The 57,671-nt window shown below is 63.0% G+C and carries 47 protein-coding genes; 21 read left to right on the top strand and 26 right to left on the bottom strand.

Going from position 1 to position 57,671, the window contains the following annotated elements; translation table 11 throughout:
* The first annotated feature begins 102 nt into the window (after positions 1-102).
* Complete coding sequence (locus OKA05_RS17815) at positions 103-1,800, top strand: FAD-dependent oxidoreductase (protein WP_264488534.1); 1,698 nt, start codon at positions 103-105, stop codon at positions 1,798-1,800.
* Here the strand turns inward: OKA05_RS17815 and OKA05_RS17810 are convergent.
* Genes OKA05_RS17810 through murI form a run of 5 tightly spaced genes read right to left on the bottom strand, consistent with a single transcriptional unit; the run spans position 1,791 to position 6,561 of the window.
* Entirely contained in the window at positions 1,791-2,366 is a 576-nt protein-coding gene (locus tag OKA05_RS17810; protein WP_264488533.1) for a hypothetical protein, read from the bottom strand. The genes OKA05_RS17815 and OKA05_RS17810 overlap by 10 nt on opposite strands.
* A 41-nt stretch (positions 2,367-2,407) precedes the next feature.
* Positions 2,408-3,238 (bottom strand): aldehyde dehydrogenase family protein, encoded by an 831-nt coding sequence (locus OKA05_RS17805; protein WP_264488532.1) that lies wholly within the window; start codon positions 3,236-3,238, stop codon positions 2,408-2,410.
* 23 nt (positions 3,239-3,261) lie between these two features.
* Complete coding sequence (locus tag OKA05_RS17800) at positions 3,262-4,752, bottom strand: aldehyde dehydrogenase family protein (protein ID WP_264488531.1); 1,491 nt, start codon at positions 4,750-4,752, stop codon at positions 3,262-3,264.
* Between the two features lie 27 nt (positions 4,753-4,779).
* Positions 4,780-5,703 carry a deoxyribose-phosphate aldolase gene (gene deoC / locus OKA05_RS17795; protein WP_264488530.1) on the bottom strand — a complete coding sequence of 308 codons (924 nt, stop codon included), beginning with the start codon at positions 5,701-5,703 and terminating at the stop codon, positions 4,780-4,782.
* Between the two features lie 60 nt (positions 5,704-5,763).
* Positions 5,764-6,561 carry a glutamate racemase gene (gene murI, locus OKA05_RS17790; protein ID WP_264488529.1) on the bottom strand — a complete coding sequence of 266 codons (798 nt, stop codon included), beginning with the start codon at positions 6,559-6,561 and terminating at the stop codon, positions 5,764-5,766.
* 85 nt (positions 6,562-6,646) lie between these two features.
* Between murI and OKA05_RS17785 the strand changes: the two genes are divergently transcribed.
* Positions 6,647-7,948: an NAD(P)/FAD-dependent oxidoreductase gene (locus OKA05_RS17785; RefSeq protein ID WP_264488528.1), complete on the top strand. Its 1,302-nt coding sequence runs from the start codon at positions 6,647-6,649 to the stop codon at positions 7,946-7,948.
* Positions 7,949-7,951: 3 nt separating this feature from the next.
* Here the strand turns inward: OKA05_RS17785 and bioA are convergent, their stop codons facing one another.
* The 6 genes from bioA to OKA05_RS17755 all read right to left on the bottom strand — a co-directional run bounded on the left by bioA (position 7,952) and on the right by OKA05_RS17755 (position 13,560).
* Positions 7,952-9,196 carry an adenosylmethionine--8-amino-7-oxononanoate transaminase gene (gene bioA / locus OKA05_RS17780; RefSeq protein WP_264488527.1) on the bottom strand — a complete coding sequence of 415 codons (1,245 nt, stop codon included), beginning with the start codon at positions 9,194-9,196 and terminating at the stop codon, positions 7,952-7,954.
* A 214-nt stretch (positions 9,197-9,410) separates the two neighbouring features.
* Positions 9,411-10,259, bottom strand: coding sequence for an ABC transporter permease (locus OKA05_RS17775; protein WP_264488526.1), 849 nt, complete (start codon positions 10,257-10,259; stop codon positions 9,411-9,413).
* Entirely contained in the window at positions 10,256-11,149 is an 894-nt protein-coding gene (locus tag OKA05_RS17770) for an ABC transporter ATP-binding protein (RefSeq protein ID WP_264488525.1), read from the bottom strand. Before OKA05_RS17770 ends, OKA05_RS17775 begins: the two co-directional genes overlap by 4 nt.
* Positions 11,150-11,241: 92 nt before the next feature.
* Positions 11,242-11,775, bottom strand: coding sequence for a prepilin-type N-terminal cleavage/methylation domain-containing protein (locus OKA05_RS17765; protein ID WP_264488524.1), 534 nt, complete (start codon positions 11,773-11,775; stop codon positions 11,242-11,244).
* On the bottom strand, positions 11,772-12,389 hold the full coding sequence (locus OKA05_RS17760; protein WP_264488523.1) for a hypothetical protein: 618 nt from the start codon (positions 12,387-12,389) through the stop codon (positions 11,772-11,774). Before OKA05_RS17760 ends, OKA05_RS17765 begins: the two co-directional genes overlap by 4 nt.
* Positions 12,390-12,567: 178 nt before the next feature.
* Positions 12,568-13,560 carry an L-threonylcarbamoyladenylate synthase gene (locus OKA05_RS17755; RefSeq protein WP_343226977.1) on the bottom strand — a complete coding sequence of 331 codons (993 nt, stop codon included), beginning with the start codon at positions 13,558-13,560 and terminating at the stop codon, positions 12,568-12,570.
* Between the two features lie 138 nt (positions 13,561-13,698).
* Here OKA05_RS17755 and OKA05_RS17750 point away from each other — a divergent pair, with 138 nt between their 5' ends.
* Both OKA05_RS17750 and gspG read left to right on the top strand, forming a co-directional pair.
* On the top strand, positions 13,699-14,247 hold the full coding sequence (locus OKA05_RS17750; RefSeq protein WP_264488521.1) for a shikimate kinase: 549 nt from the start codon (positions 13,699-13,701) through the stop codon (positions 14,245-14,247).
* A gap of 21 nt (positions 14,248-14,268) precedes the next feature.
* Positions 14,269-14,709, top strand: a complete 441-nt coding sequence (gene gspG, locus OKA05_RS17745; protein WP_319800660.1) for a type II secretion system major pseudopilin GspG — start codon at positions 14,269-14,271, stop codon at positions 14,707-14,709.
* A 25-nt stretch (positions 14,710-14,734) separates the two neighbouring features.
* Here gspG and OKA05_RS17740 read toward each other — a convergent pair whose 3' ends face one another.
* Positions 14,735-16,921: an excinuclease ABC subunit UvrB gene (locus tag OKA05_RS17740; protein WP_319800659.1), complete on the bottom strand. Its 2,187-nt coding sequence runs from the start codon at positions 16,919-16,921 to the stop codon at positions 14,735-14,737.
* A 146-nt stretch (positions 16,922-17,067) separates the two neighbouring features.
* Between OKA05_RS17740 and OKA05_RS17735 the strand changes: the two genes are divergently transcribed.
* Positions 17,068-18,261, top strand: a complete 1,194-nt coding sequence (locus tag OKA05_RS17735) for a L,D-transpeptidase family protein (protein ID WP_264488520.1) — start codon at positions 17,068-17,070, stop codon at positions 18,259-18,261.
* Positions 18,262-18,293: 32 nt separating this feature from the next.
* Here OKA05_RS17735 and OKA05_RS17730 read toward each other — a convergent pair whose 3' ends face one another.
* Positions 18,294-21,065 carry a PQQ-dependent sugar dehydrogenase gene (locus OKA05_RS17730; protein ID WP_264488519.1) on the bottom strand — a complete coding sequence of 924 codons (2,772 nt, stop codon included), beginning with the start codon at positions 21,063-21,065 and terminating at the stop codon, positions 18,294-18,296.
* A 299-nt stretch (positions 21,066-21,364) separates the two neighbouring features.
* Between OKA05_RS17730 and OKA05_RS17725 the strand changes: the two genes are divergently transcribed.
* Positions 21,365-21,811 (top strand): UPF0158 family protein, encoded by a 447-nt coding sequence (locus OKA05_RS17725; protein ID WP_264488518.1) that lies wholly within the window; start codon positions 21,365-21,367, stop codon positions 21,809-21,811.
* Positions 21,812-21,829: 18 nt separating this feature from the next.
* Here the strand turns inward: OKA05_RS17725 and OKA05_RS17720 are convergent, their stop codons facing one another.
* The 5 genes from OKA05_RS17720 to OKA05_RS17700 are packed head-to-tail and all read right to left on the bottom strand — an operon-like array spanning position 21,830 to position 24,705.
* Positions 21,830-22,312: an RrF2 family transcriptional regulator gene (locus tag OKA05_RS17720; RefSeq protein ID WP_264488517.1), complete on the bottom strand. Its 483-nt coding sequence runs from the start codon at positions 22,310-22,312 to the stop codon at positions 21,830-21,832.
* A 56-nt stretch (positions 22,313-22,368) separates the two neighbouring features.
* The gene (locus tag OKA05_RS17715; protein WP_264488516.1) at positions 22,369-22,800 is read right to left on the bottom strand and encodes a VOC family protein; all 432 of its coding nucleotides are present in this window, start codon (positions 22,798-22,800) and stop codon (positions 22,369-22,371) included.
* 9 nt (positions 22,801-22,809) lie between these two features.
* On the bottom strand, positions 22,810-23,211 hold the full coding sequence (locus OKA05_RS17710) for a DUF6157 family protein (RefSeq protein ID WP_264488515.1): 402 nt from the start codon (positions 23,209-23,211) through the stop codon (positions 22,810-22,812).
* Complete coding sequence (locus OKA05_RS17705) at positions 23,208-23,717, bottom strand: tetratricopeptide repeat protein (RefSeq protein WP_264488514.1); 510 nt, start codon at positions 23,715-23,717, stop codon at positions 23,208-23,210. Before OKA05_RS17705 ends, OKA05_RS17710 begins: the two co-directional genes overlap by 4 nt.
* Positions 23,718-23,727: 10 nt before the next feature.
* The gene (locus OKA05_RS17700) at positions 23,728-24,705 is read right to left on the bottom strand and encodes a YheT family hydrolase (RefSeq protein ID WP_264488513.1); all 978 of its coding nucleotides are present in this window, start codon (positions 24,703-24,705) and stop codon (positions 23,728-23,730) included.
* A 252-nt stretch (positions 24,706-24,957) separates the two neighbouring features.
* Between OKA05_RS17700 and OKA05_RS17695 the strand changes: the two genes are divergently transcribed.
* A complete protein-coding gene (locus OKA05_RS17695) occupies positions 24,958-25,368 on the top strand; it encodes an HIT family protein (RefSeq protein WP_264488512.1) in 411 nt (136 codons plus the stop codon).
* Between the two features lie 2 nt (positions 25,369-25,370).
* Here the strand turns inward: OKA05_RS17695 and OKA05_RS17690 are convergent, their stop codons facing one another.
* Positions 25,371-26,303 carry a type I phosphomannose isomerase catalytic subunit gene (locus tag OKA05_RS17690; protein ID WP_264488511.1) on the bottom strand — a complete coding sequence of 311 codons (933 nt, stop codon included), beginning with the start codon at positions 26,301-26,303 and terminating at the stop codon, positions 25,371-25,373.
* Between the two features lie 193 nt (positions 26,304-26,496).
* Between OKA05_RS17690 and OKA05_RS17685 the strand changes: the two genes are divergently transcribed.
* The gene (locus OKA05_RS17685; RefSeq protein WP_264488510.1) at positions 26,497-28,938 is read left to right on the top strand and encodes a DNA translocase FtsK; all 2,442 of its coding nucleotides are present in this window, start codon (positions 26,497-26,499) and stop codon (positions 28,936-28,938) included.
* A 49-nt stretch (positions 28,939-28,987) separates the two neighbouring features.
* On the opposite strand, the gene OKA05_RS17680 is transcribed toward OKA05_RS17685, so the two are convergent.
* Positions 28,988-29,629, bottom strand: a complete 642-nt coding sequence (locus OKA05_RS17680) for a lipoate--protein ligase family protein (RefSeq protein ID WP_264488509.1) — start codon at positions 29,627-29,629, stop codon at positions 28,988-28,990.
* An 88-nt stretch (positions 29,630-29,717) separates the two neighbouring features.
* Between OKA05_RS17680 and OKA05_RS17675 the strand changes: the two genes are divergently transcribed.
* The 3 genes from OKA05_RS17675 (at position 29,718) to OKA05_RS17665 (ending at position 32,954) form a co-directional block, all read left to right on the top strand.
* On the top strand, positions 29,718-30,539 hold the full coding sequence (locus OKA05_RS17675) for a CbiX/SirB N-terminal domain-containing protein (protein WP_264488508.1): 822 nt from the start codon (positions 29,718-29,720) through the stop codon (positions 30,537-30,539).
* Complete coding sequence (locus tag OKA05_RS17670; protein WP_264488507.1) at positions 30,526-31,179, top strand: DR2241 family protein; 654 nt, start codon at positions 30,526-30,528, stop codon at positions 31,177-31,179. The genes OKA05_RS17675 and OKA05_RS17670 overlap by 14 nt, the downstream gene beginning before the upstream one ends.
* A 452-nt stretch (positions 31,180-31,631) precedes the next feature.
* Positions 31,632-32,954: a hypothetical protein gene (locus OKA05_RS17665; RefSeq protein WP_264488506.1), complete on the top strand. Its 1,323-nt coding sequence runs from the start codon at positions 31,632-31,634 to the stop codon at positions 32,952-32,954.
* 13 nt (positions 32,955-32,967) lie between these two features.
* Here OKA05_RS17665 and OKA05_RS17660 read toward each other — a convergent pair whose 3' ends face one another.
* The 4 genes from OKA05_RS17660 to OKA05_RS17645 form a co-directional block, all read right to left on the bottom strand.
* A complete protein-coding gene (locus tag OKA05_RS17660) occupies positions 32,968-33,525 on the bottom strand; it encodes a sigma-70 family RNA polymerase sigma factor (protein ID WP_264488505.1) in 558 nt (185 codons plus the stop codon).
* 24 nt (positions 33,526-33,549) lie between these two features.
* Positions 33,550-38,274, bottom strand: coding sequence for a PQQ-dependent sugar dehydrogenase (locus OKA05_RS17655; RefSeq protein ID WP_264488504.1), 4,725 nt, complete (start codon positions 38,272-38,274; stop codon positions 33,550-33,552).
* A gap of 92 nt (positions 38,275-38,366) precedes the next feature.
* Entirely contained in the window at positions 38,367-41,627 is a 3,261-nt protein-coding gene (locus OKA05_RS17650; RefSeq protein WP_264488503.1) for a hypothetical protein, read from the bottom strand.
* A 56-nt stretch (positions 41,628-41,683) separates the two neighbouring features.
* Positions 41,684-42,490 (bottom strand): hypothetical protein, encoded by an 807-nt coding sequence (locus OKA05_RS17645; protein ID WP_264488502.1) that lies wholly within the window; start codon positions 42,488-42,490, stop codon positions 41,684-41,686.
* A 399-nt stretch (positions 42,491-42,889) separates the two neighbouring features.
* Between OKA05_RS17645 and OKA05_RS17640 the strand changes: the two genes are divergently transcribed.
* From OKA05_RS17640 to OKA05_RS17630, 3 genes are all read left to right on the top strand, one after another.
* The gene (locus OKA05_RS17640; protein ID WP_264488501.1) at positions 42,890-45,109 is read left to right on the top strand and encodes a serine/threonine protein kinase; all 2,220 of its coding nucleotides are present in this window, start codon (positions 42,890-42,892) and stop codon (positions 45,107-45,109) included.
* Between the two features lie 135 nt (positions 45,110-45,244).
* Entirely contained in the window at positions 45,245-45,370 is a 126-nt protein-coding gene (locus OKA05_RS17635) for a hypothetical protein (protein WP_264488500.1), read from the top strand.
* Positions 45,371-45,379: 9 nt separating this feature from the next.
* Positions 45,380-46,891, top strand: a complete 1,512-nt coding sequence (locus tag OKA05_RS17630; RefSeq protein WP_264488499.1) for an FAD-dependent oxidoreductase — start codon at positions 45,380-45,382, stop codon at positions 46,889-46,891.
* Positions 46,892-46,898: 7 nt separating this feature from the next.
* Here OKA05_RS17630 and OKA05_RS17625 read toward each other — a convergent pair whose 3' ends face one another.
* A complete protein-coding gene (locus OKA05_RS17625; RefSeq protein WP_264488498.1) occupies positions 46,899-48,764 on the bottom strand; it encodes an MSCRAMM family adhesin SdrC in 1,866 nt (621 codons plus the stop codon).
* A gap of 273 nt (positions 48,765-49,037) precedes the next feature.
* Between OKA05_RS17625 and OKA05_RS17620 the strand changes: the two genes are divergently transcribed.
* A complete protein-coding gene (locus OKA05_RS17620) occupies positions 49,038-49,589 on the top strand; it encodes an ECF-type sigma factor (RefSeq protein ID WP_264488497.1) in 552 nt (183 codons plus the stop codon).
* Positions 49,590-49,599: 10 nt separating this feature from the next.
* Entirely contained in the window at positions 49,600-51,822 is a 2,223-nt protein-coding gene (locus OKA05_RS17615; RefSeq protein ID WP_264488496.1) for a serine/threonine protein kinase, read from the top strand.
* A gap of 35 nt (positions 51,823-51,857) precedes the next feature.
* Here OKA05_RS17615 and OKA05_RS17610 read toward each other — a convergent pair whose 3' ends face one another.
* Positions 51,858-52,778 (bottom strand): magnesium transporter CorA family protein, encoded by a 921-nt coding sequence (locus tag OKA05_RS17610; protein WP_264488495.1) that lies wholly within the window; start codon positions 52,776-52,778, stop codon positions 51,858-51,860.
* A 141-nt stretch (positions 52,779-52,919) separates the two neighbouring features.
* Here OKA05_RS17610 and OKA05_RS17605 point away from each other — a divergent pair, with 141 nt between their 5' ends.
* From OKA05_RS17605 to OKA05_RS17585, 5 genes are all read left to right on the top strand, one after another.
* Entirely contained in the window at positions 52,920-53,273 is a 354-nt protein-coding gene (locus OKA05_RS17605; RefSeq protein WP_264488494.1) for a DUF433 domain-containing protein, read from the top strand.
* Complete coding sequence (locus OKA05_RS29545) at positions 53,270-53,617, top strand: DUF5615 family PIN-like protein (protein WP_264488493.1); 348 nt, start codon at positions 53,270-53,272, stop codon at positions 53,615-53,617. The genes OKA05_RS17605 and OKA05_RS29545 overlap by 4 nt, the downstream gene beginning before the upstream one ends.
* Positions 53,618-53,800: 183 nt before the next feature.
* Complete coding sequence (locus tag OKA05_RS17595) at positions 53,801-55,510, top strand: VWA domain-containing protein (RefSeq protein WP_264488492.1); 1,710 nt, start codon at positions 53,801-53,803, stop codon at positions 55,508-55,510.
* 6 nt (positions 55,511-55,516) lie between these two features.
* A complete protein-coding gene (locus OKA05_RS17590) occupies positions 55,517-56,719 on the top strand; it encodes an extracellular solute-binding protein (protein ID WP_264488491.1) in 1,203 nt (400 codons plus the stop codon).
* Complete coding sequence (locus tag OKA05_RS17585; RefSeq protein WP_264488490.1) at positions 56,719-57,543, top strand: hypothetical protein; 825 nt, start codon at positions 56,719-56,721, stop codon at positions 57,541-57,543. Before OKA05_RS17590 ends, OKA05_RS17585 begins: the two co-directional genes overlap by 1 nt.
* Positions 57,544-57,671: the final 128 nt, after the last annotated feature.

Genomic DNA, 57,671 nt, shown 5'->3' with positions numbered 1-57,671 from the left:
TCAAGCGGGTAGCTCGTGCCCGAAGAACTCGTGAATTGCGGAAGGCCTTCCTTCCCGCGGTCCAGGGTTTCCCTGATCCGAAATGCAGCTATGGTCGGCCCGATGACCCCCGAAGAAGAAGACGAGCAATTCTACCGCGACACGGAGCGCACGGCCTTCCCGCCTCTGGACGACCGGCAGCTCTCGCTGCTGGAGCCCCTCGGCCAGCGCCGCATCATCGCGACCGGCGAGATGATCTTCCAAGCAGGCCAGCGGGATTTCCCGATGATCGTCGTCCTGAGCGGCGAGCTTGAGGTTTACGAATCGCGCGAGGGGTGTGAACAGATCCTCGCGAACCCGAGCCCGGGGCATTTCGTCGGGGAAATCTCGATGCTGAATGGCACGTCCGCCATCGCATCCCTGCGTGGCAAAGCCGGGCAATCGGAGATCCTCGAGATTCCTGCGGACAAGCTACGGAAGGCGCTGGCAGATCTCCCCGGCATCGGTGAGCCCATCGTGCAGGCCTTCATGATGCGTCGCCGGCGACTGGAGAGGGATCGCGACTTCACCGGCCTGCGGATTCTCGCGCACCCCGGCTGCCAAGGCGCGCGCCGGATCGATGACTTCCTGGACAAGAATCACATCCCTCATCGGCTGATCGATTCGACGACGGATGAATGCCGCGGGCTCTGCGAGCGGCTGGGCCTCGGCGACGATGAATTGCCTGCGCTGATTGCCGGAGATGGATCGATCTCGCGGAAGCCTAACATCTTTGAAATCGCGAAGATCGCCGGCTTGCTCCGTCCGCTTTCGGCCGGAGAAGAGGCGGAACTCTACTGTGACCTCGCGATCGTGGGTGCCGGCCCCGCGGGTCTCGCGGCAGCTGTGAATGCCGCGTCCGAAGGACTCAGCACCGTGGTGCTGGAAAGCTTCGCACCGGGAGGCCAGGCGGGATCTTCCTCGCTGATCGAGAATTTCTTCGGCTTCCCCACCGGCATCAGCGGCGGCGACCTGACGTTCCGAGCCCAGCTCCAGGCCTACCGCTTCGGCGCGAAATTCTCGACCCCCTCGCGCGTGCTCTCGATGTCCTTTCCAGAAGGTGAGCATGGCACGGCGATCCGGCTCGAAGGCTGCGACACCGTCCTGCGCTCGAAGTGCGTGATTATCGCAAGCGGCGCCCAGTACAACAAGATCGGTGCCGAAGGCCTCGAACGCTTCGAGGGCCTCGGCGTCTTCTACGCGGCCACGTCGATGGAAGCCAAGCTCTGCCGCGACGCGACGGTGTTCGTCGTGGGCGCTGGAAACTCGGCCGGCCAGGCGGCGATGTTCCTGTCCGAGTTTGCCGCAAAGGTCTACTTGGTGATCCGCGGCGATGATCTCACGAAGAGCATGTCGAGCTACCTCTCCAGCCGGGTCGAGGTGAAGGACAACATCGAAGTCCTCCGCCGCACCGAGATCCGCAAGATGTCCGGGGAGAGCCGCCTCGAAAGCGTCGAGATCGAGAACACGCTCACGGGAGAGTGGCGGACAGTTGAGGCCGCCGCGGTATTCTCGATGATCGGTGCCAAGCCCTGCACCAACTGGCTACCGCCCGAGATCCTGACGGACGACAAGGAGTTCATCCTCACCGGGGCCGCGGTCGCGAATTCCCCAGCGTGGAAGGAAGCGAACCGCCCCCCCTACCCTTTCGAAACGAGCCGCCCGGGAATCTTTGCCGCGGGTGATGTCCGCTCCGGATCCGTGAAGCGCTGCGGCGCCGCCGTCGGCGAAGGCAGCATGGCGATCGAGAATGTCCACCAGGTGCTGGGGACTTACTCGTAGGCGGCCAATACCTCGGCTGCCGTCTTCGCGCCAAAAAGTTTCACGGCGCGCTCGCGCTGGGTCTTCGCCTCATCGCCGGGCTCGACCTTCTTTTGTTCCAGCTTGGCAACCATGGCTGGCAGCTTCTCCGCGTCATCGGAGGTCGCGTTACACGTCAGGCGGCGGACGCATGTTTCACCGTCATAGTAGTAGCGGTCCTCGCTCCGGGTATCGATGGTCTTCGGGTTCTCGTCCGTCGAGTCCGGATGAAATCTCCAGTGAGTGGCGACGACGTAAGCGAAGAAGAGCTTCCCGTCCTTGAAGTAGTAATGCTCGTCGATTTCCCCGTGATCCCCGGCGCTATAGGAGACGACGATGGATTTCCACCCACCGTCGAAATCCTTCACGGCGAGGTCGCCGCTCAAGGGATCATCCTTCGCCTCGAAGGCGATCTTCCGTTCGGCCGAAGGCTTCAACTTCTGGACGGCATCGTACCACTGGCGGATCTCCGCCACCCGCTCATCCGGCCCGGCGAAGGCGGTGGAGGAGAAACAAAGGACGGCGAGAAACAGGACGAGCTTTATCATGATGGGAACATGGTCACGCCATCGCCGGGGAGCAACCCGCATCATGCTCCAACCGGGTGCCAAACGGTCTTCGCTTCCACGAAATCGCGGATGGCATAGGGGCTGTCGTGCGCGGCGGAATACCAATCGGTTTTCGGATCGTGGAGCTTCACGCGCTTGACGCTCTCGGCTGCCCCTTGCTGCAACGCGATGGCGTCCTCCTTCGAGGCAACCGCCGCGACCGCCCTTAAATGCTCGTGGGTGGCGAAGGTGGGCAGCATGTCCTTGCGTTCCCCGGTCAGCAAGTTGACCACTCCGCCCGGCAGGTCGCTCGTGGCGAGCATCTCGCCAAGCAGGATGGCGGGATAGGGCGAGCCATGCGAAGCAAGAGCGACGACGCTGTTACCGCTGGTGATGGCTGGCAAGATCAAGGTCATCAGCGCGAGCAGCGGGGCCTCCTCCGGCGCGAGGATACCGATCACACCCATCGGCTCGGTGACGGTGAAATTGAAATGCGGGCTGGCCACCGGGTTCACGCTGCCGAGCACCTGCTCATACTTGTCTGCCCAGCCCGCGAAGTGGACAATGCGGTCAATGGTCGCGCGGACTTCCTTGTCACTGGTGACCTCTGCCATCTCGGCGGCGCGGGCCTCCAGCGTCTCCGCGAGACGATAGAGGATCTGGGCGCGATTGTAAGGCGTGCGCTTCGCCCAGCCAGCACCAGCTTTCGCCGCGGCCTCGACCGCATTGCGCAGGTCCTTCCTCGTGCAGCGCGGGATGTTCGCGAAGAACTCCCCCTTGCTGCTACACATCTCGTAAACGCCCCCCGACTCGGAGCGAATGAACGCGCCGCCGACGTAGCATTTTGGGGTCTTGGTGATTTTCAAAGCCATGGGTCCAATGAGTCGTATGAGGCCTATCCGCGAAGCTCCTCGATGCTGGCGTAGTCCAGCAGCCCGTGCTTGCCACCCTCGCGACCAAAGCCGCTCTGCTTGTAGCCTCCGAATGGGCTGCTGGGGTCGAACTTGTTGTAGGTATTCGCCCAGACCACGCCGGCCTTGAGCTCCACCGCCATTTTCAGGATGCGGCTGCCCTTGTCCGTCCAGACACCGGCGCTGAGGCCGTAGGGCGTGTTGTTGGCTTTCTCGATCGCTTCCTCCGGCGTGCGGAAAGTGAGGATGGAAAGCACCGGGCCAAAGATTTCTTCCCGCGCGATGCGATGACTCTGGGTCACGTTCGTGAACAGCGAGGGCGGGAAATAGAAGCCTTTGTTCGGAAGCTTGCACGCGGGCTGATGGAGTTCCGCCCCATCTTTCACTCCACTGGCAGCGAGCCTCTTGATCTTCGCAAGCTGTTCAGCGGAGTTAATCGCGCCGATGTCGGTGTTCTTGTCGAGCGGATCGCCGACTCGCAGCACTTGCATCCGGCGCTTGAGCTTCCCGATCACGAGGTCGGCCACACTTTCCTGGACCAGCAAACGCGAGCCAGCGCAGCAGACGTGGCCTTGGTTGAAGAAAATGCCGTTGATGATTCCTTCCACCGCTTGGTCGAGCGGCGCGTCTTCGAAGACGATATTGGCCGCCTTGCCACCAAGTTCGAGCGTCAGCCTCTTGCCGGTGCCCGCGAGCGCGCGCTGGATGATCTTGCCGACCTCCGTGGAGCCGGTGAATGCGATCTTCGCGGCGGCCGGATGATTCACCACGGCGGCCCCCGTTTCACCCGCTCCGGTGACGATGTTCACCACCCCGGGCGGCAAGCCCGCTTGTTGGAGAATGGTGGCGAACTTCAGCGCGGTAATGGAAGTGGTCTCAGCCGGCTTGATGACCACGGTGTTTCCGGTCGCAAGCGCCGGCGCGATCTTCCACGCCAGCATCAGCAGTGGGAAATTCCACGGGATCACCTGGCCGATCACGCCGAGCGGTTTGAGCGCCCGCCCGGGAGCGACGAACTCGAGCTTATCCGCCCAGCCAGCGTGGTAGAAGAAGTGCGCCGCAGCCATTGGCAGATCAAAGTCGCGCGACTCCTTGATCGGCTTGCCGCCATCAAGCGTTTCCGCCACGGCGAATTCGCGCGCCCGATCCTGCAGCAGGCGGGCGATACGGAACAGATACTTGCCACGCTCTTTCCCCGGCAGCTTCGACCATGCCGGAAACGCCTTCGCCGCCGCGGCATAAGCGGCATCCACATCAGCGGCATTCGCGAGCGCGATTTCGCTCAGCTTCGCACCATTGCGCGGCGCGATCGAGTCGAACCATTTCTTCGACTTCGGCGCGACGAACTTCCCGCCAATGAACAACCCATAGCGCGGGTCGATGAACGGCTCGGCCGACTCGGGCGCAGGATCGAATTCCCAAAGATCGCCGAACAGGAGTTCGCGAGGGCGGGCGGGAGCTTTCTTGGCAGGCATGGGTCTTATCAGTCCTAGGAGACCTATTTAATAACCGGAAGAGTCATCGCTAAAAGTATACGGCGCTTGGTAAGCCCCAGTGCGCTGCGTCTCAAGCTGGCGCAGCAAGTCATTCAAAAGCGATGACGCACCAAAGCGGTAGCGCGCGTTATTCAACCACGCATCGCCAAGCGTCTCCTTCACCGCGACCAAGAACTGCAACGCCTGCTTGGCAGTGCGAATGCCTCCAGCAGGCTTCATCGCAATCTCCGTTCCGGTCGCCAGATAGAAGTCGCGGATCGACTCGATCATCACCTGGTTATTGCCGAGCGTGGCATTCGCGGAAGTCTTGCCCGTGGACGTCTTAATGAAATCCCCGCGCCGCAGAACCCGCATCGCGAGGAAGGACGCGGCGCGGATGTGATCATAGGTTTCCAACTCGCTCGTCTCAAGAATCACCTTGAGCGTCACCTCGCCGCAGGCCTCGACGACCTGCGCGATCTCATCCTGCACGAGCGAAAGCTCGCCTGCGAGAAAGGCACCGCGGTTGATGACCATGTCGATCTCATCAGCCCCGTCCGCGACCGCCTGCCGGACCTCAGCAAGCCGCGTTTTCAGGGGAGCCTGTCCCGAAGGAAACGCGGTGGCCACGCTCGCGATCTTCACCCCGCTGCCTTTCACATGCTTCGCCGCATGCTTCACCATCGACGGATAGACGCAGACCGCGGCCACCCGCGGGATTTCTCCCTCGTGGGGAAAGAGCGCCTTCTGGCAAAGCGAGGCGACCTTGCCCGGCGTGTCCTTCCCCTCGAGCGTCGTTAGATCGACCATCGACACCGCCAATTTCAGACCGAAGACCTTCGATCCCTTCTTGATCGAGCGGGTGGTGTACTTGGCCACCCGCTCCTCGACGCCGACGGCATCGACGGGTCCGATTTCATCCAACAGGCGACGCAGGGCCGGGGCGGTCATTGGGGACAAACAGTGAACATCGAAGGCGCGACGTCGAACCCAGAATGAAGCATTGTCGCGCTACAGCGACACCCGCTGGATCCTCCCCGGCGAGCGTGAGAGGAAGCGCCGCGACAGATCCTCGAATTGGTCCGAGAGGTCGGTCAGGTGGATATGCAGACTGCCCGGGTCGGTCTTCTCGGAAACCAGGTCCAGCTCGGTCAGCCGGGACTTCACCAGCTCCGAGCAAGTCGTGGCGGAGTCTACCAGCCGCACCCCCTCCGGCAGGAATGCCTTCAGCACCGGAATCAGCAGCGGGTAGTGGGTGCAGGCCAGCATCAGCGTGTCGATCCCGCGGTCGAGCATGGGGTCGAGGTAGGTGTGCAGCGCGGCGTGCGTGGCCGGGTGGTCGAGCCAATCTTCCTCCACCAGCGGCACCAGCAGCGGGGCAGGCGTGGCGTGAATGATCAGCCCGGTCCGCCGCAGGGCGAGCGCGTGCTGGTAGGCGTGCGAACGCACCGTGCCGCGGGTCGCGATGATGCCGATCCGCTGCGCGCCGGGGTCGGCCAGCACCGCCTCCACACCGGGCTCGATCACCCCGATGATCGGCACCTGGTAGCGCTCCATCAGCGACGGCAGCGCATGGGCGGTGGCGGTATTGCAGGCCACGACCACCATTTTCACCCCGCGGTCCAACAGAAAGCGGACGTCCTCGTGAGAGAACTGGCGGATGGTCTCCGGGCTTTTCGAGCCGTAGGGGACGCGGGCGGTGTCGCCGAGGTAAACGATGTCCTCGGACGGCAAAAGTTGCTGGACGGCGCGGACGACCGTCAGACCGCCGACACCGGAATCAAAAAAGCCCAATGGGGCGTTACGCATGGCCGGGAGGAAAGACGGGAAAACCGGGGGCGTGAAGCGGAAAGACGGCGTTGCGCGTCGTCGGCATCAAGGCTAAGCAAAGCGCGTGAACGGAAAGATCGAAGTGGCGGTCGTGGGCGGCGGACCAGCTGGCTGTACTCTGGCCGCACTGCTGGCACTCAGGGGCATCCGCACCCTGGTATTCGACGATGACAAGCGCCCGGAGCTGCTGGTCGGCGAATCCCTGCTGCCCAGGGTGGTCCAGCTCATGCGCCGGCTCGGCATTGAGGACCGGGTGAAGGAATTTGCGCAATTCAAGCCCGGCGTCGGCTTCATCTCCCGCGACAGCAGCCGGCTCGACTTCTTTTTCCCACAGAAGGCGCTCAAGGGGATGCCCAACTACGCCTACAACATCCCGCGGCCGGAGTATGACAACCTCCTCCGCACCCGCGCGGAAGAACTCGGCGTGACCTTCGTGAAACGCCGGGCCCAGCTCGAACGCGGTACCGATGGCCGGGAAATCCAGCTCACCGCCGAATGCCTGGCCTCCGTGCCTGAGCTCGGCGGCCAACATCCGAAGCTCTTGGTCGATTCCACCGGCCGGGCGCGGTCCTTCGCACGGGTCCTCGACATCGGCGCCAAGCGGGGCAGCCGCAATGACATCGCCTACTTCGCCCATTTCGAGAATTTCGACGTCGAGGCCATGCGCGAGGGCCAGGTCGTCATCACCACGCTCAATCACGGCTGGAGCTGGCGCATCCCCCTGCCCGGCCGCCTCTCGGTCGGCGTGGTGGTGGACAAGGCCTCGTTGCAAGGCCATGGCAGCACGCCTGAGGAGCGGCTCGAATCGATCATCGACAGCGAGCCTCTGCTCTCCCCCGCCGGCAAAGGACGCCGCCGCGTCACCCCGGTGATGACCTACACGAATTACCAGCTCATCTCCGACCGCGGCCACGGCCCCGGCTGGGTCTCCACCGGCGATGCCTTCGGCTTCGTGGACCCGATGCTCTCGCCCGGCCTTTTCATGGCGATGCACTCGGCGGACCTCATCGACCAGCATGCTTTCTCACAGGGAGCCGGCATCCTCGATCAGCCCGCGAAGCTCGCGAAGGCCTTCGACAAGGTGTTCGTCGAGCTGCTCGACTGGCATGAGGCATGGGCCGAGATCATCGAGTATTTCTACGATGGCCGGATGTATGCCCTGCATTCCGCGGGCGCCCAGCTCTCGGAAAAATACGGGGAGGCCGCCTTGCCGCGGATGATGGAGCGCCATCTCACCACGCAGATCACCCGCCTGCTTTCCGGCGTGGCAACGCGCAGCCGTTACGGGCGGGGCCTGCTGAAGCTCTCGCTCAAGCACCTCGTCTGGGACGTGGAGCCCGCCGAGGTCTACGCGATCCGCGGATAAAGCCTAGCCCGCCGCCATCGCGATCGCGCGAATGGCCAGCCGCAGTTCGTCCTCCGTCGTGCAAAGCGGCGGCATCAGCACGATCGTGTCACGGATCGGACGCGTAAGCAGGCCCTGCTCGCGGGCTGCCAAACAAACCTGCGCGCCACCGCCATCCACCTCGATCCCGGCCACGAAGCCGCATTGACGGACAGCCCGAACCCTTGGAGTCGTCGTCCTCAGCTCATCTAACAATTCCGCCATCAAGGCGATCTTCGGCCGCAAGCGCTCCAAGACCCTCTCCTCCTCGAACACATCGAGGCTCGCCAACGCCACCGCGCAGCCCAGCGGATTCGCCGTGTAACTATGACCATAGTAGAACGCGCGATCATCAGCCCCGAGGAAGGCGTCATACACCGCAGCCGTCGCAAGCGTCGCCGCCATCGGCATGTAGCCACCCGTCAGTCCTTTCGCGAGGCACAGGAAATCCGGGATCACCTCTTCGTGCTGGCAGGCGAACATTTTCCCCGTGCGACCGAAGCCGGTCATCACCTCGTCCAACATCAGGTGAACGTCGTGGGCATCGCACCAGGCACGCAGCTCGCGTAGCATGCCGGCCGGCCACGGGCGCATTTCATTCACGCCTTGGATCAAGGGCTCGATCACCACGGCCGCGGTAGATCTCACCGCCTCTGCTGGCAAGTGACGCAGCGCCCCCATCCCCGAAACAAAGGTCACCGGCACCCCATGACGACGGAAGCGGTCGTGAAAGCGCGACACCCCACCAAGCGACGCCGCCCCCATGGTATCTCCATGGTAGGCCTGGTCGAAGGCGATGAAGCCAGTGCGCTCCGGCTCACCAGTCTGCTGGCGATACTGGATCGCCATTTTCATCGCGCACTCGATCGCGGTGGAGCCGTCGTCGGAAAAGAACACGCGCTCCAGCGTGCCGGCCGGGAAAAAACCACACAGCCGCTCCGCCAGTTCACTCGCCCGGGGATTCGCAAAGCCGAGGTAGGAGGTGTGCGCGACTTCGCCGAGCTGGCGGGTGATCGCGGCATTCAGCGCCGGGTGATTGTGCCCGTGGATGTTCGTCCAGATGGAAGAGTTTCCGTCGAGATACTTGCGGCCTTCCGAGTCCCACAGCCACGCGCCTTCGCCACGGACCAGCACCAACGGCTCCCCGTCAGTCCAAGCCTGTTGGGGCGTGAAAGGGTGCCAGCAGTGCGCCTTGTCGGCCTCGATCCAGCGTCGCGTATCGTCCCGCATCGCGGCCAGTTTTGGCCCGGACCGGGCGGGTGGAAAGCAAAGTTCCCGACCTACGCGATCAGGGAATACCGGAATCCGCGGCGGCGTGCGAATCTGTCCACGTTCGGCAACGAACCAGTTCGAAAAAATGATCTCCCTCTCTGCGGGCGATCGGCGACTCCCGGGGACGGCGACCCCCGGGGAGACCCGCCGGTCGCCCGCTGTGTTTTTCCGGCTAGGTCTTGAAATCCCGCAGCCGGAACGCGGTGTAGCCGATCAGGAACAAGGTGGCATTCAGGCCGAAGAGAAACGCATACGACCCCGCGATCTTCGGCCACGAGATGTAGTTATCCATCAAATACAGCCAGCAGCTCATTCGCCACGTCACGAACCATTGCTCGTAGGGCTGGAAGAACGGGAACTTCTGGAGGATCATGTCCATGAAGAGCAATGCCAGCGTTACAATGGTCGCCGCAGCCGGCTTGATCTTGAAACACGAGAACATGAAAGCCAGCGACGAAAGGGTGATCATACTGACGGCGATTCCGGTCGCTCCGAGAGCGAGGCGGCCGGCGCCCTCCGACCACGTCGGATAGACGGCAAAGACCTTCATCGTCGGCTCCATCACGAAGAGCCCCCCACCCGCGCCCATCGCCGCCACCGCCATGCCGTAGCCCGTCACCCCGACGAAAAAGACGAACGTGAAGGTATAGATGATTATTGCCGCATACTTCACCAGCAGCAGGCGCAAGCGGCCGACCGGGCGTGACAACACAAGCCGCAGGTTCCCATCTTCGGTCTCCTTCGCGACAATATCACCCGCGACCAGCGCGAAGAAAATCGAGCCGAGCAAGAACATGCTCAGCACCATGATCATGAAGGTAATCGAAAGTGAGCTGAAATAGGTCGCGAACGAATAGCCGTTCCGTTCGATCAAATCCCGCATGTACTGCTGGCCGCGACCGAACTTGTAAACGATGAGGATCAGAGCCTCCAGAGCAATGAAAACGCCATAGCCCAAGAATGTCCGGGGCCGACCGAAGAGCTTGCGGAGTTCGCCGCGGAGTTGGCGGAGGAAATTCATGCGTCGGAGTGGCTCGTCGAGATTTCCAAATACAGGTCCTCCAGCGATCTTCGCACCGGCGCGAAGGCGGCAACGCGGATGCCACAGCCGACCAGCGCCGCGACAAACAATGCGGGATCGGCGTCTGCCGGCAAAGCGATGCGCCCCGGAGCCAGCACCTGCGCATCATTGAGTTCGAGGAAAGCCTTCGCCTGATCCCACGGCTCCAGGTTCACCTCATAGACCGGGGCTTCCTCGCGCAGGTCATCCAGCGACCCCTCATGCACCAGCCGACCCTCCCGGAGGATGGTCACGCGGTCGCACATCTGCTCGACCTCGGCGAGCAGGTGGGAATTGAAAAGCACGGTCATCCCCCGGTCCTTCCGCAGGTCGAGGATGAAATCGCGGAACCACTTGATGCCTTCCGGATCGAGGCCGTCGGTCGGCTCGTCTAACAAGAGCACCTGCGGCTCCGGCAACAGCGCCTGGGCAAGCGCCAGCCGCTGCCGCATGCCATGCGAGTAGCTGCCCACCTTGCTGCGGATGCGCTTGGTCAGCCCCACCCGCTCGACCACCTCTCGCGCCAGCTTTTCATCAAACCATCCCGAGTAACCGGCCAGGATGCGGAGATTCTCCCAGCCGCTGAGATAGTCGTAAAAGGCCGGACTCTCGAAAATCGCGCCCACCTGATTCAGCGCCCCGGCATGATCCTCCTGAACCGACACGCCACCAATGCGCGCCTCGCCTTTGTCCGGCTCCACCATGCCGAGTATGATCCCCAGCGTGGTGCTCTTGCCCGCACCATTGTGGCCGAGCAATCCGTGAATCTCACCGCGCTTCACCTCGAACGACACATCGTGCAACGCCGGCTTCCCGCCGAAGGATTTGCAAAGACCGGTGACGCGAAGCATGGGAGGAGATGGCGGATGTTAGATGGCGGATTTCAGAAAGCGGCAGCGTCAGGCATCTACGGTCTACCATCTACAATTTCCCATCTTGCCTTTCACTGGTTCACGCCGAACTCGACCTTGCTGGATGCGGAGAGATCGGCGTAGAGGAAATTCACGCCGGACTCGCCGGGGTGCCAGTCTTCCTTGTCGGTGACGAGCGGGATGCGGCGGTCGTCGCCCTCCTTGCCGAAGAAGACGAGCTTCAAGCGATTGCGCCCGCTCTGGCTGGAGTTCCACAGGTAGCTGCAGCCGGATGCCTCGAAGCACTTGTGATCGGCGGGGCAGTGAAATGCTTCCGGGTTGGAAAGGTAGCTCGCGAGTTCCGTTTCGAGCACCGGTGTGTCCTCGTTCTTGCCTTTGCGGCCGGCCGCAATTTCCGGCATCGTCTGGGCATGATCCTGCAAGTAGGCCTCCAGGCCGGTGCCGATCTGCCGAAGGTTCGATAAACACGCAGCATTGCGCGACTTGGCCATGACCGAACGACCGACCGGAACGGCAATCGCAGCGAGAGCCACGATGATGGCGAGGACGATCAGCACCTCGGTGAGGGTGAAGCCCGGCTGCCTATGACGAGAGGAAAGTTTCATCGCGGTGGCTGTCCGAATTCCTGGCCCCGCAGGCCCTGCATCACCTCGTTCATTGACTCCATCAGCGGCGCGAGGTCGAGCTTGGTGTCGGCACTGGCTTTCTCAAAATAGGCGCGCATGCCTTCCCCCGCGATGGTCTCCAGCAAGTCGTCGCCGAGCTCACGCGCCCGTGCCATTTCCTCCTCTGTCTTGCCGCTCTCGATCTCGCGCAACCCTTGCTCCACGAATTCCTTCCGCTTCTCTGGCGGCAGCGCATCCATCGCCTCCATGAACTTGCCCATCGACTCCCGCACCGTGAGGTCGATGAAGAGCTTCTTCTCCGGCGGACTCATCCGGCGGAAAAACCCCTCGGTCGTGCGGTCCTCCCGCGTCTTCTGCCGCTCGGCGAAATCGAGCCGGTTCACCAGGCCCGCGATCTCACGGAGCTTCTTCTCCCGTCCGGAGTCGGTGCCTTCCCGACCCGCCCAGTCATCAAATGCCGCCGCCTCGATCTCCCTGTTGACCTTCTCCGCGGTGACCTCCCTCGACCCCGCGAACGCCCGCATCGCAACCACACCACCCCAGATCAGGGCGAGCAGAAGGGCGGTCTGGAGGAGAACACGGTGGCGGCGCATGGAATGAACCACAGCCTAGGCGGGATCCTAACACGCGCAAGTAGCCAACCCCCGCGGGCGACTTCTGCTTCCGCAAGGCGACACCTTCCGTAGGCGCATTGGTAACAATGCGGAGTGGTCCCCAGCGGCAGACCACTCCCCCCGCTCCCGCGGTGTCACCACCGCACCTACCAGGAACTCACCCCTGCGAAACCGCCGCCCGCCGCAGCCGGTCCATGATCGCCACGCCCAGCCCCGTCTCACTCACCGGCTCCGCCACGATCGCGTCCAGCCCCTGTTCATCGAGGAAGCGCATCACGTAAAACAGCCGCACCGCCGCCTCGATCAGCTTGCCGCTGCCAGGGCTCAGCTCCTCGACCACCTCCCACTCGTGGAGGTCCATGTAGCCGGCCTTCGGGTCGCCGCGGTAGCTCAGCAGCCCGTATTTTTTCCCGGGCTCCGGCCGGAAATCCTCCGGCTTTTCAAACATCAGCAGCGGCGTCCGCGGCGCGTAGTGGCTCTCCAGTTGGCCGGGCGCATCAGGCTGGTCGGTCACGCGCTTTTCAATGACCACCTTGCCAAATTTCTGGAGCTCCTCCTTGGTCACCGGCCCCGCCCGCAGCACGTGGATCAGCGGCCGCTGCTCGCCCCGGGACTCGATCTTCACGATCGTGCTCTCGATTCCCTCGCGGCACGCGCCGCCGTCGATGATCAGCGGGATGCGGCCGTCGAGCTCCTTCATCACCGCGCCAGCGGAAGTCGGCGAAATGCGGCCGAAGCGGTTCGCGCTCGGCGCCGCGATCGGCCGGCCCAGCGCCTTGCCGATGTTGCGGAAAATCACGCTGCCGCTCTGCCTCACGGCCACCGTCGGCAGGCCGCTGGTCACCAGATCCGGCACCTTGTCGGTCTTCGGCAGCACGATCGTCAGCGGCCCCGGCCAAAACGCTCCGGCCAGACTTTTCACCACGCCGGCGATGTCCTCCGGCAGCTCCGCCACCTCGGCGAGTTCCTTGAGGGAGGAAATGTGGACGATTAGCGGGTCGAAGGCCGGGCGTTCCTTGGCGGCGAAGACCTTCGCGACCGCATCCGCATTGAAAGCGTCGGCGGCGAGGCCATAGACCGTCTCGGTCGGCACGGCCACAATTTCCCCGGCGGCAAGCAAGGCGACGGCCTCGCCCACGGCGGTCTTCATGTCTTCTTCGTCAACGGACAGGATGCGGGTCTCTGGCACGGCGCGAGCTTGGCAACGGCCCGCGGGACGGGCCAGCCCGTATTTACATTTGCAGGATTGGAACTTTCCGCGCCCTTCCACCACCGTTACGCTTCTGCCATGCAACCCGCGGACGGACTCCCAAAGAACATCGTGCTGATCGGCTTGATGGGCTGCGGGAAGACCACGGTGGGCCGCAAACTCCAGGCCCTGCTCGGCTATCCGCTGGTCGATACCGACCATCTGATCGAGGAAAAAGCCCGCATGGCGATCACCGAGATCTTCGCCCGGCGTGGCGAACCGGCCTTCCGCGAGCTGGAAAGTGCCGTGCTCAATGAGCTCTCCGCACCCGGCACGCCCCGGCGGATCATCGCGACCGGCGGCGGCATCGTCGGCCGCCGGGCCAACCGCAAGCTGCTGTCCAAGCTCGGCTACGTCGTCTGGCTGCAAGCGCCGGTGGACGTCATCCTCCAGCGCACCGCCCGCAACCGCGAGCGTCCGCTGCTCCAGACCGAGAATCCCCGGGAAAAGATCGAAAGACTCCTCATCGAGCGCAGCCCGCTCTACCACGAGATCGCAGATCTGGAGTTGGAGACCTCCGGCCTGGAGACAGAAGAGATCGCCTGCGGTATTTTAGAGAGCGCGCGATATCATTTCGCCCGTCCCTGACCCGTTTACCGCCCGCCCGCCATACCGCGCCACGCACTTTCGCTTTTCGCGATTCTCTGCCTGCTCGGCCTCTCGTCTCCCCTCGCGGCGGACGGACTCGTGACCGGCTTCCTGAAGGGCCAGACAGAAAAGGCCAAGCGCCAGCGGGTCGAAGCCGACGGCAAGACCATCGCGGCGGCGCTGGAAATGTACAAGCTCACCACGGGCGACTACCCCACTGACAAGCAGGGGCTGATCGCGCTCGTGGAAAAACCCACCGAAGCTCCAGTTCCCAAGCGTTGGATGCGATTCATGGACAAGGTCCCACGTGATGCCTGGAATCGCGAATATCGCCTCGTCGTCCGCACGAAGAACGAGAAGCAAGTTCTGGTCATCCTCAGCGACGGCCCCGACGCCGAAGCACTCACGGACGACATCGAAATGCCGGTGGAAAAGCCCGAGCCAAAGCCCGAAGCGAAGTGACCTGACAGCTTGGCAGTCCTTCTTTCTAACGCTTCCTGCCCCGTCCCCCACCCTTCGGATACTTCACCGGCTTCCGCTCCGCCGTGGCAGCGGGATTGCCCACCTTCAGCGCCTTGATTTGGTCGCGCAAGTGAGCGGCCCGCTCGAACTCGAGCTTGGCGGACGCGTCCAGCATCTCCTTCTCAAGCTCGGCGATCACGCGGACCTTGTTATAAACGGCCTCGTCTTCCGAAACCATCGAGCGCTCCAGCTTGTCGGCTTGCTCGCGTTGGTTTGAGTAAAGCTGCAAGCTCTCCTGCACCGCACGCTTCACGCTCTGCGGCGTGATGCCGTGCTTCTCGTTGTGCTCCATCTGCCGGCTGCGGCGATACTCGGTCACGTCGATCAACTTCTGGATAGAATCGGTCACCGAGTCACAGAATAGCACGCACTGCCCATTCAAGTGGCGCGCCGCACGGCCCGCCGTCTGGATCAAGCTCGTCTCATTGCGCAGGAAGCCCTCCTTGTCCGCATCCAGGATGCAGACCAGCGAAACCTCCGGCAGATCCAGACCTTCCCGCAGCAGGTTGATCCCCACCAGAATGTCGAACGCCGCCGCCCGGAGCTGACGCAGAATCTCCACGCGCTCCACCGTATCGATGTCCGCATGGATGTAGCGCACCTTCAGTCCTGTCCCTTGCAGATACTCGGAAAGATCCTCCGCCGTCTTCTTTGTTAGAGTCGTCACCAGCACCCGCTCGCCCCTTTCCACACGCTGGCGACAAAACTCGATCGTCTCGTCGATCTGGTGCTTCAGCGGTCGCAGGATCAGCGTGGGATCCAGCAAGCCGGTCGGCCGGATGATCTGCTCCACCACCAGCGGCTTGCCGGGTTTTTCCGGATCGAAATCTCCCACCGACTCCGCACTGCCACTCGGCGTGATGCGCAGCTTCTTCAAATCGATGTGCGTGAATCCCCGGTCATCCCCCCGCCCCTTCACCGGAATGAACCGCCGGTTCTCGGGCCGCGAATTGACGATCTCGAACGGCCCCGGCGTCGCCGAAACGTAGAGCCGCTGCCTCGTCATGTGCATGAACTCGTCAAACCGCAGCGGCCGGTTGTCCAGCGCACTCGGCAGGCGGAAGCCGTGCTCCACCAGCACCGTCTTGCGGCTCTTGTCGCCCTCATACATGCCCCCGACCTGCGGGATCGTGGCGTGGCTTTCATCCATCATCAGCAGGTAGTCGTCGGGAAAGAAATCTAACAGCGTGTGCGGCCGCGACCCCGGCGCACGTCCGGTCAAGTGACGCGAGTAGTTCTCGATCCCCTGGCAGAAGCCCATCTCCTGCATCATCTCGATGTCGTAGTCCGTGCGCATCCGCAACCGCTGCGCCTCGATCAATTTCCCCTCCTTCTCAAACGCCGTCACCGAAGCATCCGCCTCTTTGCGGATCTCCACGATCGCCTTCTTCATCTTGTCCCCCGGCGTCACGAATTGCTTCGCCGGAAAGAAGGTGTGCTTGTCCACGCGATCGATCGTCTTCCCCGTCAACGTGTCGATGGTCGTAATGCGATCGATCTCGTCGCCGAAAAACTCCACCCGCACCGCCGTCTCATCGAGATACGCCGGATGCACTTCCACAACATCCCCGCGCACGCGGAACTTCCCGCGGCCGAAAGCAATGTCATTCCGCTCGAAAAGGATCGCCACCAGCGCCTGCAGCAAATCATCGCGCCGGATCTGCTGCCCCACCCACACCGGCACCATCATGCCCTCGTAGTCATCCGGCGAACCCAAGCCATAGATGCACGAGACCGACGCGATCACGATCGTGTCCTCGCGCGTCAACAGCGAGCCCATCGTCGAGAGCCGCAAGCGCTCGATCTCATCATTGATCGACGAATCCTTCTCAATGTAGGTGTCCGTCCGCGGAATGTAAGCCTCGGGCTGGTAGTAGTCGAAATAGCTCACGAAATACTCCACCGCATTGTGCGGGAAGAAGTTCTTGAACTCCGAGTAGAGCTGCGCCGCCAACGTCTTGTTGTGGCTCATGATCAGCGTCGGCTTCCCGATCTGCTCGATCACGTTCGCCATCGTGAAGGTCTTCCCCGACCCCGTCACCCCCAGCAGTGTCTGGTGCGTATTGCCCGCGCGGATCGACTTCACGAGCTTCGCGATCGCCTGGGCCTGGTCGCCTTCGGGAGAGTAGTCGCTGGTAAGTTGGAACGGCATCCGGCCCCTGTGTAGGCGCGGAAGGTGCCGCTCGCAAGGGCAGCCAAACGAAGATGCGGGCCATCCCGTACGCCCCCGGGAAACACCTTCTTGCAATCTGCCGAGCGCTCCGGTCGTTTTGGAGAGATTCTCTACCTAGCTCCGTCGTGTCCTCTGCCTGCCGCCTGCTGCCAATCATCGCCTCCCTCCTGATCTCGGTCGTTCACGGCCTCGCGGAAGAACCTGTCATCCCCGCGGAGGAATCCGCTGCTCCCCCGCAGCCGGTGCCCGCCCATCTGGAACTGGCGAAGAAGCTCTTCGATCCCGGCCTCGCAGACGGCTTCGACTTCCCGGCCGGCGGCCCCGAAGGAAAAGCCCCCTACACCGCCAAGGCCACCCGGCGAAAATACGCCGGCTGGAAGGTCACCGGCAAACCCGGCGAAGCCGACGCCGACACCGGCCAGCCTCACACCGGCGAGGCGTGGAATGGCTCCGGCGGTGGAACCACGGATGCCGGACAGCCCATCTTTGCCATCGCCGCCGGAGTGGTCAGGGAAGTCAAGGAGACCCCCCGCGGCCCGGCGGTCACCATCGAACACCGCTTTGTGGAAAACGGCGCACTGCGCACCGTCTGGTCCACCTCGGCGGGATTGGCCGACGTCACCCTGAAAGCAGGCGATCCGGTGAAGCGCCGTCAGCCGTTAGGCACCATCGCCAATCGCGGTGCCGGCACCACGACGCAGTTGTATCTGGAGATCCGCACCCAATGGCCACCACCAGCGGAAGCCGGCCCCGCAGCCGGATGTGAGCCACCCTCCGCATTCATCCGCGCGCACCGCACCCTCACCGTCCCCGCCAAGGAAAAGAGCCTCATCATCGCCTCCAAGAAAGACTACCGCCTGCTTTACTGCCGTGACGGGAAAGTCGTGGAAGACCTGCCCATCGCGCTGAGCCAGAAACCGCTCGGACCAAAAACCGAAGACGGCGACAACCGTACGCCGGAAGGCGAATACCGCATCATTCAAAAAGCGGTGGGGCCATTCGATGGGGAGTGGGGAAAATTCCTCGGCTCGCGGTGGATGCGGATCAACTACCCCAACGCCCACGATGCCCGCACCGCGCTGGATGCCGGCCGCATCAACAAAGGAAAGTGTGAGGCCATCCTCGCCGCGAACGCCGCAGGAAAAATGCCGCTGGCGAATTCGGAACTCGGCGGCGGCGTCGGGATTCACGGCTGGGTGAGCGACTGGCCGGACGGACCGCAGAACCTGACCTGGGGTTGCCTCAGCCTGCGCGAAGCGGATCTGAAAAAGCTCTACTCCCTCGTCGCGAAGGGCACGGTGGTGATCATTTCTCCCTGAGTCCTGCCTCCCGCCAACATCGCGAGCCAGAATCAACGCTCCCGGAGCCTGATTCGAAAGAACTCACCCCCACCGCTCATCGGCCCCGTGAAGGCGGCAGGGCCACCAGGATGCGCGAGCCCGTGATTGCCGGGGACATCCCACAGCGACCAATCCAGCAAGTTCGTGGATCGCTCGACCTGGACGGAGCGGTTCGCCGGAATCACCGCGTCAAGCAGCACCGCCCCCTCGGACAGCGACAGGACCGGAACCAGAAAACTGCCGGGATCCAGCGCTTGCGACCCGGCAAGGAACTCCGCGTGATTCAACTGCCCGTCATCGTCCGCATCGGCTCCGGGCTCACCTTCCGGAGAGGTGGCGGAACCGAAGACCTCCAAGCGCCACTCGGCATACGACTTGCGATCCGGCAGCGACAGGTTGATCCACTCGGTCATCAACTCAATGTTGACCGCATCCGGCTCCGAGGTGGCCAAGGGCGGCATCCGACTGAAGCCGCCCGTTCCCGCCATCCGCCGCAGGACAAGCGAGTGCGCCGGATCGCCGGGAAGCACCAGCTTGTAGGGAGCCTGCGCGGACGTCGCCTCGCCACGGATGAGCCCGGTCTGATCAAGGATCGGCCCATGTCGCCCATCCCAAGCAGTGGGAGCCGTGCCCGCTGCCCCGGCGTGGCAATACCCGCAATTCACCGCCAGGTAGGAGCGAACCCTCGCTTCGATCGGGTGCTCCTCCTCTTCCGGCCGCAGATGTCTCGGCAAGACATTCGGCGAGTCCGGTGAGTTCGTGAGATAGCCTTGGCTCTCCAGGAAATCGAGCTGGTTGCCGGTGAACCCCTCGATCGTGCCCTCCAAGTTAAGCTGCAGCGTATTGAACGAAAGCGCGTATCCGGCCTCCGGTGTATGGCAGATATTGCACTGGGCGCGGCTCGGGATGTTCCAGGTCTGCGAATACGGCGCGCCATCCTTGATGACCTCCACGGCGAAGGTCTCGCCTCCATCTGCCGCGAGGGTGGCCTGGGTTCCGGCAGCATTCCACCGGTAGCTGACGCCGTAGATCCCCTCCGGGTTTTTCACCAGCACGCGGGTCTCGATCCGCTTCTTCGGCGACTCCGGATTGCCCCGCTCCGTCTCCAAGTCGAAGTGCTTCACCCAGATCTGCCCGGCCGGAAAAGTCCATGCATCCTCGCGTGACCACGTCATGCGGCTCGTCCCGTCGGGAATGGAGAACCATCGGCGCTTCACCGCATGATCGCTCCAGAATGACAGATTGACGGAATAGGGCACCACCGCAGGGGCCGGGGTGAGCGTGGCCAGATCGGTGAACAGGCCGGTCGCACCGAGAGTGTTAGGAAACGCGGACCCCGGGGTGGCGGTCACGAGCCGCCTGATCCGGGTGCCGCTGTAGTCGGTGAGCAAGACGTCGCCATTCGATGGGTCGGTGCCGAAGGTGACCACTTGCCCGAGCCCCGCGATCCGTTGGACCGCAGGCACTCCACCCGGCCGAGTGAGAGCCCAGATGTTCCCCGAGATGAAGTCGCCGAAAACGTAGGAACCCGTCAGGCTCGCAAAACGACTGCCGCGGTAAATCACCCCGCCGATGAAACACCGGGCCCGGTAGTTGGGGTCGCCATCAATATTGTGATCGAGCTGATAGAAAGGATCGAGCGAAGTGAATCCCGGAGGCGCGGTTTTCGGCCCCGGAAACGTGCCTTCGCGGTAGGGCCACCCGAAGTTCCCGCCACGCTTAATGATATTCAGTTCCTCGGCGGCATGGGGTGCAGCCGGCCAAGCCATGCTCTGCCCGACATCCCCGAGCATGATCTCCCCGTTGCTCTGATCGATGTGGAAACGCCACGGACTCCGCAAGCCGATCGCCCAAAATTCCGATCTAACATAGGGAAGGCTTTCCGGGGCAATCGCGGCCCCATTCAATGTGCCGTCCCAAGTCCCCTCCTCACTGCTCGGCACGTAAGGATTGTCGATCGGGATACTGTAGCGAGCCTTGAAGACCCCCGACCCTGTCGGCGACTCGTCCCGCGGAATGCCATCCACCGCGCTGAAGCCCTCGACCGAAGCCGCGGGATTCGTATGCGCGTTCGGCTCCAGGTTTCCGGTTTTCTTATCGACGTCGATCCGCAGCATCGCGCCGAAGAAATTCATGTCGATCCGCTGTGAGTTGTTGAAGTGATCGCTCGGGTTATCCTCGTCACCCACCGACAGGTAAAGGTATCCATCCGGCCCGAAATGCACGTCGCCGCCATTGTGGTTGGGGCCGCGGTCCCTTTGCTCCAGCAGGATCAACTCCGAACCCGGATCTACCAGCGGAGCCGCCTGCTCCCGCTCCCCGGGTGGCACGGTGAACCGCGACAGGCGTTGATACCAGACCCCGGGATCGCTGGCCTTCGCCGCCGAGTAGAAGACAAAGAGATACCCATTGGCGGCATAGTCCGGGTGGAAGGCAAATCCCAACAGGCCACATTCCAGGTTCGGCCCGAGGTCCCATGACTCGGCCGGAGTGCGCGCCGGCGTGGTGATGGCCGCCGCCAGATCGATCGCCACCGAAGCCGTCGGAGCGGCGGCCGTAACATCGGGGATCACCTTGATCTTGCCACCGATCTCACCGACGAAGAGCCGTTTCTCATCCCCGGGCGGACTGGCGAAAACGAGGGCCCGGTTAAAGGTCACACCGGGAAACGCATCGACCACCTGCACCGTCGTGGGCGGCGGAGTCGCCGGCACATTCAGAAGCCCATTGGCCGTGCGCGCGATGAGTGGCTCGAAGGCAAGGCAAGCCAGACACCATGCCATCAAATGTCGGTTGAACGGAAACAGCATCATGGCAACGAAGCGAAGGCTAACAAGACGCGGATGATCACCTCGCGGGCCAGCCCTTCTTGAGCCGTGAACTCTCCCGCTTGTCTGGCGTCATGGTTGGGCATCCCCAGCTAACAGCGCAAGTTAGGAACGGTGAAACCTTCGTGCGAGTTATGTTCCCCGTCTGGTCGCTCCTCGGGGGACAGCCCTTCACGGAGCCGTTGGCGGCTCAACCCGCGAATGCCAAAGCTGGAGACTTTTCATCGGGCCAGGTCCGGTTAAAAATCCCCCGCATGGATCCGATCCCAGTTCACCTCGAAGAACTAGGCAATGCCCTCTACGATGGCGGCGGAATTGCCGAGCACCGTTGGTATTTGGACCTGCGGAATGGCGAACTCATTCCCGTTTCCGAATACGCCGACCTCCCGGAGGAATATGAAGATATCGGGGAACAGCCGGAAGTCTTCCTCTACATCGAGCCACGTTCGTCACGCGAAGGCTTTCAGGTCATGGAAGACTATGTGGACACCCTGCCCGAGGGCGAGGCCCGCCGCGCTCTTGCCCGGGCGCTGCGGCTGCCCAAGCCCTTCCGCTCGTTCAAGGACACCCTGTTCGATTTCCCCGAGCAACGCGAGGCGTGGTTTGCCTTTCAAAACCAGCACCAGCGCGAGGCGGCGATCCAATTCCTCGAAGCGAACAAGGTGCCATGGGTGGAAGCGACGTGGCCAAAGGAACCATGATCTTCCCGCCAGGAAGAACTACGGCTTTTCCGCCGGCTTCCCGTGCCCCACGAATGACCCGAAATTCGCCTTCTTGAGGTGGCTCGCCGCCGACTCGCTCATGTCGGCCAGCAGGTGATGCAGCGGACAAGGAGCGCCGGTCCCACACCAGCCGGGACCGAAGGGACAGGCGCTGGGATCGCGGTGGCCCTCGAAGAGATCCACCACGTCAAACAACGTGATCTTCGACGGATGCCGCGCCAACCGGTAGCCCCCGCCAGGACCACGCGTGCCGTGGACGAGACCGGCTTGCGAAAGCACCGTCAGCACCTTCGCCACCAGCGGCTGCGACAGGTTCCGCGATTCGGCGATCTGCTGCGAACTGAGCTGGACGCCCTCGCCATGGCATTCCGCCAGCGCGCTCATCGCCGCCACGCCGCAGCCACTCATTTTCCCATAGCCAAGCATCGTGATCTCGTCCCGACCATGCATGGCCGCAAAGCTGCGGCCGGTCGATCCCATTCCATAATAAAGAGATTTTATTCCTTTATTAGACCCGGCACACCGCTATTTGAGCGTCAGCCCTGCTTGAAAAGCAGCGCGCCGTCTTCGGTGAAGTCGAACATTGGCCCCCAGACGACTTCCCAGTGATAGCCATCCGGATCGGCGAAGTAGCCGCTGAAGCCGCCCCAGAACGTGTCCTGTGGCTCCTTCACGACGACCGCCCCGGCGGCCCGCGCCCGTTCGATCACGGTGACGACTTCATCCCGGGTCTTCACGTTGTGCGCGAAGGTCACGCCACTGAAGCCGCCGCGGCTCTTCGGCACTGACGGCGAAATGTCCTCGGCCAGGTGCGCCAGTGGAAAGAGCGAGATCCAACAGCCGGGCAGCGGAAAAAAGCAGACGTCCTCGTGATCACGGTTCGGCGGCGTATCGAAAACCTGTAAGTAAAATCCCGCGGACGTTTCGAGATCGTCGACGCCAAGGGTGACAACGGTGAGGCGATTCATGGGCTCAGTTCAGGCGCGCTTGCTACGCATCGCTGAAACCTGATCGAGCTTCGGATCGGCGGCGAGCTTTTCGTAGGATGCCGAGCCTGCGGCGTGGACCGCGATCTTGCCCTCGCCATCGAAGTGAAAGCCCCAGCCGTATCGCTTCGCCAGCGGTGAGCAGCGCAGGCAGGGCAGTGGCTTGGAGCAGATCCGCACGACGATCTGGTTGCGGCTTTCCCCGGTCGGAGGCTCGCGGAGCAGCTCGCTCTCGACCACCAGCGACTGGTGCGTGAAGTGATGCGGTGCCGCCCTCAGCAATTCGAGCTGGATGAGATGCACCGGCTTCTTTCCCCCACGGCGCGGTGGCTCGACGCCCGCACTTCCCGGGCAGTCGGCGGCGATGCGGACAAACGTGTCGCGAAAGCTCATGACGAAGTCGTGCGGCTGCGGTGGTCGGCTTGCAGTTCGAGCAACCACGGACGGATTTCCTCAAGATCGGGATCGCCGATACCCATGGCGAGCATCGGGTCGGGGTCGGTGACTGCGGCGCGGCGGAAATAGTCGCGCGCCTGATCGGGCCGGCCCTGCACGCAAGCATAGCATGCGAGGTTGTAGAGGATCCCCCCGTTCGCCGGATGGCGGGTCAGGGCGGCGAGCAAAACCATCTCCGCTTCCTCGATCGAGCGCGCGCGCCGCTGGGCATAGGCGGCCTGGATCCACCAGCCGGGATCGGACGGCTCGTGCTCCGTCATCGGCAGGCAGATCGCCGCGGCGGCGGACCAATCCTTCAACCGGAACAGGACATCGACCCGCAAGTGCAGCGCGGCCGAATGGGCGACCTTCAATTCATCCAGCTCCGCCAGGGCATCCTCAGGCAGGCCGAGCTCCAGAAAGCCCATGGCGCGGCGGCAAACGGCATCAACGTCGTCGGTCACGGCGGTAGTTTCACTGGTCCGGTGGATTTGGCAAAGCCTCGCCTGCGAGAAACTCCGCCGCACGGGTTTCGGCCCAGCTCTCCCGGCCGCCATTCGAAAAACCGCAGTGCCCGCCATCATCCGGCACCTCGAGATGGAATTGCCGGCTCGCCTCCGCCTCCTCCCGCGGAAAACAGCCGGGACCGAGGAAGGGATCGTTCGCCGCATTCACCAGCAAGGCAGGAATGGAGATGCGTTTGAGGAAAGGCTTCGAACTACTACGATCCCAGTAATCAGCCGCATCCTTGAAGCCGTGGAGCGGCGCGGTGAAGCGATCGTCAAAGCCCCGGAAATCGCGGATCCTCCAGGCACCGCGAAGGTCGATCTCGTCGGGGAACCGCGGCTGCTTCTCCGCGAGCTTCTTCCTCAGCGAAACCAGGAAGCGCCGCATGTAGAAGTAGCGGTTGATTGGCAAGGACAGCCGGGCCGACGAACACGCAAGATCGCACGGCACCGAGAAGGCGACCGCTCGATGCAACCGGGGCAAGGGCTCGCGCTCGCCGAGATACTTGAGCGTCATATTCCCTCCAAGACTGAAGCCCACCAGATCGACCTGCGCCGCCGGATGCACCGCGAGCGCATGACGCACGACGTGATCGAGATCATCCGAGGCACCGCTGTGATAGAACTTCAGCAGCCGGTTCGACTCTCCACCGCAGCCGCGATAGTTCCACGCCAGCACGTCCCAACCGCGGCGCTGCAAGGCCCCGGCCATCCCTTGGATGTAGGTGGCATTTGAGTCCGCCTCCAGCCCGTGGGATAGAATCACCAGCCGGTCACTCCCGCTCGTCGCCCAATCGAGATCCAAGAAGTCGCCATCGGAAAGCTCGATCCGTTCCCGCCGCGTGGTCACCCGCGGCACGCGCCGGATCAAGGCGGGCACGATCGTCTGCAAATGCCCGCCACGGAGCCAAGCCGGAGCGCGATAGCTGGACGAAACGACGGGCACGCCGCGGGTCTAATGAAGCACGCGAACCCGCGCCATGAAAATGGCCCCGCCCTTCCCGAAAGCCCATTCCCGGGAGCGCCGGTCTTCAGACCGGCCGAATGGTCCCCGATGCCGTTTCTCCCCAAAGCTCTCGCGACAACTCCTCCCCTCCTCCTCTGCCAGAGCTGCGGAAGGCAGGACATACACCACAAATTCCGCATTCCTCACCCACCCGCACTTGCGGCCCACCACCGAACCAAGCTTCGCTCCCCCATGTCCTTCACCCTCCACCCTCGCCTTGCCGCCGGCACCTTCGAGCTCGGCGAACTCCTCGGCTGCCGCGTGCTCCTGAAGAACAACGCGATCTTCCCATGGCTCATCATCGTCCCGGAAGTTGAAGAAGGCATCGAGGATCTCCACCAACTTGACCCCAACACCTACGGCGACGTCGCCATCGCCATCCGCCTCGTGTCGCAGTTCGTGGCTGAGCACTTCCACCCGGAAAAGCTCAACGTCGCCTGCATCGGCAATCAGGTGCGGCAGATGCATATCCACATCGTCGGCCGCTCGACCGGAGACCCCGCCTGGCCGGGCGTCGTCTGGAGCTTCGAGGGGAAGAAGGAATACCGGCCATCCGAAATCGAGAGCATCCGCACCGCCTGGGAGATGTACGTCGACCGCTGATCTCAGCTCGGCAGCGTCGTCCGCAACAACACCGCCTCCGTCTCCGCCACGATCTCCCCCCTGCCCTGCGGCAGCAGGAAGAAGTCGCCCTTCGAAAATCGGCTGGCGCCACAGGTCACCTCTCCCTCCGCGACCGAGAAGATCGAAAACCGCCCGGCATCCCGGTTGCCCGCGCTTTCACCCGCTCCCAGCACCAGCTTCTCCACCCGGAAGTAATCGCACTCGGCGATGACGGTTCCATCCGGCTCATCCATCCCCGGCTCGAAGTCCTCGAAGTCGATGCTCGCCAGCGACTCCGCCACGTGGAGTTGCCGCGGTTTGCTATCGAGGCCGAGGCGGTTCCAGTCGAACACCCGATAGGTCGTGTCGCTGTTCTGCTGGATCTCGTGGATCAGGAAACCCGCGCCGATCGCGTGGAGCCGCCCGGAGGGGATGAAGATCGACTCCCCTGCCTTCGCCTCGATCGCATGGACGCATTCGGCCACCGTCCCGTCCTCGATCGCCTGCTCGAAGGCCCCGCGGGTCGCCCCATTTTTCAGGCCCACATAGAGCTTCGCCCCCGCATCCGCCCCGGCGATGTACCACATCTCGGTCTTTGGCTCGCCTCCCAGCTCCGCGGCCAGATGAGCCGGCGGGTGGACTTGGATCGAGAGATCGTCCCGGGCATCGAGCACCTTGATCAGCAGCGGGAAGCGGTCGCTGTCCGGCAACCCCCCGCCAAAGACCTCGTCGCGGTGCCCCGTCCACAGCTCGTGCAGGGATTTCCCGGCGTAGGGGCCGCCGCGCACCACCGATTGCTCCTTATCCCGGTCCACGATTTCCCACGACTCGCCGTAGGGCGCATCGTCCGGCAGGATCCGGCCATACTGCGTCTCCAGTTCGCGTCCTCCCCAGACGCGCTGCATGTAAAGGGGCTCGAAAACGATCGGTTCCACGCCCCGGACCATGCCGCGGAAGCTCGAAAGCGAAAGTCCCGGGTGTGCAATACTTGGCAACCAGACTGAAAACTAAGGATTTCCAGACTTTCCAGACCACGAAATCAATCTTGCCCCCCCGTCCCTTGCGGGGGATGCTCGCGCGGGGAGAAATCTGGAAATGGCAAAGAGTGACAACCGCAAACGGGGCGAAGTGCCCGAAGCCCCCCGATGGTCGAATGAGGTCATCGGGATCATCTTGATTTGCGCCGGGTTGCTCGCCTTCCTGTCGGTGATCTCGTACACGCCCAAGGACTTGCCGAAATGGGGCATCCTCGAGGCCTTCGCCCAGGATCGCGGTCCGGGCGAGCCGCGGCACAATTTCATCGGCATCATCGGCGCCCTGCTCGGCTTCGCGCAGGTCTCGCTGTTCGGCTCGGCCGGCTACATCGTCCCCGTCGCCCTGATCTGGTTCGGCGTGGCAAAGCTGGTTTTCGACGCCCGGCTGTGGCCGCGGACGATGATTGGCTTCGCGGTGCTCACCCTCAGCGGCGCGGCCTTCATGCACGCGCTGAAAGGCAATTCCGAGGATTTCACCGGCCCCGGTGGCGTCACCGGCTACCTGCTCGGCGAGTTCGTCTTCCTGCGGCTCATCGGCAAGGTCGGCTCGCTGATTCTGCTCGGCGGAACCTACCTCGTCGCGCTGATCCTGCTCACCGGCCAGAAGCCCGTCGGCTTCATCAAGGGCTGCTCGCGCATGGTCGGGGATCTCGTCGCCCGCTTCCGCGAACGCCGCGAACAGGCCGGCTTCGAAGCCAGCAAGGAGGAACTCCGCTCCGTCGAGCGCGATCGCGAACGCGAGCGCCGCCGCAAGGAGCGCGAAGCCGCGAAGGCCAATACTCCGGCTGCCTCACTCGAACCCGAGCCCGAGCCGAATCCCCAGCAAGAGCTTCCGCTCCGCGAAACGCCCGCGCCACAGATCATTGATGCCTCCCAGCGTCGCCTCGCCTCATCGAAGCCCGGCGACAAACCCTTCGACCACAAGGCCTCCGGTCACCTCTCCCTCTCCACCGCCGGCTTCGAAGACTACGACCGGCCCGGCTTCGACCTGCTCGATCCCCTTCCGGAAGAAGAAGCGCCCGAGGCAAACCGCGACGAACTGCTGGCGACCCAGCGCACGATCGTGGACACGCTGCGGGCGTTCGGCATCGAGGTCACGCCCGGCGACATCACTCGCGGGCCCACCATCACCCGCTACGAAATCTACCCGTCCACCGGCCTGCGCGTTTCCCGCATCTCGCAGCTCGAGGCCGACCTCGCCCGCGCCACCCGCGCCGAGCGCATCAACATCCTTGCCCCGATTCCCGGCAAGGACACCGTCGGCATCGAGCTCGCCAATTCGCAGAAGGTTTCCGTCCCCTTGCGCGAACTCCTGGAAGATCCGGAATTCAGCTCGGCGAAGAAGAAGATCCCGCTCGCCCTCGGCAAGGACGTCTATGGCAAGACGGTCATCGGCGACCTCGCCGCGATGCCCCACCTGCTGGTCGCCGGTGCCACCGGCTCTGGCAAGTCAGTCTGCATCAACTCGATCATCGCCTCGATGCTTTTCAAGTTCGGCCCCCATGAGCTGCGCTTCATCATGGTGGACCCGAAGGTCGTCGAGATGCAGATGTACAACAAGCTGCCGCACCTCGTCGTCCCCGTCGTCACCGATCCGAAGAAAGTCGTCGCCGCCCTCAAGTGGGTCGTAAATGAAATGGAGAAGCGCTACCGAGTCTTCGCGAAGACCGGCGTGCGGAACTTCGATTCCTTCAACAGCCGCGTCCGCCCCGAGAAGACCGAAACCCCGGCCGAGGAAGTCGCGGAAGAGACCCCGCCATGGAACGCCGACGAGGAAGTGGACATGGAATCCATCGAGTCCATCGCCTCGGCCCTCGAATCCGGCGAGCTCGGTCCCGAAGCGGACGAAGACGAACTCCCCATCGAGGAGGACAAGGTTCCCGACCGCTACCCCTACATCGTCGTGCTCATCGACGAGTTGGCCGACCTCATGCAGACCGCGCCGGCCGATGTCGAAATGTGCATCGCCCGCATCGCACAGAAGGCCCGCGCCGCCGGCATCCACCTCATCATTGCGACACAGACCCCGCGCGCCGATGTCGTCACCGGCATCATCAAGGCGAACATCCCCTGCCGCATCGCCTTCCAGGTTTCCTCCCAGCTCGACTCCCGCGTCATCCTCGACACCAAGGGCGCCGACAAGCTCGTCGGCAAGGGCGACATGCTCTACCTCCCCCCCGGCTCCGCGAAGCTCGAGCGCTCCCAAGGCGCCTTCGTCTCCGACGAGGAAGTCGAGCGTCTCGTCAATCACTGCGCCGCCCAAGCCGAGCCGAACTTCGAAGTCGATATCCAGCGCTCCATCGACAGCGGTGGCGACGATGGCGACGACGAAGACGACATTTCCCCGGCCGATGAAGAACTCATCATGAAGTGCATCGACGTCGCACGTCAGGAGCAGAAGTGCAGCACCTCGCTCCTCCAGCGCCGCCTGCGCCTTGGCTACACCCGCGCCGCCCGCATGGTGGACATCCTCGAAGCCCGCGGCGTCGTCGGTCCCGGCGATGGAGCGAAGCCACGCGAGGTGTATCTCAAGTAAGGGGTGTCGACATTCTGTCGACACGGCACGGACGGAACCTCCGCCCTCCTTAACACCGCTCGTGCCATGCGGCACTGGCATAGCGACTGGCTGCCGTTTCAGCGATCCACTCAGCATCTGGAGAAAACTCGCGCTCGATCACCTGCTCCGCCAGCGACTCAGCCAACGCCTCAGGACAAGCCTTCGCCATCACCGACCCTTGGTGCAGCAAGCCGCGTGTAGTTCGTCGCTGGCCAGCGCCGGCAATCTTCCGTCCGGTCACATCCATCACATCGTGCTCCACCGGCTGGAGAAAGCACTCCCCGCCGATGGCCAGGGGCATTTCTCCGAAAAGGTGGGCCTCCGTGCCAGTGGCTTGTAGCGCCGAAACCAATGCCGCATGGATGACCCGGTAGCTCTCCCCACCCCTCGCCTCCGCGAGACCGAAGCCGCTCGGGATGAACAATGTATAGGTCCAGTCCGCTCGATGATCGACGATCCCGCCGCCGGTCCAGCGTCGGACCCAGCTGACGCCGCTCGCGGGGACATCGGCGGTTTTCACGAAATAGCCGAAACTCCCCCAACCCTGCGTCCACCGGTAGCTCCGGAGCACCGGCACGTCACAGGTCTCGGCCAGCCACTGGTCCACGGCCATGTTTTCCGGACCGTTGCGCGGGACGGGATCGAGCCAAAGCTGGAGCTGCGGAAACACGCGGCGACCGTGAAGGCGGGAAAGCAAACTTCCAAGTGCCAAGCAAAGAGAGGCTTGCGTGGGAGCCTCTCCCGCGCACCCTTGGCCCATGCCCTTCACGCCCAAGCCGCACGCCGCCCTGCTCATCGTCGGCCACGGCTCGACCGAGAATCCGGACTCCTCCACCCCCTACTTCGAACACGCCGAGGAAATCCGCCGGCAGGGTGTCTTCGGCGAGGTCCACTGCTGCTTTTGGAAGGAAGAGCCCTCGATGCGCGAGGCGGAATACCTCATCGATGCCGAGGAGGTCTACGTGGTGCCGGACTTCATCAGCGAGGGCTACTTCACCCAGGATGTCATCCCCCGTGAACTCCACCTCGAAGGACCGACCACGACGCGGGCCGGGAAAACCTGGCACTACACGCTGCCAGTGGGCGTGCACCCCTCCATGACCGGCCTGCTGCTGCGCCGCGCCAAGGAAGTCGCACCCGACGCCGACCCGGCGCAGACCACGCTCTTCATCGTGGGCCACGGCACCGGGCTGAACCAGAATTCGACCAAGGCGATCAAGGATCAGGCAGCCCTTATCAAGGCTTCCGGTGCCGGCTACGCCGAGGTCCTCGATGCCTACATGGAAGAGCAGCCTTTCATCGCGGAGTGGGCCACGCTCGCCACCACGCCGAATGTCGTCGTCGTGCCGTTCTTCATCGCGGATGGCCTTCACAGCTACCAGGACATCCCGGTGCTGTTAGGAATCGAGGCCGAGCCTGGTGAAGCGGCCAGCCAACGCGAGGTCTTCCGCCACAATCCCCACCACGTGCGTGGCAAGACACTCTACTACTCGTCCGCCATCGGGACCGAACGGCATCTGGCCGACGTGATCCTCGACCAGGTCGCCGACTTCGACGCGAAATACCATGAAGCTCGCTGAACGCCTCTCCGCCTCTATCGCCGGCGGCATCCGCCACATCGGCCAGGTTTCCATCCGTCCGCAGGATGGCGGCTATCTGCTGTGCCACATCGATGACGAAGGGAACAACCTCGCTCTGTTAGAAGAGTTCAGCGGCCCGGCCGCCGCACGCGATGTCTCGACGTGGGCAGAAGACGGCCACTATCGTTTCACCAAGGGTGAGCTATCGCTCAAGCGCGGCTGGCTGCTGCGCCTATCCTCGGCGGAAGAATTGCTGCAAGCACTCGACCTCTTCTATCCCGCCGCCGCCGGCCTGTGGTTTGCCCAACAGGACGGCCGATTGGAAATCGAACACCTCCGCGACAAGCTCAACCGCCAGACCGGCATGTATCGCTTCGCGCGAAACCTCAGCGATGCCGGTGCCCAGCATCTCGTTCGCGACGTGTGCGGCCCGGGCAACTGCTGCGTGAAAAAGATCCTCTGGCAGCTCGACGCGGACACACCGCTCGAAGATAGCGAGGCCAGCCGCTTCGATGGCGTGGTCGGTGAAATCGATCGCTCCCGGGCGATCCCGCTGCTGTGCCGAGAAGCGTGCAATCACTTCGTCGCCGAAGCGCGCAAGGCATCCAAAGCCGAGCATGATGCCAAGGCGGCCGGCTGATCCCCTGCGGTAAATTCTCCGTCAACTGCCGGGGCTTGATTGACTCGCCGAATGGCATCGGGGCAGACATGACCATGACGTCTCGGCTTCCCCCTCGGATGCGCTTGGTCCTCGCGGCATGGCTTGCCATCCCGGCGCTGGGCACCGGCCAGGTCGAGTCTCCACTGGATAGAATCAAACGCGCCGCCGCGGTGAGCCGCGAACTGGCGGAGTTGGCGCCAACGCTCCCGTTAGGCGAAAATCCGACACTAGCCACTAGGGGATCGGGACTCAATTTCCCCCACGAAATCGACGAAGCATCTTCGGTGAAGGTGCCATTCGAAAGCCAAGTGCGACGTTACGCCGAAGCGCGCCCCTGGACCTCGGCATACGTCGAAAGACCCTGGCGAAAATGGCTTGGAGAAAAACCTCCGCAGGCGCCCGCTCCCGGCGACGCTCCCGCCCTGCGGGCCATGCTGAAAGACGAGAGTCCGGACCTAAAGGGCGTGGCAGCGGAGGCTTTGGCGACACTTGATCAGCCCGAGGATGCCCCGCGCTTGGCAGATCTGCTGGACGATTCCACCGAGTCCACACCGATCTTGGCCCGCGACCAGACGGGATTCGCGTCCTTCACCATAAGCGATCTCCGCGGCGACGGCACCGAGGCCCCGAAGGATTCCCTCGATTGGTCGCGACGTTGGCAGCAGCGGACGGTCGCGCTCTATGCGCAAGACGGACTGAAGCTGCTCACGGGCCGCGAATTCCCTGACAAGGCGGCGTTCGATCAATGGTGGAAGCGCAATGCGGAAGCACGCCACTGCCTATGGTATTGGCAACTGCGGCTACAGCGCAGCATGGACGAAGTCGACTACCGACCTGACCTCGGCTCCGATCCCACCGAGCAGATGAAACAGGTGGCCGCTGCTAGGATCCCCGTCGCACGCCAGATCCTGGGCGAGCTGAAGCAGCTCCCTCCGGAGGTTGAAGCGAAAGTCCGGTTACTCGCTGCCAGCAATCGTGCCGGCGGAGCGCCCATCACGGGATCCGAGGACACCTTCTGGCCAGAACCACCCGAGCTGCGCCTGAAGGCCGACCGACTGCTCGATTTGTTGGAGCGCAAGAACCTGTGGGACGATGTCGATTGGAACGCGGAGCATTACAACCTGCTCGCAGAGCGCTTGGGTCTGTGGGCCCACGTGCTGTTCAAGCCCCAACACGTCAACCGGCTGCGTGCAGCATTGAAGCGCGAGAGAAACGAACTCTGGTGGTCGGGACAGGCCGCACTGATCATCGGAATCTCCCGCCTCCACCCCGCCGCCAAGGAAGGAAGTCCGGACGAAGCGGACACACGGGACGGGATTCTTCGTGATGCGGCACAGCACGAAACGGATCTCTTCGTCCGCAGCTATTGCGCGATGGAATTGGTTCGCGTGGGCCTCCCGGGAAATGCCGGATTTCTCCGCGAGCTCTCATTCAAACCCAACAAGGATTCCGGTTCGCCAGACGTGATGAAGGGCATCCTCCAGGAACTGGCCCGCCCTCCGCTGAGCGTAGAGAAGCGCCACCTCCTGGCCGACATCGTCCTCGATGATCGTTTCAAGGACAGCTTAACGCGATTCAACAAGAACATGGGCGACGACATGAATCGCAACTACGCGATCTGGGCCATCAACGTGCAGGCCGGACGAACCGTGATCACCGCGGAGCAGACCTCCGCCCTGGTTGATCCCGCGACTTCCGCCGCTGCATTGGAAAAGGTCAAAGCCGATATCAAGCTCCTCCTTGAGAAGCCATGACCGGCTCTGCCGGTCAGCCTCCGACCGCTGTTAGATCGGATTCCCTCAGCCGCGCTTCGATGCTCTTTCTCAAGCTTTCGCGAAGCTGGAAGAGGCGTGCCTTGAGCGTGCCCGGGCTACGACTGAGGTTCTCCGCATATTCCTTCAGTGGGCGGTCGGTGGCGTAGCGCACGAACAGCAGCTCCTTGTCCCGCGACGGAAGTCTCTCGAGACAATCCCTCAGCGCAAGCAGGGGTGCGATGTCTTCCTCTTCTGCGGATCGGAAGATCTCGGGGACGGCCTCGTTGTTCGACCGTTCCGAGAACAACCGTTGATCGCGGCGTTGCTGCCTCAATTGGTTGAGAGCTTCCAGCCGTGCAATGGTGAAACACCAGGCCCGGAAATTCGAGCCCGCGGCGAAGTTGGCTCGCTTCTGCCACAGGATCAGGTTGGTCCTTTGCAACAGGTCCTCCGCTTCGTGGTGGTTGCTGACCAGCGACTTGATGTAAAACAGCAGCGATCGTTGATGGGCGATCAGCAGTTCTTCAAACTCGACGTTCGAGGCCAGCGGCCGGCATGGGTGATCGATCATGAAAAAGGAATTACTAGGGTCGGCTCACGGCTGAATCCTCACCTGAAGGAACAGCTTCGAACTGCCGGTCACGGCACCGGGGACGATCGACAGCGTGACGGTTTCGTAGGCCGGATCGTCCTCAGAGACGGAGGTGGATTCCTCGGTCACGGAAATCGGCGACCAGTCGATCAGGTTCTCACTGCTACGATATTCGTAGTGGAGTCCCGCGGTGGCGTGCATGCGCAGGCGGCGGTGATTGAAGCGGAACTCACCGGCGGCGGGCTGGACTAGCAGAAGCGACGGAGTGGCGCGAAAATCATCCGTGAGCGCCGGATTCGTGCCAAAGGCCCATTCGCCGAAGTTGTCGAGGCCGTCCTCATCGGGGTTCGCGGCCAGCTCTCCTTCCGGCGAGCTATCGTTGCCAAATTCCACGCTACGCCATTCCTCGTAGGTCGCGTAAGGATGGACTTCCTGTGTGATCCACGCGGCGACGAGTTCAGCGGCCTCAAGGTCAGGCTGGATGCTCGCGAGCGGCGGCATGCGGCTGTAGCCATTCGCTCCGGCAATGCGGTTGAAAAGGATCGAGTGCGGAACATTTCCCGCCACCACCAGCCGGTCGTCAGGATGTAGCGGGGCGTCCACGGTCGTGCCATTGAGCAGTCCCGTTTCGAGCAGCGACAAATGAGCCCGGCCGTCCCAGTTTCCCCCGCCGGTCCCGCCGGACTGGTGGCAGTAGGCGCAGTTCACGTCGAGATACGAGCGGACCCGTGCTTCAAGCGACTGCCCGGACTCGTCGGGACGATAGTGCCGCGGAAGGCCCGATGGATCGCCGCTAAATCCGTTGAGATAGCCGGTAGTCGCAAGCGAGCCGAGCAAGTTGCCGGAGACTCCGGCGATGCTGCCCGGGGCATTGAGCTGGCGAGCATTGAAAGAGAGCGCGTGACCAGCCTCCGGCGTGTGACACGTCATGCACGCCGCCCGCGAGGGGATCTCCCAGGTGAAGTTGGCGGGCGCACCGTCGAGGGTGATGTTAACGGCCATGCTTTCGCCATGGTCGCCAGCGAGCACGGCATCAGTCTGCGTGCCGCCATTGACCGAGTTCCAGCGGTAGGAGATGCCGTAGCTGCCGGTCTCATTCTTCACCAGGAAGCGCGTCTCCAGGCGACGGCGAGGCGAGCCGACGGCCGGCCTTCGATCAGTGTAGCTCTGGCCATCGATCGTGCGGGTGAAGGTTTCCCACGCCACCGGGTAATCGAAGTGCTTCACCCAGATCATGCCCGCGGGAAAACTCCACGGTGCGTTCTGGGAGTAACCGACCGTGTCGGTCGCGTCGTTGACCAGGAACCAACGCTTCTTCTCCGCAAGATCGGACCAGAAGCGCAGATTGGGCTCGTAGAAATGGCCGCCGGGATTCGGTGACAAGTCGGCGAGATCCGCGAAGAAATTCGTCGCGGCCAACGTCGGAGGAAATGCGCTGTCGTCGGTTCCGAGCGTGAGACGCTTGATGCCGCCCGTGCCTTGGTTGGTGCCGTTGTTGCCGCGGTCGAGAAGCAGGATTCCACCGGTCGCCGGGTCGGGCAACAGGCCAACGATGGCGACTTCGCCTGCGAGACGTTCGATCACTGGAGCCCCGAGCGTTCGCTCGACGCTCCAGATGTTTCCCGAAACGTAGTCGGCGCAAATGTACTTTCCTGTTAGACCGGCGATCGCGCTGCCCCGGTGAACGAAGCCACCGGTGATGGAGCGTCCCTGATAGGCACTGCCACCTTGGGCGTAGTCCCACAGCGGCTCGGTGAGCGTGGCGGCCGACTCCGCGGCGCCATTGAGCAGGTCCCCCGCCCGCTGACCGGCTTGACTGCCTTCGCGCCAACCCCAGCCACCGTTTCCGCCAGCGAGGAAGACATTCACTTCCTCGCGGTTGCTGCGGCCGACATCGCCGACCCACAGCTCGTCCACAGTACCATTGCCGTCATTGTCCTCCGCGGAGAACTGCCATGGATTGCGGAGACCCATCACGAAGATCTCGGTGCGGAGCTGCCCGGGATCGAGAGCGACACCATTGAAAGTGGTGGCACCCACCAGCGGGTTGTTAGGAGGCACGGCGTAGCGCGCGATGCCACCCGGTCGCGGGATCACCAGGTCGGCGTCATTGCCCTCGGGATCGGTATCCGGCCCGGGATCGGGATTCGGTGGCAGGCTGCCGGGGCGCAAGTCCACATCGATGCGAATGATGCACGACCACAGGTTGCGATCCACGTGCTGCGAATTGTTATGCCCGTCCGCCTGCGTGCCTTCATCGCCGAATCCGACGTAAAGATAGCCATCCGGCCCGAACTCGCAGGTGCCGATGTTGTGGATGGAGTCGTCGCAATCCTGCTCGATGACAATCTCCTCGGTGCCGGCGGTGAAGGGCGCGCTGGTCTGGCAAGTGAACCGCGACAGCCGCACCGTGCCCGCGTTCGAATTGTAGGTGACGTAGATCTGGCCGTTGTTCGCCCAATCCGGATGGGCGGCGATTCCCTTGAAGGCTTGCTCGTTGTTGTCGTGCTGCACCGAGCCGGTGAGGTCCAGGACTTGGACCTTGGTCGGCGCGGCCATGTCCGGGATCAGGAACACGCGGCCGTCCCCTTCAGCGACGAAGAGCTTCCGGTTGTCACCCGCGACCGTGCTAAAGCTGTGAGGCGACTCGAACGTAATCCCCGGGAACGCATCCTCCAGCTGCAACTCGCCGACCGGAGGAGTCGTCGGCATGGAGACGAACGCCGAGTCAAAGCGGGCGCTTTCGGCGAAGTGAACCGTGACCGTCGCGGTATCGGCCAGAGTGCTGCCCGCGCCTTGGATCCGGTAAGTGAACGAGTCCGACGCAGGCGTGCCGGAGAGATGCTGATAGAGAATTGTGCCGTCGGCATTCGCGGTCGCCGTGCCATGCGCGGGTGGGGTTTCAATCGCGAGCGACGAGGTCGCGAGCAGCCCGCTGTCGTTGGCCAGCACCTTGAAACGTGCCTTGCCAAGATGATGCATCGTGGCGCTGTCGTCATTCGCAACCGGCGGACCATCATTCAAATCATCCCACGTGTATGCCACCCGGACATTGTCCCACTCGACCGCTCCACCACCACCCGAGGCGAACCGGACGGAGGAGGACCAATTCGCACTGGTGTGCGCGTAGCTCGCGACCGGGGTGTTCGATCCTTCGCCCTGATCGAGGTCGGGATTCAGGTAAAGCGCCGCGACATCCGCATCGAAGTCCAGCTTGGCCACAATCGTGTATTTCACCCCGGCGACCGGGGCGATGCCGGAGTAAGCCCACTGGTTGGTATTAAGATCGTGGATGGCAAACTCGCGCACCCCCGAGGCCGGGTTGGCAGCCCCTGGCACCCCGAAGAGGTAGCGCTCCGACTCGAAGTCGTAGGAACTCGCGCCGCTCCACGTGGCATTCGCCGCGCGGGTCATCTCAAATTTGTAGTAGACCACATGGGAACTGAAGTTCGCCTCCCCGCTCACCGAACCGGCCCGTTCGTCGGAAGCAGCCTGTGCGCCTTCGATCGGGCCATTGTATTCGCGCTTCGCACCACCTTCCTGAGTGACCAGGACACCTGAAATCACTTGCGGTGATCCGAAGGTGGCATCCCAGTCCGAGGGCGTGCCAGTGTGACCGAGGAAGGCGTTGTTCTCGGTGGAGTTGTCAGCATCCCAGTAGAGCCCGCCGGCCATGCCAGTCACGGGACCGTCGGCGTAGTCAAAGCGCTCCCCACCGACGAGTCCGGGCGGATGCACCGCGCCGGGATAGCTGGAGGGACTCAGCGGATTGGTGCCGGCAGTAACTTCCTCACCGTCGGTGAAGTCGTCGTTGTCGGAGTCAGGGACTTGCGGATCGGTCTTGCGGAGATACTCGTCGAGGTTGGAGAGATCGTCCGTGTCGGCATCGAGGAGAGAGTCATCGATGCCCACCACCAGATCGTTGTCCGTTTCCCAATCGTCGGGCATGCCATCATCATCCGTGTCGGGATCGATGAACTCAAAATCGTCCCACGACGTGGCCACCACGAGATGGTCCCACTCGCAGTTACCGCCTGAGGCAAGGCGGACCGCGCTGGACCACGTCGTTGCGGTGTAGGGACCACCGGCGTCACATGAGTTCGCACCAGTGGAATCCTGATAGAAATCCTCCGCATCGGGATCGACCCACAGGCCGATGAAGTCCCGGTCGAAATCGAGCACCGTCACGATCGTGCGGGTGGTGCCGCTGGCAGGAATGCCGCTGAAGTAGCGCGTGCCGGTCGCAGTGATCTCACAACCGTATTCCTGATTTCCTGAAGCGGGATTGGCCACGCTGGGCACGCCGAAGAAAACCCGCTCCGTAGTGAAGTCATACGAGCTCGCACCACTCCAGGAGCCACCGGACACACGGGTCATGTCGAAGCGATAAAAGACGCGGTCTTGGCCGCGCACGGCACCGCTGCGCTCGTGATTGTCCTGACCATCATTGGAACCGTTGCCCGCGCCTTCGATGTTTCCGTTGTACTCGCGCTTTGCTCCCGAGTTCGCGGTCAACAGCTTCCCTGAGACGACCGTCGGCGCGCCGAAGACATTGTCCCAATCCGAGGTCGTCGTGGTGACCGCGTGATCGAAATTGTCGTAGTTGAAGCCGGTGCCGCCGGTCTGCCCCGCGATGGCGCTGTTATCCGGATAGCCGAAGCCCTCCTCGCCGAACTCAATCGCGTGAAGGGGAACGGCAAGGAGCAGTGCCAAAGGGAAAAGTCTCATCAGAAGGGTGACTTATCAGAAGGGGAACATCCGGGAAAAAGGCCCGCCCTGCATCTGCAAGGCGGGCCGGATCAAGACGGCAGCTTGCTCGCTCAGGGAGCAGGCGATGCTCCTTCTTCTGCACGGAAGAACAGCTTTGGCACCGTGCCCGGAGTCACCGGGACCACGAACGGCTGCGGCGTGGTGCTGTCGAAGTCGAAGGGCGGAACCAGTGGCACGAAGGACTCCAGGTTCGTGGAGCTTCGCAGGTGGAAGGTCTCACCCTCCGGGATTCCAGCCGCCGTGATGCTCAGCGTGCCTGCGACCGCATTGTAGGCGGCGGACAATTGAATGGCGCTGGAAGGCTCGCCGACCAATTGCTCCCAAGTCGTGGACACCACCACGTCGTCCCACTCCGTGTTACCGGTGCCGGTGGAGGTGAAGCGGACGCCGCTGGCCCAGTTAGTGCCGGTGTAAACACGGGTCACGTGAGGTGCATTGCCCGCCTCGTTCGCGGCAAGGTTCGGGTTGACCCAGAGGGTCAGCAGGTTCCCCGGATGGTCGAGTTTGCCCACCACCGTGTAGGTCTGATCGGGAGCGACAGCCAGCAAGCCACCGTCGGTGGTCACCACGGCGCCTTCACGGATGCCCCACTGCGGGACGCCACCGTTGTCCACGATGCCAAAGCCGAGGCGTTCCTGGCCGAAATCGTCGGGACCGAAGACGCTCAGCGTCGCGCCGGCCCGGCGGGTCATCGTCGTCCTGAAGTAAACCACTCCGGTGTCGAAGTTGGCATCATCGATGATGGCGCCCATCCGTGCATCGGTCGGGGCTCCATTGTTTCCGGCGCCCTCGCTCGGACCATTGAAGTCGCGAGAGGCAGAGGTTTCCTGAGTGACCAGTTTGCCTCCCGCCACCATCGCGGTGCCATCCCAGTCCGACGTCGTCGTGGTGTGCCCGAGGAAGGGACCGTTGAAGAGCCAGTTCTCGTAGTCGAAATACAATCCGCCCGTCAGGTCTTGTATCGTCCCGTCGGTGTAGCTGAAGTCCTCGATGCCGATCAGGCCCAACGGCGCGCCGATGGTGTCATCCGGGTCGATCGGATCGGACGTGGCGACACCGTTACCCTGGACTTCGCCGCCGTCGGTCTGTCCGTCTTCATCGGTATCCACCACGGTCGGATCGGAGTGATATTCAAGCACTTCGTCCCCGTCGTTCACTCCATCACCATCGGTGTCAGGGTTCAGCGGCGAGGCGCCTTCGGGAGCTTCATCTCCATCGAACAAGCCATCGTTGTCGCTGTCGTTGTCCCGTGGGAGGGTGCCAGCTTCGTACTCCTCCTTGTTCGTGCTGCGGTCCGAGTCCGCATCATCGTCGGCATCGTCCACGTCCGGGTCGAAGCCATGCAGTTCCTCATAGGCGTCCGGCATGCCATCGCCATCGCTATCGGAAGGCAGCGAACTCAGCGTGTTCCAAGTGGTGCCCACGACGAGCTGGTCCCAACCCGTGGTGCCCGTGCCGCCGGAGCCCAGGCGCAAGGCCGTGGCCTTCATCTGCGCAGGCGCGACGTTCAAGGTGGCCAGGATCGGAGATGAACCCTCCGACTCGCCAAGATCGGGATTGACCCAAAGATCCACCCGCGATGCCGCGAAGTCATAACGGGCGACCAGAGTCGCCGGTGTACCCGTCACCGAAGGAACTCCGGAATAGACCGTGATGTTTCCGGGGGTTTGCTCGACACCATACTCGCGCAGTCCGGACGTGGGATTCACGCCGTTCGGTACGCCGAGGAAAATCTTCTCCGCGCCGAAGTCATAGAGGCTGAGACCGCTCCACGTGGCACCCGCCTGGCGGGTGATGTTGACCTTCACGTAGAGCACGTCGCTGCCATTCACGCCGGTGGCCGCGGCATCCTCGCGCCAGTAGCCGGCAGCTTCGCCGACCACCGCGTTCGCCCGGTTGGTCCCGCCGTGGAAAGCCCGCTTCGTGGAGCTCTCCTGGGTCAGCAAGGTGCCGGACTGGACCACCGGATTCCCGCCCACCGTGGTCCATGTACTGGCCAGCGTGGTGTGTCCGAGGAACGTTTCCCCAAGGGCGCTGTTGTCGTAGTCCCAGCCCAGGCCATCGGCGAGTCCCGTGACCGGTCCGTCGGAGTAGGTATCAAAGAACTCCAGGGCGACCAGCTCCATGTTGCCATTGCTCGCCGGGTCATCGCCGGCATTCCCGGTGCGGGGCACGGTTCCGAGCGCGTCCTCCGTGAAGTCGGCTGTGCCGCCGGTATCCGTATCCGGGGACAAAGGATTGGTCAGGGTGGTATCCACCTCCGAGCCGTCGGTCAGGTGGTCACCATCGGTGTCCTCCAGCAGCGGGTTCGTGTTGAGTGGCTTCTCCTCGTCATCGTCCAAGCCGTCTCCGTCCGTATCCTGGGCATTCGGGAAAGTCTTGTCGGCGAATTCGATCGCATTGCTGAGGTTGTCGTCGTCGGGATCTCCCAGGGCACCATTCGGGCCATCCTTGGCACCCGGTGCGCTTTCGCCGGTGGTGCCATTGTCGTTGTCGTCCAGACTGAAAAATTCTTCCCACGAAGCAGGCAGGCCGTCTTGATCCACATCGGTTGAGTTCTTCAGCCCCACACTCAAGGGATCGAGCCCCACCGAAAGGTCGTCAAAGGTCGTACTGGCGCTGGAAGCGAGACGCACCGCGGTGGACCAGTTGTTAGGCGTGTAAGCGCCGAAGGCGTCCGCCGAATGCGACCCATTCACCGGATCGTAGTAATCGGTCGCAGAAGGATCGACCCACAACGCGATGCGGTCGTAGTCAAAGTCGAGGACCGCGACGAAGGTGTGCGTGAGGTTGTCCGCGGGAATCCCGCTGCGATAGGTCGTGCTACCCGCAATCTGGCAGCCCCATTCGACCTGCCCCGACACCCCGTTTCCACCGGGCGAGCCGAAGAAGGCCCGCTCGTCGGCACCGAAATCATAGCTGCTGGCACCCGCCCACGTGGTGCCCGCCCCGCGCGTCATGGTGAAGCGGTAGAAGACCCGGCCGGTGCCGCGCACCGCACCGGAGCGCTCGGTGTCATCACCATCGCCACCGGCGGCCCCTTCGATCGGCCCGTTGTATTCGCGCTTTGCCCCGCCACCGCTGGTGACGAGGGCGTTCCCGGTGACGGTGGCAGTACCTCCAGTGCTTTCCCAGTCGGACTTGGTGGGAGTGTGGACGTCAGTGATGTTGTTGAAGTCGAAGCCGCTGCCGCCGTTCTTATCGGCGATGTTTCCATCGGCGTAGGTGAAGTTCTCGGTTCCGACTAACTGTCCGTGGAGCGGGACAATTGCCGATCCTGTTAGAAGGAAGGGAAGGATGGTTTTTTTCATGGGTTTGGGTAGTTCGAGGATTTTGCGAAAGGGGAAACCACTGCCGGAAAGGCGGATCAAAGGCGCCGCCGGCGCACCAGCAGCGCTGCACCGGCAAGCCCGAGCAACGACGCGGACGGCTCGGGAATCGGCAGCACATCGGCGAAGGACGTGCCCACCTTCAGATTGTCCCAGGTCACCTGATTGCCGGAGGCGAGACGGAGAGAGGTGGACCAGTTGCCGCCCGTGTAAGCCCTGGACACGTCATGAGAGACCACCGTGTCATTGGCATCGGGATCGACCCAAAGTCCGAGCAGGTCGTTGTCGAAATCCAGCATCCCGATCAGCACGTAGGTCTGGCCGGTGACGACTGGGATGGTGCTATTCGTCTGGCCGTCTCCCACCGCGTCGATGCCGAAGAAGTTCCCGCCATTGGCACCGCCGGGAGCACCCCAAAAGATCTTCTCGGCGTTTTCGCCGCTGAAGTCATAGGAGCTGACGCCTGCCCACTGGTTCCCGGTAGTGGGCGTGTAGCTGACGGAGAAGAACATGGTCCCTGTGCCGCGGAAGGCGCCTTCGCGCTCGTTGCTAGCGGAGCCGGCCCCCTCCGTGACACCGCCAAACTCGCGGCGCACGCCTCCGCCATTCGTGACCAGTGCGGAAGAAACGATCTGGTGCGTGCCGAATTCGTTGTTCCAGTTAGAAGGGGTTTGCAGCGGCGCGCCCGCCTCGTCGGTGCGCTCGTAAGTCCAGCCGGTACCGCCGGCCTGGCCGACCACGGAGCCATCGGCGTAATCGAAATTCTCGGTGGCGATCAATGCAGCCTGGCTCGCGACGGGGAGCAAACCGGAGGTGATCAAGGTGGGGAGCAACGCGTACTTCACAATGGGTTCGTTCTGATTGGGTTGTTTGGGACAAGGCTCGTCTGGTCGGGCCCGGGAATGCCCATGGGTCGTGGGCGTCCAACCCGGAGTCCGACGTTCCCGGAGAAAACCCGCCAAAAAAAATGCAGGCGCTTGGAGAACCGGTCTGTGACTCAATACGTGCAGCGATGGATGCGCGGGCGGAACCCTTACCGCCCGCGCATCCGCCCGACCTCCGGCGGAACCCAAGTTGCCGGGTATCTACCTCTTAGTTCGGCATCGGCCCGCATCTCCCGCCAACAAAACGCGGCACGGGCCACTTTCCCGGGAGATTCTTCGCCTGCTGAACCAGACGGCGATTGGGCTTGCTCACGAAAATCCCCGCGCCTACCCAGAGGAGTCAGGTATTTTCTGAAACCCGTGAGCAAAGACAACCCGCACGAGGAGGAGATCAGTGGCGCGATCATGGAAGTCGCGTTGTCGCTGGATCATCCGGAAGCGCGGCAAGCTTTCCTCAACCGGGTCTTTCCAAACGGCGAAGCCGAGAAGGAGGAGATGAGCCTGCTCCTCGAAGCCACCGACGAGGCCGCCACCTTCTTCCTCGAAGCCCGCGAGCAACGCGCCAAGGTCACCGCGACGATCCTTTCCGAAACGCAGCATGGCCGGCAGGGACATCCACGTCGCTTCGTCGACGATGATGCGCCGCCGGAAAAGTTCGGTCCCTACCGGCTGATCGCTCGTCTCGGCGAAGGCGGCGGTGGCGTGGTCTACGAGGCGGAGCAGGATCATCCGATCCGCCGGCGTGTCGCCCTCAAGATCGTCCGCATGGACGTCGGGAACAAGGGTGCGCTCGCCCGCTTCGACATCGAGCGCCAGGCCCTCGCGCTGATGGATCACCCGAACATCGCCAAGGTCTTCGACGCGGGAACCACGCCGTCGGGCAAGCCCTACTTCGCCATGGAGCTGGTCACCGGCGAACCGATCACGAGCTACTGTAACCTCCACAAGCTCGACAGTATCGCGCGCCTAGAGCTCTTCGTGCTGGTCTGCAATGCCATCCAGCACGCGCACCAGAAGGGCGTCATCCATCGCGACATCAAGCCCTCGAACGTCATCGTCACGCTTCAAGACGGGGCCCACTTGCCGAAGATCATCGACTTTGGCATCGCCAAGGCCTCAAGCACCGGCGAATCGATCACCGCCCACGACCAGTTCTTCGGAACACCCGCCTACATGAGCCCCGAGCAGGTGGCGATGACCGGCATCGACGTGGACACGCGCAGCGACATTTTCAGCCTCGGCGTCCTGCTCTACGAGCTTCTAACAGGCTCCACGCCGCTCGACCGTTCGACAGGCCCGGACCTAACCTTTTCGCAGATCCGAAAGTCGTTGCTCACCTCGGAAACGCTCCGCCCGTCCGAGCACCTCGCGAAGCTCGCCCCGGAAAAACTGCGGTCGCTCGCCGAAGAACGCAGCACCCAGCCTGCCGGCTTGACCAACCAAGTGAAGGGCGATCTCGACTGGATCGTGATGATGGCGCTCGAGAGAAACCGGATGCGCCGCTACCAGACCGCCAACGGCCTGGCCATCGACATCAAGCGCTTCCTGACCCAGCAGCCGATCGCCGCACACCCGCCGTCGAAGGCATACGTCCTCGCCAAGTTTGTCCGCCGCAACCGCCTCGCCTTCGGCGCAGCAGTCATGGTCGTCACGCTGCTCGTCGGGGGCCTCGCGACCACCGCCACCCTCTACGAGCGCGAGCGCAAGGCCGCAATGGAGCAGCTCCGGCTCAAGAACGAGGCCCAGGCCGCACGCTACCAGGAGAACCGCCTCCGCCTCCAGGCCGATGCCCGATCGAACATCTCCCGCATCGCCTTCTTGCTCGACCAGGGGCTGATCGACGAAGCCGATGCCCTGAGACAGCAGTATCCGCTTTCATCGATAGAGCCCTCGCTCGAAGCCGCCGCAGTATTCCGCTCGCTTGGCGACTGGAACGCCGAGCATGGCCGCTGGGACCATGCGCTCCAGTGCTACCAGCGACTCCGGCAAGCCAATCAATACGGCTCGCCCCAGAAAATCATCAATGGCCAGGACCTGATGGCGATCGCCGCGGCGCTTTTGACAAGAGACCCGAAGGCCTACTCCGCGTTCCGCGAGGAGGTGATGGTGCGATACGCCCCGGCCATCGGGCAAATCAACGCCGAGCATCTCCTGAAAGTGTGCCTGGTTCACCCCGCGGAACCCCGCATGCTCAAAGCGCTCCGCCGCGATGTCGACACCTTGGGCGATCCTCGCAGCACGCCCTACCCCGCATGGGCGGCACTCTCGCTCTCGTTGTATCATCTCCGCGCCGGAGACTGCGGCCATGCCCTGCGGGCTTGCCAAACGGGATTGGCGAGCCCCGAGCGCAAGAGCTCATGCGAGAGCTCGCTGGAGGCCGTCTCCGCCATGGTCTTCGCCAGGATGGGAAGCGCTGGCCCGGCAAAGGAAGCTCTTACCCGTGCCCGCGAAATTTCAAAGCAGTGTGACGGCAAGGACTTCGCCCAAGGACTCCCGGTTCGCCCCTGCTGGTTCGACTGGGCGATCGCGGATCTGTTGATCAAGGAGGCAGGCTTGAGGGTCCAGGCGATCTCGCGATAAGCGTCCGCCAAATCGATTCTCATCCTTCCTAAGCATGAGGTGGCGGATTTGCCGCGGTTTTGACGGATACTATTTCCGGACCCCCTCGATCCGCCCCAAGCGGTCGATGCACGCGTCCGTTCCCAAGACAAACCCATGAAACCCAAGTTCCCTTCCCACGCCGTCATGCCGGCGTTCCCTGATGCCGCTTTCGCGGAAGTTGATGAACAAAGCCGCGATCCCAAGCGCGGCGAATCGAAGGACATTGCCGAGTTCCAGTAAACGACTCCCATGCAGCAATCCATCTCGACCATCCTCGTTCTAGGCGCAGGATCGGCAGGGCTGTTAGCGGCCCTGACCCTTAAGAAGAAGCTGCCCGCGCAAGTCGCGGTGCGGATTGTCCGCAGTCCGCGCATCGGCATCATCGGTGTCGGCGAAGGCACAACGCCCAATTTCCCGTCCTTCCTGTTCGACTTCCTGAAGCTCGATCAAGAGCGGTTCTTTCGCGAAGTCCATCCGGTCTGGAAGCGCGGGATCCACTTCATCTGGGGACCCCGCGGAGAGTTCCCCTACGCATTCGGCAATCACTACAGCGTGTCGGACACCGGCTTCAGCCGTTCGAACGGCTTCTACTCGTGGGAGAAGCCCTACGAGTCGGGCTTCATCGGCCGCCTCATGCAGCAGCGGAAGGTGTTCCTTCCGGATGACAACGAGCATCCCCGGTTCGATGGCGCGTATGGCTATCACCTCGAGAATCCTCGCTTGGTGGCGTGGCTTGAAGGAGAAGCGCGGCGGGCCGGAGTGACGATCACCGACGCGGAGATCACGGGAGCCGGAAGAGACGGAGACCGTGTCACGCATCTCAATCTGGAAGGCGGAGGCACCGTGCAGGCGGACTTTTACGTGGATGCATCCGGCTTCCGTAGCGAGTTGCTGCGCGGGGCCTTGGAGGAGCCGTTCGAATCCTTCGCCAACAGCTTGATTTGCGACCGCGCGGTCGTCGGCGGCTGGGAACGACAGGACGGTGATCCCATTCAACCGTTCACCACGGCAGAGACCATGCCCGCCGGATGGAGCTGGCGGATCGATCACCGGCATCACGTCAACCGTGGCTACGTGTACTCCTCATCCTTCACCAGCGATGAGGAAGCCGAACGCGTGTTCCGCGAGCGGAATCCTTTGGTAACGCGGACGCGGGTGGTCCCGTTCATCTCCGGTCACTATCGGCGCTCGTGGGTGGGAAACGTCTGTGCCGTCGGCAATTCGTCCGGATTCGTGGAGCCGATGGAAGCCACCGCGCTGATGGTCCTCTGCATGGAACTCCGCGCCTTGGCCGCCAGCCTGCTGGAAGCCCGGCTGGAAGTGAGGGAGAGCCTGGTGGACCTCTACAACCGGTTTTCGGCGAACGTCTGGGAGGAGATCCGCTCCTTCCTGATGATTCACTACAAGTTCAACACGCTGATGGACACCCCCTTCTGGAAGCACTGCCAGGAGCTGCCGCTATCGCCGGACGCAGCCCGCATCGTGGAGTTTTTCCGCGAGAACGGCCCCAGTTCGTTCGCTCACGACTGGCTGCTGCCGCGGACCCCGCAGTTTGGCGTGGAAGGCTGGTGGGCGTTGCTCGTTGGCCAAGGCGTGCCGTGGAATACCCAGGCCGTTTCACCAGATGAGCGCCGCCGCTGGGCGGAACGCCAGGTCCGCCTGGAACACGCCGTGCGAATCTCGCTGACGACCGAACAAGCGCTCGCGATCGTGGACGATCCCGCCTACTGGCAAGAAACCGAAGCAGCGCCGGTCGGTTAGAAGCGCCTCAATCGTCGCCGCTGTTAGATGGTAGTGCCTGGAGGCTGTTCCAAGCAGTGCCGACGACCAGTTGATCCCAGATCGTCGCACCGGTGCCACCCGACCCGAGGCGGATCCCGGTGGCCTTCATCTGCGCCGGAGAGATTCGCAGCGTCGCGGCAATCGGCGAGGATTCCTCGGCAGCCGCAAGGTCGGGATTCACGCGGAGATCGACCCGTGAGTTCGCGAAGTCGAACCTTGCGACCAACGTGTAGGAACTCCCAGCCACCGGAGCGATGCCGGAATAAGCCGGAGTTCCGTCTGATGCCTGCTCGATGGCAAACTCGTGCTGGCCTGACTGCGGATTGGCGGCAAAAGGCACGCCGACATAAATCCGCTCCCTGTCGAAATCGTAGAGGCTGAACCCACTCCACCAAACACCCTCCTGACGCGTGAGATTCACCTTCACGTAAAGGACATTGCTCCCGTTGACCCCGGTTGCTGCGGCATCCTCTTGCCAAGCGCCGGACAGCTCGCCGACCGCCGACTTCGCGCTGGCCGATCCTCCATGAAAAGCCCGCTTCGCCGAGCTGCTCCGGGTCAACAAGGTGCCGGACTTGATGACAGGAGCACCATGGAAGCTGGTCCATGGGGACTTCAGGGTGGTGTGCCCGGTGAACGTCTCCGGGAGCGCGACATTGTCATAGTCCCAACCGCGCCCGCCGGTGAAGCCGGCAATCGTACCGTCCGTGTAGTCGTCGAAAAAATCGAGGCCTACGAGTTCCATGTTTCCGTGTTTCTCCAGGGCGCTACCGAGGGCCACCTCGGTGAAGTCCGCAGTGCCATCCCCGTCGCTGTCCGCGAGCAATGGATCGGTGGAGTGAAGATCCACCTCGTCGCTGTCGCAAAGCGCGTCACGGTCGCTATCCGGGTTGAGCGGGTCCGTGCCCAGCGACTTTTCCCGGGCATCCTCCATGCGATCCAGATCGGAATCGGCGGCGTCCGGGAATGTTCCATCCCCATACTCGGCCAAGTTGCCGACCTTGTCTCGATCGGGATCGCCCAAGGCCCCATTCGGGCCGTCCTTGGCGCCGGGCGCGCTTTCCTTGGAACTGCCGTCATCGCGATCGTCCAATCCATGGAGCACTTCGAACGACGCCGGCAGCCCGTCGCTGTCCACATCGGCGTGATCCATCAGGCCCACGCTCACCGGGTCGAGCGCCACCGTGAGATCGTCCCATGTCGTGATGCCGCCGGCGCTTGAGCCAAGACGTACCGCAGTGGACCAGAGATCCGCCGTGTAGGCACCGCCGGCATCCGTGGAGTTCGAGCCATCCACCGGATCGTAGAAATCAGCCGCTGTCGGATCGAGCCACAGTCCGATGAAATCGTGGTCGAAATCAAGCACCGCGACGAGAGTGTGCGTCGCCGTGTCAGCGGGAATCCCAGTGAAATAGTGGAGCCCGTCGCCACAGCACCCGAACTCGTAGTCTCCGGTGGCGGGACCGGTGCCGCCGGGCACTCCGAAAAACACCCGCTCGCTGCCGAAGTCGTAGCTGCTGGCGCCGCTCCAAGTGGTCTCGGGCCCGCGGGTCATCGTGAAGCGGTAGAAGACACGGCCGGGGGCTCGCACGGCCCCGCTGCGCTCGTGATCGTCCCTGCCATCGTCCCCACCGTTGCCGACACCTTCGACCGGGCCGTTGTACTCGCGCTTCGCGCTGCTATTGTCGGTGGTGAGAACGTTGCCGGCGACGACCGGGTTACCAACGACGGGATCCCAGTCGGAGGCACCGGCGGTGGCGACCTTGTCGAAATGGTCGCGATTGAACCCGGCACCCCCGGCCCGGTTGGCAATGCCCCCGTCCGCGTAAGTGAACGACTCGGTCCCGATCAATTGCCCCGGCAACGGAGAACCAGCTCCACAAACTAGAAGTAAACAAAGAATCCTGCCTTTCATCGGCGGCGCGAGCGACGGGGTTTCACGGAGATCGGGATCATGGCTTCGGCGCGGCCCGCGAGACCGGGACATTTAAGGAATTCGTCATCCCGAAGCGAAAACCGCCAAAAAATTGCCGCATGGACAAAATTTCCCGTCCAGCTCCCCGGCAAGGCTTCGGACAACGATTCCGCTTGCTCCGGAAATCCCATGGGCATACCGGAACAAGGGATGGGAACGACTACCGATTGTCCCGAGATCCGGGCGGACGAGTTCTGCTTTTCTTCCGCCGAATTGCTACCCGTCGTTTACGACGAGCTCCGGCGGCTCGCGGCATTCCGGCTCGACCACGCTTCGGCCAGCAAAACCCTCCAACCCACCGCGCTGGTTCACGAGGCGTGGATCCGCCTTTCCGAAATCAACGGCAAGGCCTGGCAGAGCAAGGAGCACTTCTTCAACGCCGCCGCCCAAGCCATGCGACGGATCCTGGTCGACCGCGTCCGGGCCCAATCGCGGCAGAAGCGCACCCGCCCGCCCGAGAATCTAGACGACGGCGTGTTCGAAGACGACTCGCACATCCTGCTCATCCACGAGTGCCTGAACAAGCTGGAGAAGATCGACCAATATTCCGCAAAGGTCGTGCTGCTGAAATTCTACGGCGGCCTCAGCAGTGAGGAAATCGGCGAGGTCACCGGACGCAGCGTGCGCTCGGTGGAGCGGCAATGGATGTTCGCGAAGGCGAAACTCTACCGGCTCATCCAGGAAGACCAGCAACACGAATAGCCCCGCTCCAGTGAACTCAAGCGGCATCGACGAAGAGATCAGCAGCGCGATCATGGAAGTCGCGCTGTCGCTGGATGATCCGGCCGCGCGAACCGCTTTCCTTGATCGCGTCTTCGAGAACCGCGAGGCGGCCAAGCACGAGATGACCCGGCTGCTGGAAGCCACCGACGGAGCCGCCACCTTCTTCCTCGAAGCCCGCGAGCAACGCGCCAAGGTCACCGCCACGATCCTTTCCGAAACGCAGCATGGCCGGCTGGCCATCCCACCCCGCTTCATCGATGACGATGCGCCGCCGGAAAAGCTTGGACCCTACCGGCTGATCGCCCGCCTCGGCGAAGGCGGCGGCGGCGTGGTTTACGAAGCAGAGCAGGATCGCCCCATCCGCCGGCGCGTTGCCCTCAAGATCGTCCGCATGGACGTGGAGAACCGGCATGCGCTCGCCCGCTTCGATATCGAGCGCCAGGCGCTCGCGCTGATGGATCACCCGAACATCGCCAAGGTCTTCGACGCCGGCACCACGCCATCGGGCAGGCCCTACTTCGCCATGGAGCTGGTCACCGGCGAACCCATCACGAGCTACTGCAACCGCCACAAGCTCGACAGTGTCGCACGCCTCGAACTCTTCGTGCTGGTCTGCAATGCCATCCAGCACGCGCACCAGAAGGGCGTCATCCACCGCGACATCAAGCCGTCGAACGTCATCGTCACCTTTCAGGACGGCGTCCACGTCCCGAAGATCATCGACTTCGGCATCGCCAAGTCATCCCAAGCCGCCGCGGGAGAGGCGATCACCGCCCACGACCAATTCTTCGGAACTCCCGCCTACATGAGCCCCGAACAGGTCGCCCTGACCGGCATCGACGTGGACACCCGCAGCGACATCTTCAGCCTCGGCGTCCTGCTCTACGAGCTTCTAACAGGTGCCACGCCGATCGACAGCTCGACCCTCCCCGATCCGACTTTCTCGCAGATCCGCAAGTCGCTGCTGACTTGGGAAACGCTCAGGCCTTCGGAGATCCTGGCGAAACTCCCGCCCGAAAACTTGCGCGAGCTCGCCACCGAACGATCCACGGACTCAGCCTCGCTCGTGGCTTTCGTAAAAGGCGATCTCGACTGGATCGTGATGATGGCGCTCGAGAAAAACCGCACCCGCCGCTACCAAACTGCCAACGGGCTCGCCACCGACATCAAGCGCTTCCTGGCGTACCAGCCGATCGCCGCGCGACCACCGTCCCGCGTTTACGTGCTCGCCAAGTTCGTGCGCCGCAATCGCCTCGCCTTCGGGGCAGCGGTGATCCTCGTGATGCTCCTGATCACCGGCCTCGCGATCACGGCAGCGATGTATGAGCACGAGCGGAAGTCCGCGATCGAACAAGTCCGGCTGAAGAACGTGGCACAAGCCGCCCGCAATGAGGAAAACCGCCTTCGCAAGCAGGCGGATGCCCGCTCGAATGTCGCCCGCGCGGCCTTCCTTCTGGACCAAGGCCGCACCGATGAAGCGGACGAGCTGCGGAAGGAGTATCCGCTGTCATCGATCGAGCCTTCCCTTGAGGCCGCGGCGGTCTTCCGCTCACTCGGCGACTGGAATGCCGAGCACGGCCGCTGGGACCAGGCGGTCCAATGCTATCGCTTGCTGCGCCAAGCCAATCGTCAGGATTCCCCGCAGAAGATCCTCCAGGGAGACGACCTCATGGCGATCGGTGCCGCGCTCTTGAAGGAGGATCAGGCCGAGTATCTGGCTTTCCGCGACGAGGTCATGGAACGCTACACGCCCGCTACAGGCACGCAGAAGGCGGAGCATCTCCTGAAAGTGTGCCTCATTCATCCTGCCAATGAACCCCTGCTCGGGCAGTTGCGCCGCGACGTCGAAATGCTTGGCGATCCCCGCCAGACTCCGTGCCCGCCCTGGTCAGCGCTCTCGCTTTCCCTTTTTCATTTGAGGGCCGGCAATGGTCCCGAGGCCATGCGGGCCTGCGGACTCGGGCTTGCCATGCCGGACCGCAAGAGTTCCTGCGAAGCGTCCTTGGAAGCGGTCGCCGCCATGATCCACGCCAAATTAGGCCACGTCGCTCTGGCGGGCGAAGCCTTGCAAAGGGCCCGCGATCTCGCGACGTCCTGCGACGGCAAGGACTTCGAGCGAGGGAAGCCGATTCCTCCCTACTGGTTCGACTGGACGATCGCGGAGCTGTTGATCAAGGAGGCCGGCGAGCGGGTTGAGGGAAGCTCGCCGTAATCGACCTAAGTGCTCCCGCCCCTATCGGTGGATCATTAGAGCTTCTTCCAGCGGTACATCATGAACACGGCCGCGCTCGAGAGGATCGCCACGACAATGATGATCCAGAAACCCAAGGCCCCGCTGTCCTCGCTGATGGGCAATTTCACGTTCATGCCGAAGATGCTGAAGACCGCGGTGGGAAGCATCAGGCCGATGGTGACGATCATCAGCCGCTTCATCAGCACGTTGAGGTTGTTGCTCACCACGCTGACACGCGCGCCCACCAGACTCGCCAAAACGTGGCTGTAGGTCGTGGCCATTTCGTGGCACTGCGAGTTCTCGATGGTGATGTCATCCAGGAACTCGACATCCTCCGCGGTGAATCTCAGGCGCGCCGCGGTCGCCTTGAGCTTGTCGATCACCCGGCCATTGCTGCTGATTGCATTGAGGTAATACACGAGGCTCTTCTCGAGCGTGAACATGTGCAGCAGGTGCTTGTTCTCCATCGAGAGGTTCACTTTGTGTTCCAGCTCCTCGGCGATCATGTTGAAGACCTTGAGGTGCTCCTCGAAGTGCCAGATGCAACGGAAGAGCACCTTCAGCAGCAGCTCCTCGAGGCTGTTGATCTGTTGGAAATGCTTTCCCTCGAAGCGCAGGTTGTCCTCCGCCACCACGAACACCAGCCTCTCCCGAAAGAGGAAGATGCCGACCGAGCTGATCTTGAAAAAGAAGTTGTCGTCGGCGCAGTATTGCTTCGGACGCTTGAAGATGATCGCAGCGTGCCCTGGCTCGAACTCGACCCGGCCCAGCTCGTCCGGATCGCTCGCGGACGCCAGCGTGTGCGGGTCAATCCCGAGATCCTCCGTCAGATGCTTCCGCTCCGCCTCGTCAGGCGCGATGTAGAGCAGGATCCGCGCGTCCTCCGCATCCGTCTCCGACAATCGGCGGTCCAGGATTTCCAAGCGTCGGAGCATGCCGCTAACAAGCCGGGCGAAGCCGGGAATGTCAACGCGGGGTCATGAATGCTCGCCAACCAAAAACCCGGTCGCATCGCGGCGTTTCGACGCTTCCGACCGGCACCGCGCTGTCGGCCTGGCGCTGACGAACCGGGCCTGATGAAGCAATCTTCCTACGTGGCGGTAACCTTTGATCAAGCCAAGTCACTGGTAGCATCGCTGCCACGGCAAGAGCGCGCGCGCCTGGTTGTCTGGATGGCGGCGGACCTTGCCGATCAATTGCCCGGAATCGAGTTCGATCCTCGTGTGTGCGGCGGGTCCGCTCGTGTCGCTGGCACCCGTATCCCGGTATGGTCCTTGGAATCCTGGCGCAGGCTCGGTGCGGATGACGCGGAGATCCTGCGAAACTTCCCCACCCTGCAAGCCTCCGACCTGCTCAACGCCTGGCATTACGTCGACCGTCACCCGCAGGAAATCGACCGCGAGATCCGCGAGAACGACACCGCGGAGTGACACGGCCAGCCTCTACGCCAACGAGAACTTCCCCGTCGAAGTCGTGGTTCATTTGCGCGCGCTCGGCCACGACGTGCTCACGACATGAGGCAGGAAAGTCCAACCGGCGGATCGAGGACGATGCGGTTCTGACGTTCGCCACCGCATCCTGCCGTAGCGTGATCACCCTCAACCGCCGGGACTTCGTACAGCTTCACCGGATGATCCCCACCCATGCGGGAATCATCGTTCGCACGGAAGATCGCGATTCCGCATCGCTCGCCAGACGGGTGGACGCCGCAATCCGTGAAAAGGGCGAACTCGCGAATCTGCTCGTGCGAGTGGTGCGCGGTGGATCCGATTGACTCCAGCAAGGGCAACGAGGGCGGGTCGCCAACCCATCCGATGCGACCGCCACGCAACAGTGACAAAAACGTCACAAGAGCCGGATCTCATTCCCCACCGCATATCCAAACTAGCTCCGGTTTTCCACCGCCAAACCGCAGTTCGCTGCTTGTGAAGTTCGCCGCGGTCTCCAGCATCCCATCATGCCTCGACAGTTTTTCCGGCTCCTTGCGGCGTTCGCGCTGGCACTGCTCATCACTTCCTGCCGCAAGTCTGGTTCCTCGACTTCTTCGGCCTCTGGCAGCAATGCCGCTGCCGATGCCCCGGAACCCGGAGAAAATGCGATCGAGCTCCTCTTCACCTTCGGCTCGGAGAAGGAGGAATGGGTTAAGGCGGTGACCGCCGACTTCAATCGCTCCAAGCTCAAGACCGCTTCCGGCAAAACGATCTTCGTGCGCGGCGTACCAAAGGGCTCCGGCGAATTGATCGACGGCCTTGTCGAGGGCACAGATCAAGCGCACGTCGCCAGCCCTGCCTCCGCCGCCTTCATCGGCGTAGGAAATGCCAAGTGGCGCGCCAAGACCGGCCAGGACCTCATCGGCCCCACGGAGAACCTCGTGCTCTCCCCCGTGGTGATCGCGATGTGGCAGCCCATGGCCGAGGCCCTCGGCTGGGGCAAGCAACCGGTCGGCTGGGCGGACATCCTCGCGCTTTCCGCCGACCCGCAGGGTTGGGCCTCGAAGGGCTTTCCGCAGTGGGGCAGCTTCAAGTTCGCCCACACCCACCCCGAGTTCAGCAACAGCGGCCTCATCTCCCTCTTCGCGGAAGTCTATGCCGCCACCGGCAAGACCGCCGGCCTCACCCTGGAAGATGTTGCGAAGCCGGAGACCGCACGCTTTCTCGGCAGCATCGAGCGCTCGGTGGTGCACTACGGCAGTTCGACTGGCTTCTTCGGCAAGAAGATGTTCGCGAACGGCCCCTCCTACGTCAGCGCCGCGGTGCTCTACGAAAACATGGTGATCGAAGCCGCCGCCAACAAGGACTCGATGGCCTTTCCCGTGGTGGCGATCTATCCGAAGGAGGGCACCTTCTGGAGCGACCATCCCGCGGGCATCGTCAATCGCGAGTGGGTCACGCCCGAGCACCGAGAGGCGGCCAAGCAATACCTCGCCTACCTGCTCGCCCGGCCGCAGCAGCAGCGCGCCATGGAATTCGGCTTCCGCCCGGCGCTCGCCGATCTCCCACTGGCCGCGCCGATCGATGTCGCCCACGGCGTGAATCCCCGCGAGCCACAGACGACCTTGGAAGTCCCGCAGCCTCAGGTAATGGATGCCATTACGCGCCTGTGGCGGGAGAACAAGAAGCACTCCCACATCACCCTGGTGATGGATGTCTCCGGCAGCATGAATGAGAACCAGCGGATGCAGAATGCGCGCATCGGCGGCCAAGAGCTGGTCAAGCTGCTCGGCGATGGCGATTCCTTCCGTCTGCTCCCTTTCAACGAGCGGGTCTTCCCCTCCAAGCCGGCGGCCGTGCTCAAGGGCAGCCGCCCACAGGCGATGGCGGAGATCGGCTCGCTGATTGCCAATGGCGGCACCGCTCTCTACGATGCCATCAGCACGGCCTACCGCGATCAACTCGCCTCCGCCACGCAGAATCGCGACAAGATCAGCGCCATCGTCGTCCTCACCGACGGCGCGGACACTCACAGCAGCATCCAGCTCGAACGCCTCTTGAACGAGATCCGCTCCGACAATGAGACCAAGACCATCCGCGTCTTCACCATCGGCTACGATGCCGGCGGACAGAGCGATGTGCTGAAGAAGATCGCCGACGCCACCCAGGCGAAGTTCTACGAAGGCAATCCGAAGAACATCCGCGAGGTCTTCAAGGACATCTCCACCTTTTTCTAACAGCTCATGCCAGAAGGCCCCAGACTCACACTCCTCGGAAAACTGCTGATCTTCGTCTTCATCGGTGCCTGCTGCTATGGTGCCTATGCTCTCTTCGCGAAGAAGCCGCTGGTCACCTCGCCGGGGAATGGTCCCCAGGCCGGACCGGCGGTCACCACGCCACAGCCGGGTGCCTCGCCGGTGAAGATCGGCATCGCCTACGGCACCGAGAAGCAACGCTGGCTGCTCTGGGCGGTGGAGCAATTCGCCTCTTCCAAGGAAGGTGCCGGCATCACCGTCGATCTCATTCCGATGGGTTCGTTGGAAGGCGCGCAGGCCATTCTCAATGGCGACCAACGCCTGAATGTGTGGAGCCCCGCCAGCGCGCTCTACGAGGACGTCTTCACCCAGGAATGGCAGATCAAGCACAACAAAAATCCGATCCTTCGCAAGGAGGCGCTGGCCCTCAGCCCGATGGTATTCGTGATGTGGCAGGAGCGCCATGAGGCTTTCGTGGCGAAATACAAGGAGGTGAGCTTCGAGACCGTCGGCAAGGCGCTGAAGGAGCCCGGCGGCTGGGATGCCATCGCCCAAAAGCCCGAGTGGGGCATCTTCAAGCTCGGCCACACCCACCCGAACCAATCGAACAGCGGCCTGATGACCCTGGTGCTCATGGCCTGCGATTATCACAAGAAGAGCCGCGGCCTCAACCTGAAGGACATCCTCGATCCGCAGTTCCAAGCCTGGATGAACGACATCGAAAACGCCGCCTCCGGCATGTCGAACTCCACCGGCAACATGATGCGGGACATGGTGCTGCGCGGACCGTCCACCTTCGACGCGCTCGTCGTCTACGAGAGCGTCGTGATCGACTACATCAAGAGTGCCGAGGGCCGCTGGGGCACGCTGCATGTGGAGTATCCGCGCTTCAATGCTTGGAACGACAATCCCTACTACGTGATCGACGCACCGTGGAGCAGCGACGCGCAGCGCAAGGCCGCAGACACCTTCCTCGACTTCCTGCTCAGCGAACCGATCCAGCGCGAGTCATTGAAGCACGGCTTCCGCCCGGGCAATCCCTCGGTGCCCATAAAGTTCCCGGACAGCCCCTTCGTCACCGGGGAAAAGTTCGGCATCAAGATCGATCTCCCCACCATGGGTGAAACGCCACGCGCCGAGGTGATCAACAACCTCCTCGCCATCTGGCAGCGCAACCAGCGCGGCCGCTGATGGCAGATCCGCCGCTCTGCATGTTCCGCTACCTCACAGCCGCCTTTTGGGCATCTCCGGAAATCGCCGGGCTCGGCCGACTGCCCGCCAATGCCATCGCTGTGGCCGGGATGGTGATCCTCGGCTTCGGCCACCCCGGCTTCTGGCTGCTGGGCCTCGGCTTGGAGGCGGCCTATCTCTTCGCTCTGACCACCAGCGCGCGCTTCCGCAAACTGGTGGACGCCCAGGAACTCGATCTCAGCGAGGAGTCCGCCGCCGAGCAGCGCCACGCGCTCGCCGCGAAACTCGGAGAGACCGCCCAAGCCCGGCTCGCCGCCTTGGAACAAAGGACCGCGCGAATCCTCCAGCTCCACCGCGATTCGGAGAAGGAGGACTTCGAGATCGATGCCAACCGCGACGCCTTGAAGAAGCTCGGCTGGATCTATCTCAAGCTGCTCGTGGCGCAGGGCAATCTGGAGTCCATCGGCAGCAGCCAGAAGGAACAGGGACTTGCTGCCAAGATCGCGGCCCTGGAAGAAGACCTCCGCGATCCGGAGATCACCCCTTCCCTGCTCGAGTCGAAGAAGGCCACCTTGCGACTCCTCCGCCAGCGCCTCCAAAGCGCCGAACGCCGCGAGGAAACGATGGAAGAGATCGAGAGCGACCTGGCCCGCATCGAGGCACAGGTGGACCTCGCCCATGACAATGCCGGCCTCCGTGGGCAAGGTGGGGCGGTATCCTTCAACATCGATCTCGCCAGCCGCCTGCTGGACGACTCCTTGTACGGCGACTCTAGTAGTTCCATCGCCGAACTCGACCGCGCTTACCAACAGGAAAGCGCCTGATACCGGCAGGCAGGCCCGGCCTTGGTCGCTCAAGCGTAGCTGGGGCATCTTGCCAATAGTGTTCGGCATCCTCCCTGCTTGCCGGAACGGCGGCGTAGTGTGACGAAAAGGTCACTGGTACTCCCCGG

Source organism: Luteolibacter arcticus (assembly GCF_025950235.1).
Taxonomy (GTDB): Bacteria; Verrucomicrobiota; Verrucomicrobiia; order Verrucomicrobiales; family Akkermansiaceae; genus Haloferula; species Haloferula arctica.
Note: the sequence above shows the minus strand (reverse complement) of the source record. Positions and strands in the feature narration are given on the sequence as shown.

Bases quoted from the DNA above. Each gene is read 5' to 3' on its own strand.
- OKA05_RS17770 (WP_264488525.1), bottom strand. From the start codon at position 11,149: ATGCTTCGCGTCACCGGTCTTTGCAAATCCTTCGGCGGGAAGCCGGCG.
- OKA05_RS17695 (WP_264488512.1), top strand. From the start codon at position 24,958: ATGTCCTTCACCCTCCACCCTCGCCTTGCCGCCGGCACCTTCGAGCTC.
- OKA05_RS17675 (WP_264488508.1), top strand. From the start codon at position 29,718: ATGCCCTTCACGCCCAAGCCGCACGCCGCCCTGCTCATCGTCGGCCAC.
- OKA05_RS17750 (WP_264488521.1), top strand. From the start codon at position 13,699: ATGCAACCCGCGGACGGACTCCCAAAGAACATCGTGCTGATCGGCTTG.
- OKA05_RS17620 (WP_264488497.1), top strand. From the start codon at position 49,038: ATGGGAACGACTACCGATTGTCCCGAGATCCGGGCGGACGAGTTCTGC.
- OKA05_RS17605 (WP_264488494.1), top strand. From the start codon at position 52,920: ATGAAGCAATCTTCCTACGTGGCGGTAACCTTTGATCAAGCCAAGTCA.
- bioA (WP_264488527.1), bottom strand. From the start codon at position 9,196: ATGCGGGACGATACGCGACGCTGGATCGAGGCCGACAAGGCGCACTGC.
- OKA05_RS17725 (WP_264488518.1), top strand. From the start codon at position 21,365: ATGGATCCGATCCCAGTTCACCTCGAAGAACTAGGCAATGCCCTCTAC.
- OKA05_RS17810 (WP_264488533.1), bottom strand. From the start codon at position 2,366: ATGATAAAGCTCGTCCTGTTTCTCGCCGTCCTTTGTTTCTCCTCCACC.
- OKA05_RS17630 (WP_264488499.1), top strand. From the start codon at position 45,380: ATGCAGCAATCCATCTCGACCATCCTCGTTCTAGGCGCAGGATCGGCA.
- OKA05_RS17715 (WP_264488516.1), bottom strand. From the start codon at position 22,800: ATGAATCGCCTCACCGTTGTCACCCTTGGCGTCGACGATCTCGAAACG.
- OKA05_RS17775 (WP_264488526.1), bottom strand. From the start codon at position 10,259: ATGAATTTCCTCCGCCAACTCCGCGGCGAACTCCGCAAGCTCTTCGGT.
- OKA05_RS17655 (WP_264488504.1), bottom strand. From the start codon at position 38,274: ATGAGACTTTTCCCTTTGGCACTGCTCCTTGCCGTTCCCCTTCACGCG.
- OKA05_RS17665 (WP_264488506.1), top strand. From the start codon at position 31,632: ATGCTGAAAGACGAGAGTCCGGACCTAAAGGGCGTGGCAGCGGAGGCT.
- OKA05_RS17610 (WP_264488495.1), bottom strand. From the start codon at position 52,778: ATGCTCCGACGCTTGGAAATCCTGGACCGCCGATTGTCGGAGACGGAT.
- deoC (WP_264488530.1), bottom strand. From the start codon at position 5,703: ATGACCGCCCCGGCCCTGCGTCGCCTGTTGGATGAAATCGGACCCGTC.
- OKA05_RS17815 (WP_264488534.1), top strand. From the start codon at position 103: ATGACCCCCGAAGAAGAAGACGAGCAATTCTACCGCGACACGGAGCGC.
- OKA05_RS17760 (WP_264488523.1), bottom strand. From the start codon at position 12,389: ATGCGCCGCCACCGTGTTCTCCTCCAGACCGCCCTTCTGCTCGCCCTG.
- OKA05_RS17635 (WP_264488500.1), top strand. From the start codon at position 45,245: ATGAAACCCAAGTTCCCTTCCCACGCCGTCATGCCGGCGTTCCCTGAT.
- OKA05_RS17720 (WP_264488517.1), bottom strand. From the start codon at position 22,312: ATGGGATCGACCGGCCGCAGCTTTGCGGCCATGCATGGTCGGGACGAG.
- murI (WP_264488529.1), bottom strand. From the start codon at position 6,561: ATGCGTAACGCCCCATTGGGCTTTTTTGATTCCGGTGTCGGCGGTCTG.
- OKA05_RS17710 (WP_264488515.1), bottom strand. From the start codon at position 23,211: ATGAGCTTTCGCGACACGTTTGTCCGCATCGCCGCCGACTGCCCGGGA.
- OKA05_RS17660 (WP_264488505.1), bottom strand. From the start codon at position 33,525: ATGATCGATCACCCATGCCGGCCGCTGGCCTCGAACGTCGAGTTTGAA.
- OKA05_RS17595 (WP_264488492.1), top strand. From the start codon at position 53,801: ATGCCTCGACAGTTTTTCCGGCTCCTTGCGGCGTTCGCGCTGGCACTG.
- OKA05_RS17730 (WP_264488519.1), bottom strand. From the start codon at position 21,065: ATGGCATGGTGTCTGGCTTGCCTTGCCTTCGAGCCACTCATCGCGCGC.
- OKA05_RS17740 (WP_319800659.1), bottom strand. From the start codon at position 16,921: ATGCCGTTCCAACTTACCAGCGACTACTCTCCCGAAGGCGACCAGGCC.
- OKA05_RS17755 (WP_343226977.1), bottom strand. From the start codon at position 13,560: ATGAAGACCGCCGTGGGCGAGGCCGTCGCCTTGCTTGCCGCCGGGGAA.
- OKA05_RS17585 (WP_264488490.1), top strand. From the start codon at position 56,719: ATGGCAGATCCGCCGCTCTGCATGTTCCGCTACCTCACAGCCGCCTTT.
- OKA05_RS17805 (WP_264488532.1), bottom strand. From the start codon at position 3,238: ATGGCTTTGAAAATCACCAAGACCCCAAAATGCTACGTCGGCGGCGCG.
- OKA05_RS17590 (WP_264488491.1), top strand. From the start codon at position 55,517: ATGCCAGAAGGCCCCAGACTCACACTCCTCGGAAAACTGCTGATCTTC.
- OKA05_RS17800 (WP_264488531.1), bottom strand. From the start codon at position 4,752: ATGCCTGCCAAGAAAGCTCCCGCCCGCCCTCGCGAACTCCTGTTCGGC.
- OKA05_RS17765 (WP_264488524.1), bottom strand. From the start codon at position 11,775: ATGAAACTTTCCTCTCGTCATAGGCAGCCGGGCTTCACCCTCACCGAG.
- OKA05_RS17670 (WP_264488507.1), top strand. From the start codon at position 30,526: ATGAAGCTCGCTGAACGCCTCTCCGCCTCTATCGCCGGCGGCATCCGC.
- OKA05_RS17650 (WP_264488503.1), bottom strand. From the start codon at position 41,627: ATGAAAAAAACCATCCTTCCCTTCCTTCTAACAGGATCGGCAATTGTC.